35 protein-coding genes and 1 pseudogene are annotated in these 40,719 nt (G+C 61.7%); 20 read left to right on the forward strand and 16 right to left on the reverse strand.

The annotated features are described in order from the left end of the window. Positions 1-173 precede the first annotated feature (173 nt). Complete coding sequence (locus tag PMI26_RS10385; protein WP_007976247.1) at positions 174-1,040, reverse strand: LysR family transcriptional regulator; 867 nt, start codon at positions 1,038-1,040, stop codon at positions 174-176. A 113-nt stretch (positions 1,041-1,153) separates the two neighbouring features. Here PMI26_RS10385 and PMI26_RS10380 point away from each other — a divergent pair, with 113 nt between their 5' ends. Then, on the forward strand, positions 1,154-1,579 hold the full coding sequence (locus PMI26_RS10380; protein WP_007976250.1) for a VOC family protein: 426 nt from the start codon (positions 1,154-1,156) through the stop codon (positions 1,577-1,579). 156 nt (positions 1,580-1,735) lie between these two features. On the opposite strand, the gene PMI26_RS10375 is transcribed toward PMI26_RS10380, so the two are convergent. The 5 genes from PMI26_RS10375 to PMI26_RS10355 all read right to left on the reverse strand — a co-directional run bounded on the left by PMI26_RS10375 (position 1,736) and on the right by PMI26_RS10355 (position 6,933). After that, positions 1,736-2,317 carry a GGDEF domain-containing protein gene (locus PMI26_RS10375; protein WP_007976253.1) on the reverse strand — a complete coding sequence of 194 codons (582 nt, stop codon included), beginning with the start codon at positions 2,315-2,317 and terminating at the stop codon, positions 1,736-1,738. A gap of 74 nt (positions 2,318-2,391) precedes the next feature. After that, the gene (locus tag PMI26_RS10370; protein WP_007976255.1) at positions 2,392-2,973 is read right to left on the reverse strand and encodes a hypothetical protein; all 582 of its coding nucleotides are present in this window, start codon (positions 2,971-2,973) and stop codon (positions 2,392-2,394) included. A gap of 1 nt (position 2,974) precedes the next feature. After that, a complete protein-coding gene (locus PMI26_RS10365; protein ID WP_007976257.1) occupies positions 2,975-5,143 on the reverse strand; it encodes a xanthine dehydrogenase family protein molybdopterin-binding subunit in 2,169 nt (722 codons plus the stop codon). Between the two features lie 7 nt (positions 5,144-5,150). Then, a complete protein-coding gene (locus tag PMI26_RS10360; RefSeq protein ID WP_007976259.1) occupies positions 5,151-5,606 on the reverse strand; it encodes a (2Fe-2S)-binding protein in 456 nt (151 codons plus the stop codon). 172 nt (positions 5,607-5,778) lie between these two features. After that, on the reverse strand, positions 5,779-6,933 hold the full coding sequence (locus tag PMI26_RS10355) for an NnrS family protein (RefSeq protein ID WP_007976261.1): 1,155 nt from the start codon (positions 6,931-6,933) through the stop codon (positions 5,779-5,781). A 360-nt stretch (positions 6,934-7,293) separates the two neighbouring features. On the opposite strand from PMI26_RS10355, the gene PMI26_RS10350 reads away from it, so the two are divergent. From PMI26_RS10350 to PMI26_RS10330, 5 genes are all read left to right on the forward strand, one after another. Next, complete coding sequence (locus tag PMI26_RS10350) at positions 7,294-7,818, forward strand: sigma-70 family RNA polymerase sigma factor (RefSeq protein WP_007976263.1); 525 nt, start codon at positions 7,294-7,296, stop codon at positions 7,816-7,818. Then, positions 7,815-8,798: a FecR domain-containing protein gene (locus tag PMI26_RS10345; protein ID WP_007976266.1), complete on the forward strand. Its 984-nt coding sequence runs from the start codon at positions 7,815-7,817 to the stop codon at positions 8,796-8,798. The genes PMI26_RS10350 and PMI26_RS10345 overlap by 4 nt, the downstream gene beginning before the upstream one ends. 99 nt (positions 8,799-8,897) lie before the next feature. Further along, complete coding sequence (locus PMI26_RS10340; RefSeq protein WP_007976268.1) at positions 8,898-11,387, forward strand: TonB-dependent siderophore receptor; 2,490 nt, start codon at positions 8,898-8,900, stop codon at positions 11,385-11,387. Between the two features lie 103 nt (positions 11,388-11,490). Beyond that, positions 11,491-11,994, forward strand: a complete 504-nt coding sequence (locus PMI26_RS10335) for a VOC family protein (protein WP_007976270.1) — start codon at positions 11,491-11,493, stop codon at positions 11,992-11,994. Positions 11,995-12,027: 33 nt separating this feature from the next. After that, positions 12,028-12,861 carry an AraC family transcriptional regulator gene (locus PMI26_RS10330; protein WP_007976272.1) on the forward strand — a complete coding sequence of 278 codons (834 nt, stop codon included), beginning with the start codon at positions 12,028-12,030 and terminating at the stop codon, positions 12,859-12,861. A 208-nt stretch (positions 12,862-13,069) separates the two neighbouring features. Here the strand turns inward: PMI26_RS10330 and PMI26_RS10325 are convergent, their stop codons facing one another. Then, positions 13,070-13,657, reverse strand: coding sequence for a LysE family translocator (locus tag PMI26_RS10325; RefSeq protein WP_007976274.1), 588 nt, complete (start codon positions 13,655-13,657; stop codon positions 13,070-13,072). 86 nt (positions 13,658-13,743) lie between these two features. Further along, a complete protein-coding gene (locus PMI26_RS10320; protein ID WP_007976277.1) occupies positions 13,744-15,075 on the reverse strand; it encodes an aminotransferase-like domain-containing protein in 1,332 nt (443 codons plus the stop codon). A gap of 89 nt (positions 15,076-15,164) precedes the next feature. Between PMI26_RS10320 and PMI26_RS10315 the strand changes: the two genes are divergently transcribed. From PMI26_RS10315 to PMI26_RS10295, 5 genes are all read left to right on the forward strand, one after another. After that, complete coding sequence (locus PMI26_RS10315) at positions 15,165-16,061, forward strand: DMT family transporter (RefSeq protein WP_007976279.1); 897 nt, start codon at positions 15,165-15,167, stop codon at positions 16,059-16,061. Between the two features lie 91 nt (positions 16,062-16,152). Continuing rightward, positions 16,153-16,773: a LysE family translocator gene (locus PMI26_RS10310; protein WP_007976281.1), complete on the forward strand. Its 621-nt coding sequence runs from the start codon at positions 16,153-16,155 to the stop codon at positions 16,771-16,773. Positions 16,774-16,897: 124 nt separating this feature from the next. Further along, a complete protein-coding gene (locus PMI26_RS10305; RefSeq protein ID WP_033048037.1) occupies positions 16,898-17,980 on the forward strand; it encodes a bifunctional transcriptional activator/DNA repair enzyme AdaA in 1,083 nt (360 codons plus the stop codon). A 35-nt stretch (positions 17,981-18,015) separates the two neighbouring features. Beyond that, complete coding sequence (locus tag PMI26_RS10300) at positions 18,016-18,828, forward strand: isocitrate lyase/PEP mutase family protein (RefSeq protein WP_007976284.1); 813 nt, start codon at positions 18,016-18,018, stop codon at positions 18,826-18,828. 4 nt (positions 18,829-18,832) lie between these two features. Beyond that, positions 18,833-19,450, forward strand: coding sequence for a DNA-3-methyladenine glycosylase family protein (locus PMI26_RS10295; protein ID WP_007976285.1), 618 nt, complete (start codon positions 18,833-18,835; stop codon positions 19,448-19,450). 104 nt (positions 19,451-19,554) lie between these two features. Here PMI26_RS10295 and PMI26_RS10290 read toward each other — a convergent pair whose 3' ends face one another. The 3 genes from PMI26_RS10290 to PMI26_RS10280 all read right to left on the reverse strand — a co-directional run bounded on the left by PMI26_RS10290 (position 19,555) and on the right by PMI26_RS10280 (position 22,764). Further along, positions 19,555-20,652, reverse strand: a complete 1,098-nt coding sequence (locus PMI26_RS10290) for an extracellular solute-binding protein (RefSeq protein WP_007976287.1) — start codon at positions 20,650-20,652, stop codon at positions 19,555-19,557. 2 nt (positions 20,653-20,654) lie between these two features. Next, positions 20,655-21,779, reverse strand: a complete 1,125-nt coding sequence (aguA, locus tag PMI26_RS10285) for an agmatine deiminase (protein ID WP_007976289.1) — start codon at positions 21,777-21,779, stop codon at positions 20,655-20,657. A gap of 100 nt (positions 21,780-21,879) precedes the next feature. Continuing rightward, the gene (locus tag PMI26_RS10280; protein WP_007976291.1) at positions 21,880-22,764 is read right to left on the reverse strand and encodes a LysR substrate-binding domain-containing protein; all 885 of its coding nucleotides are present in this window, start codon (positions 22,762-22,764) and stop codon (positions 21,880-21,882) included. 341 nt (positions 22,765-23,105) lie between these two features. Between PMI26_RS10280 and PMI26_RS10275 the strand changes: the two genes are divergently transcribed. Both PMI26_RS10275 and PMI26_RS10270 read left to right on the forward strand, forming a co-directional pair. Further along, positions 23,106-23,600, forward strand: a complete 495-nt coding sequence (locus PMI26_RS10275; protein ID WP_007976295.1) for a GFA family protein — start codon at positions 23,106-23,108, stop codon at positions 23,598-23,600. Between the two features lie 102 nt (positions 23,601-23,702). Further along, positions 23,703-25,940 (forward strand): TonB-dependent siderophore receptor, encoded by a 2,238-nt coding sequence (locus tag PMI26_RS10270; protein ID WP_007976297.1) that lies wholly within the window; start codon positions 23,703-23,705, stop codon positions 25,938-25,940. A 123-nt stretch (positions 25,941-26,063) separates the two neighbouring features. Here PMI26_RS10270 and PMI26_RS10265 read toward each other — a convergent pair whose 3' ends face one another. Then, a complete protein-coding gene (locus PMI26_RS10265; protein WP_007976299.1) occupies positions 26,064-26,672 on the reverse strand; it encodes a tRNA-(ms[2]io[6]A)-hydroxylase in 609 nt (202 codons plus the stop codon). Between the two features lie 162 nt (positions 26,673-26,834). On the opposite strand from PMI26_RS10265, the gene PMI26_RS10260 reads away from it, so the two are divergent. Continuing rightward, on the forward strand, positions 26,835-27,698 hold the full coding sequence (locus PMI26_RS10260) for a universal stress protein (protein WP_007976301.1): 864 nt from the start codon (positions 26,835-26,837) through the stop codon (positions 27,696-27,698). A 111-nt stretch (positions 27,699-27,809) separates the two neighbouring features. Here the strand turns inward: PMI26_RS10260 and PMI26_RS10255 are convergent, their stop codons facing one another. Next, positions 27,810-28,280 (reverse strand): DUF1289 domain-containing protein, encoded by a 471-nt coding sequence (locus PMI26_RS10255; RefSeq protein WP_007976303.1) that lies wholly within the window; start codon positions 28,278-28,280, stop codon positions 27,810-27,812. Positions 28,281-28,734: 454 nt separating this feature from the next. On the opposite strand from PMI26_RS10255, the gene acnB reads away from it, so the two are divergent. Then, a complete protein-coding gene (acnB, locus tag PMI26_RS10250; protein ID WP_033048038.1) occupies positions 28,735-31,335 on the forward strand; it encodes a bifunctional aconitate hydratase 2/2-methylisocitrate dehydratase in 2,601 nt (866 codons plus the stop codon). A gap of 174 nt (positions 31,336-31,509) precedes the next feature. On the opposite strand, the gene PMI26_RS10245 is transcribed toward acnB, so the two are convergent. Together PMI26_RS10245 and PMI26_RS10240 are read right to left on the reverse strand one after the other, a co-directional pair. Then, positions 31,510-33,162, reverse strand: a complete 1,653-nt coding sequence (locus tag PMI26_RS10245; RefSeq protein ID WP_007976308.1) for a SulP family inorganic anion transporter — start codon at positions 33,160-33,162, stop codon at positions 31,510-31,512. An 82-nt stretch (positions 33,163-33,244) separates the two neighbouring features. Beyond that, positions 33,245-34,525, reverse strand: coding sequence for a serine/threonine transporter (locus PMI26_RS10240; RefSeq protein WP_007976310.1), 1,281 nt, complete (start codon positions 34,523-34,525; stop codon positions 33,245-33,247). A 362-nt stretch (positions 34,526-34,887) separates the two neighbouring features. Here PMI26_RS10240 and PMI26_RS10235 point away from each other — a divergent pair, with 362 nt between their 5' ends. The 5 genes from PMI26_RS10235 (at position 34,888) to PMI26_RS10215 (ending at position 39,203) form a co-directional block, all read left to right on the forward strand. Then, positions 34,888-35,271, forward strand: coding sequence for a tautomerase family protein (locus PMI26_RS10235; RefSeq protein WP_007976311.1), 384 nt, complete (start codon positions 34,888-34,890; stop codon positions 35,269-35,271). 27 nt (positions 35,272-35,298) lie between these two features. After that, positions 35,299-35,907 carry a TetR/AcrR family transcriptional regulator gene (locus PMI26_RS10230; protein ID WP_007976314.1) on the forward strand — a complete coding sequence of 203 codons (609 nt, stop codon included), beginning with the start codon at positions 35,299-35,301 and terminating at the stop codon, positions 35,905-35,907. A gap of 214 nt (positions 35,908-36,121) precedes the next feature. After that, the gene (locus PMI26_RS10225) at positions 36,122-37,087 is read left to right on the forward strand and encodes a 2-hydroxyacid dehydrogenase (RefSeq protein WP_007976316.1); all 966 of its coding nucleotides are present in this window, start codon (positions 36,122-36,124) and stop codon (positions 37,085-37,087) included. Positions 37,088-37,231: 144 nt separating this feature from the next. Further along, positions 37,232-38,299 carry a phosphotransferase family protein gene (locus PMI26_RS10220; protein WP_007976318.1) on the forward strand — a complete coding sequence of 356 codons (1,068 nt, stop codon included), beginning with the start codon at positions 37,232-37,234 and terminating at the stop codon, positions 38,297-38,299. A gap of 136 nt (positions 38,300-38,435) precedes the next feature. Further along, positions 38,436-39,203: an SDR family oxidoreductase gene (locus tag PMI26_RS10215; protein ID WP_007976320.1), complete on the forward strand. Its 768-nt coding sequence runs from the start codon at positions 38,436-38,438 to the stop codon at positions 39,201-39,203. A 188-nt stretch (positions 39,204-39,391) separates the two neighbouring features. Here PMI26_RS10215 and PMI26_RS30120 read toward each other — a convergent pair. Then, a pseudogene (locus PMI26_RS30120) lies at positions 39,392-40,719 on the reverse strand (hypothetical protein); the annotation flags it as partial.

Here is a 40,719-nt window from a genome sequence, read left to right on the forward strand (position 1 = left end):
GCTAGGTTTTCACACAGCCTGTCTATTGGCGGGTTTTTTTATGCCCGTAATTTCAGGTCTGATGCAATCCCCTGTGGGAGCGAGCTTGCTCGCGATAGCGATCTGTCAGTCGACATCAATGGTGAATGTCATTCCGCCATCGCGAGCAAGCTCGCTCCCACAGGGGGTTATGTTCAGTCAGCTACCGGCGTCAGACATTGGGCGAACAACCGCTGAATCGGCTGATTACGCTGGCTGTACCGCTGCAACAACACAATCTCCCGATAAAACGTCAACTCGCCCAAGGGGATGACCCGCACCCCGGCCCCATGCTCAAGCCACAACCCCGCCTGCGGCAACAACGAAATCCCCAACCCACACTCGACCATTTTGACAATGGCCTCCAGTTCATCCAGCTCCAGTGCCCCGTGCACCTCGATCTGCTGTTCGCGCAAAAACCGCGTCACCAGTCGCCCGCCAAACGAATTGCGGTCGTAGCGCACATGCGGGTGCTCGGCGAGCAGTTGCAACGGATCATCGCCGTCCAGGTCCGCCGGTACGATGAGCTCGAACGGCTCCCGGCGTATCACCTGCGCGGACAACTCCTTGGGCAGTTCGAATGGCGGCTTGATCAGGATCGCCAGGTCCACTTCTCCGGTGTCCACCTGACTCAACAGGTTCAGTGACACACCGGGCACCAGCTTGGGCTCCAGCAAGGGCGCCTGCTGGCGCAATCGCAGCAGCGCCTGAGGCAGCAACCCGGTCTGGGCGGTCGCCACCGCGCCGATTCTCAACTCGCCACGGTACTCGCTGACATCGTCACTGACCGCCATACGGCTGAAGGTTTCGAGCATTTCCCTGGCCATCGGCAACGCACGCTGCCCCGCCGCATTGAGCAGCGCCTGGCGGCCGGTGCGGTCGAACAGACGGATGCCCAGGGCTTGTTCCAGGTTGCGAATCTGCGCACTCACAGCCGACTGCGTCAGACCAATATGCATGCCGGCCGCGGCGAAGGTGCCGTGACGCGCCACGGCGACAAAGGTTTTCAGTTCTCGCAGCATGGCGGTCTCGATTGATCGAAATAATTTGAGCTCGACGCAAAAATTATCGTCTTTCAATCAAAAAGCACAGGACTAAACTCAACACACGCCCACCCACTACCGAGGTTCGCCCGATGCAACTCTCCCCTTTTCACCTAGCCATTCCGGTCTACGACTTGCCCGCCGCCCGGCACTTTTATAGCGCGGTGTTTGGCCTGGAAGAAGGTCGATCGAGCGACCATTGGGTCGATTTCAATTTTTTCGGCCATCAACTGGTGATTCACCTGGCGCCGAAAAACCCTTCGCAAGAAGCAGCCCACACCAATGCCGTGGATGGCCACGATGTGCCGGTGCCGCATTTTGGCGTGGTGCTCGGGATGGCAGAGTGGGAAGCGCTGGCCGAGCGGCTGAAGTCGCTGGGAACTCACTTCGTGATTGAGCCGGGGATTCGTTTTCAGGGGCTGGTGGGCGAACAGGCGACGATGTTTCTGTTTGATCCTTGCGGAAATGCGCTTGAGTTCAAGGCGTTCAGGGATATTGGGCAGTTGTTTGCCAAGTGAGGATATGCGGTGCCTGTCAGGCCGCCTTCGCGAGCAAGCCCGCTCCCACAATGGTCGGCGTTGTTCTCAATTGATTGGATGACCACAAGACCCTGTGGGAGCGGCGGTGCGACGATTCGACTTGCCCGCGAAGAGGCCCGCCAACACAACACAGCCCTAACGGCTCATCACACTTTCGGCCTCCTCCAGCAACTCCTCGATCGAGCCATGAACAACCGGGTCATATTCAACCTGGACAACACTGAAGTGAATGTCATAACTGCGATGCGCCGCAGCGTTGCGCTCGTCGAGTATCTCATTGAGTCGTGCCTTGATCGCCGCAGTCTCCACGGTGCCGGACCCGGTCAGCAGCGCCACGAAGCGGTCGCCTTCGAGCCGGCCGACCACATCGTTTTCTCGAAACCCGATGCGCAGGACATCGGCGAAGGTCTTGAGCGCATCGTCACCTTTGGCCCGGCCATACAGATAGCTGATGCGCTTGAACTCATCGAGGGAGAAGTACAGCAGCGTCGCTGGCGTCTCCAGCGCCCGGCAAGCCTCCAGCCCGAGCCGGGCCAGCGCGGTGAAGCCATGGCGATTGGACAGCAGCGTCAGCTCATCCATGCTTGCCATTTGCACGCCCGCCAGCTCTCGCTCGGCCTGGCGCGCCATTTCACGCAGCCGCTCCCGTTCTTGCTGTGGCGTGAGCAACGGGCTCGCGGAACGACCCGATTTGCCCGTTTTGCCTGAGATCAACATCGTTCACTCCCATTGCAGGTATGCACGTTAGAGTCGCCCATACCCGCATTGACTCCCTGCAAGCGTGCCGTTGGTCAGCTACCCGCCACCGGGCACGGCCCTCCTGCATCGGCCCAGCGTTTGAATTGGCTGACGAAGATGTCGTGCGGTACCGGCACCGGCGCGCGATTGCCACCGGGATTCCAGCCCCACAGCACCAGTTTGTCGTCGCTGACGTGCTTGATCAGCGCGGCGAAATCCCGGTCGCCGTTGCTGGCGCGATCCTTGATCATCGCGCACAGACGGTCGGCCGGCAGGCCGATCCAGGCCATCCGCTGCGCTGCCGGCGGCAGGCTCCAGTGTGGCGCCCCGGGTGGCGCATGAGGACCATAACTGGCCGGTGGATTGCTTTGCGCATGGCAGGTTGCACAGGGCAACCCGGCGGCGCCCTTGCCGTCCATGCCACGCACGACATTCATGGCGTGGGGCACGCCGGCATCGAATTGCAGCGGCGAATCCCCGGGAATGTGGCAGTTCTGGCAACGCGGGCTCTGGAAGACTTTCTGCACGGTGTCGAACGCCTGCAAGGCCTCGCGGTCATCGGCGAATACATGCGACGCGTAGGCCACAAGACAGATCAGAATCACCGCCCCAAGCAACCAGTGATGTCGTTTCATCTCACACCCCCGACAGCTGCAAGGGCAGTTCGCGCAGGCGCTGCCCGGTCAGGGCAAACACCGCGTTGGCCACCGCCGGCGCCGTGGGTGGCACACCGGTTTCGCCGATACCGCCGGGTTTGTCGCTGCTGGGCACGATATGCACTTCGACCACCGGCATTTCGTTGAGCCGCAGCACCTGATAGTCGTGATAGTTGGACTGCACCACCTGCCCGTCCTTGAGCGTCAGCTTGCTGTGCAAGGCGAAGCTCAGGCCGAAGGTGATGCATGACTCCATCTGCGCGGCGATGCTCTGCGGGTTGACCGCAATGCCGCAATCCACCGCACACACCACCCGGTGCACGCGGATAGCGAGGTTGTCCTCGGACACCTCGGCCACCTGGGCCACGTAACTGCCGAAGGATTCATGTACCGCCACACCCAGGGCATGGCCATCGGGCAGCGGCGCCGTCCAGTTGGCCTTCTCCACCGCCAGGTTCAACACACCGAGGTGGCGCGGATGGTCCTTGAGCAAGGTGCGCCGGTACTCCACCGGATCCTTGCCGGTCGCCGTCGCCAGTTCATCGATCAGCGACTCCATGACAAACGCGGTGTGGGTGTGGCCCACCGAACGCAGCCACAACACACTGATCCCGGTTTGCGGCGAGTGCAGTTCGATCTGGTGATTGGCCAGTCCTTCGAAGTAAGGGCTATCGGCCACGCCTTCGACTGAGGTCTTGTCGATCCCGTCCTTGACCATGCTCGCTTCGAGCGAGGTCCCGGCCATGATCGACTGCCCGACCATCACATGCTTCCAGGCCAGCGGCAGGCCGTCAGCGCCCAGCCCGATACGCGCATGGTGCAGGAACGCCGAACGGTAATAGCCGCCGCGGATGTCGTCCTCCCGCGCCCATACGGTTTTCACCGGCATCCCGGCGGCCTTGGCGACATGCACCGCTTCGCTGACGAAGTCCGAGGTCGGATTGGCCCGGCGCCCGAAGCCGCCGCCGAGAAACTCGGTATGGATCTCGACCTGTTCCGGCTTGAGCCCGGTGATTTGCCCCGCGACCATCTGGTCCAGGGTCTGGAACTGAGTACCGGTCCAGATTTCGCACTTGTCCTTGCTGATGCGCACGGTGCAGTTAAGCGGTTCCATCGGCGCGTGGGCCAGGTAAGGCACACTGTATTCGGCGTCGATGGTCTTGGCCGCTTTCGCCAGCGCAGCCGGGGTATCGCCCGCCTTGCCAGCGTTCAGGCCAGGGGTGGCGGCGAGTTTGCGGAAGCTTTCCAGCAGCGCCCGGCTATTGAGCCCCGCGTTCGGCCCCGGGTTCCACTCGACTTTCAGCGCATCGCGCCCCAGCTTCGCCGCCCAGTAATGATCGGCAATCACCGCAATGCCCGTCGGCACTTGCACCACTTTGTGCACGCCGGGAATCGCCAGCGCCTCGGCGCCTTCAAAGGATTTGACGCTGCCGCCGAAGGTGGGCGAACGGGCGACCATCGCCGTCATCAGCCCCTCGAACTGCACGTCCATGCCGAATTTCGCCCGGCCGGTGATTTTCTCCGGTGTGTCCAGACGTTTTGTGGGTTTACCTATCAGCCGCCAGTCTTTCGCGTCCTTGAGTTTGATCGAGGCCGGGTCCGGCGGTGGCAGCTGTCCGGCGTCATCGGCCAACTCGCCGTAGGTGGCGCGATGCTCACCGGCAACCACCACGCCCGACTCTGTATGAATCTGCGAGGGAGCGACGTTGAAACGCTTGGCTGCGGCATCGATCAACATCAAGCGCGCCGCCGCGCCGGCCAGACGATAGCGATCGAATTCCATCCAGGTCGAGGTCGAGCCGCCGGTGATCTGCATCCCGCCAAACCCGGGCATGCCGTAATCGGCGGCCGATGCGGGGGAATGCTCGACGCGGATCTTCGACCAGTCGGCGTCCAGTTCCTCGGCAATCAGCATGGTCAGGCCGGTCCAGATGCCCTGGCCCATTTCCGAATGGCCGAGCAACACGGTGACGCTGTTGTCATTGCCAATGCGCAGGAAAGCGTTGGGGGCAAAGACGTTGCCCTGATTCTCCGCGCCCATGGCGAACCGGTGGGCGCCGGGCATGACAAACGCCACCACCAGCCCTCCGCCCAGCACAGCACTGCCCTTGAGAAAACCCCGGCGCGATAACCCGTTGGTGCTGTTCATGGCCACCTCAACCCAGCTCGGCGGCGCGCTTGACCGCCGCGCGAATCCGCGGGTAAGTGCCGCAGCGGCAGATGTTGCCGGACAGCGCCTGATCGATGTCGCTGTCGGTCGGTTTGGGAATTTTCGCCAGCAATGCTGCCGCCGACATGATCTGCCCGGACTGACAGTAGCCGCACTGGACCACGTCGAGCTCCGCCCAGGCCTGTTGCACCGGATGCGAGCCGTCCGCCGACAGGCCCTCGATGGTGAGAATCTTTTGTCCATGGGCGACGGCGGTGGCCGGTGTGATGCAGGCGCGTAGCGGCGCGCCGTCAACGTGCACCGTGCAGGCGCCGCATTGGGCCATGCCGCAACCGAACTTGGTGCCGGTGAGGTGGGCGACATCGCGCAAGACCCAGAGCAACGGCATGTCAGCGGGGACATCCAGCTCCTGATCCTGGCCATTGATGTTCAGGGTGAGCATGGCGCGGTTCCTCAGACTCACGGTGATCTGAAGGGGCGTCGCTGCAGCCTTTTACAACCTGCGCGCGCCTCGGGTTATCCCTTCAGCTAAGCGCAGATTTGCCGCCAGACCTTGGCGCATCGACCACCGGTCATGCAAAGGCCGCCTCGATGGGCGGCCCTGGAACCCTTCGCTAGAGCCTTGGCCCCAATAAAATCCCGGTGTAGCGCCAGACGAACAGCGCAAAAGCGCTACACCACAGCAACGCCGACAGCGCCAATCCGAGACTGGAAAAAGGCACCAGCCCTACCCGGCACGCCCCCGCCAGCAACACCAGGACAAACCCCGCAACGACCGCCCCGGACGGCTGCAGCAAACGCCCGGTATGCCCCAGGCTGACCCGCGCGATCATCGCCAGAATCAACCCGCCGATACCGCCGACGGCCAGCGAGTGGGTGGCCAGGCTTTGTTGCGCCAGCCAGCCCAGGTGCCACAGCGCCATGGCCAGCGTAGCCACGGCGAGCCAGGCGTAAGCCAGGTACAACGACCACAGCAGCGGCACGCGCCACAGGCCGCGGTCATGCCAGCGCCACAGGCGCAGCAGATGCAAACCGCTGATCAACGCAAACAGCAGTGCCAGCCACACACGGGGGACGTCATTCAAACCGACGGCAAAGGACGCCGCCGCCAGCATGGCGCTGACCAGCAGCACCTTGCCCGGCAACGGATGGGCCACAGCCGTTGCCGGGCGGTTCAAGCCCCGCTGGATAAAGAACGGGATCACCCGCCCGCCAATCACACTCATCAGCGCACCCACCAGCCACAGGGCGGCCAGCACGCCATGCCGTTGCAGGTTGCCGTCATCAATGGCAATCCCCAGCAACGTCAACGCCTGACACCCGGCCAGCAGCGACACCATCAACAGAATCGGATAATTCTCGCGCTTGCCCGCAGCCACCAGGTCGCGCGCCAACGCCCACGCCAGCAGCGGCAGAAAAGGCACCTGCAAGGCCAACAGCAAGAACGCAGGCATCGGCAGCCACCAGGCCAGTCTCGCCAGCAGCCACACCAGCACCAGGCCGATCAGCGGCCAGCCCTTGAGCCCCGGCCGACCTGTCCAGTTCGGCACCGCGGTCAGGAGGAACCCGGCAATGATGGCCGCGGCAAATCCGAAGGGCATTTCATGTCGATGCCAGGCCAGCATGCCGCCAAGGGGGTGCGCTTGGGGTAAACGGCCGTACAGCCACACTGCCCAGACCGCCACGGCGAGGGTGGCGAACCCGGCTCCGGCCAGAAAGAACGGCCGAAAACCAACACTGAAAAGCGCTGCAGCGCCAAGCTTACGCATCAAGCCACCACCTGGAGCAGGCTTGGGCTCTGGCAATATCCATGAAGGTTGCTTAAGAAGTCGGACATTTTGCGTTTTCCTGAAGGCGTTCAGTTATACGCAACCTGCATCATGTTTCGTGCCAACGATAAATATATTTGTAAATCAATGATATAAGAATATCGCAGTCAATTTGACTCATAGAAAAAATAGTCCTTATGACTCACACACGAGTCATATCGACTGCAAACTCATTCTAACCCGGGTCAACCCTGATAAAAGCAAACCAATATCATTTGCACAGTCGTAGGCCTTTTGTTTTAATCGCGATCAATTCTTATTTGCATAAGCGTACGGATCGCCCTTGGACATGTGCTCACGATGACGGTTGCCGATTCCTCCTGCGTCCAGAACCTCTACGCCAGCCACCACCACTGGCTGCACGCGTTGCTGCGCCGACGCTTGAACAATGCGTTCGATGCCGCAGACCTGGCCCATGACACCTTCATCCGGGTACTCAAGCGTCCTCAGGTGTTTGACGGGGAAACCCACGAACGCTCTTACCTGGCGACCATCGCCCGCGGCCTGTGCATTGACCACTGGCGTCGTCGCCAGCTGGAACAGGCCTGGCTCGAGACCCTGGCCGCGCAACCCCAGGCCACCCAGCCTTCGCCAGAGCAGCGGGCGATCATCGTTGAAACCCTGTACGAAGTGGATGCCATGCTGCTGCGCTTGCCCCAGCGGGTGCGTGATGCGTTCGTTCTGGCGCAGGTGCATGGGCTGCCCTACCGAAACATTGCCGTAGAAATCGGCGTGAGCGAGCGCATGGTGAAAAAGTACCTGGCCCAGGCGCTGATGCATTGCGCAATGCTCGAAGCCGAACTCGACGGCCTGCTGATTCAATGACCCGCGCCGCCGCCAACGCCATCAGCCACGCCAGCCTCGAACAGGCGGCCAGTTGGTACGTGCAACTCAACGATCACCACGCCAGCGAGCAGGAACGCGAGCATTGGCAAGCCTGGCTGGCGCAAAGCGGCGAGCATCAGGCCGCGTGGCACTATGTCGAGCGCGTGAGTCAGCGCTTTGCCGCGCTACAGGACAATCATCAACAAGCGGCCGGCCACGTATTACGCAACAGCGGCCGCGCTTCCATCAGCCGCCGCCAGACGGTCAAGAGCCTGCTGGTCCTGGTGTCGGGCAGTTGGCTCAGCTGGAGCGCATGGCGGCAAGGCGCCCTGCCGCTGTCCCTGGCCCGCTGGACCGCCGACCTCTCCACCGGCACCGGCGAAACCCGGGAAGCCCGGCTCAGCGATGGCAGCCGGATCTGGCTCAACGCCCTCAGTGCGCTGGATGTACGTTTCGACACCGCACAACGGTTATTGCTGTTGCAGGCCGGAGAGGTGTTGATCGACACCGCCAGCGACACCAGTCGCCCGCTGCTGGTGCAAACCGTCGAGGGCCGCCTGCGCGCGCTGGGTACGCGTTTCAGCGTGCGCCAGGAAGACCGGCAAACGCTGTTGAATGTCTACGAAGGCGCGGTTGAAGTCCGCACCACCCAGGGTCAGGTGCAGGTGGTCAAGGCCGGACAGCAGCTGTGCTTTACACAAGACCACACACCGACACCGACCGCAGCGTCGGCCGGCCGCGAAGCCTGGCGCCGCGGCCTGTTGCTGGCGGACAACCTGCCGCTGGGGCAGTTGCTCGAAGAATTGAGCCGCTATCGCCCCGGGCATCTGGGCTGTGACCCGGCGGTGGCCGGGCTGCCGGTCATGGGTGCGTTCCCGCTCAAGGACACCGATCAGGCTTTGCGCCTGCTGGAAGCGGCATTGCCGGTCCGGGTGCACAAGCCGTTGGAGTGGTGGGTCAACGTAGGCCCGAAAACCTGATGAGGTTTTTTTCCGGCGCGTCGGTTCCCTTTTGCCTTTTTCGCTCGGTTAATCCTTCAAGCACTACGAATGCAGATTGATCCGACCTCCGGGAACTCCATGCCGCGCGCCCCCCTTACTCGCCAGCGCTTCGCCTTGCATCCGCTGGTGCTGGCGCTGGCGGTGGTCTTGCCGGGCCAAGACGTGTCCCGCAGTCAAGCCGCCCCTCTGGTCGAGAGCGAACAACCCGGCAACCAGACACGCCATTACACAATCGCCGGCGGATCGCTGGTGAGCGTTCTCAACCGCTTTGCCGAACAGGCCGGGATCTTTCTCGCCGGACACAATGAACTCGCTGCCGGCAAACGCAGCCCTGGCCTCAACGGTGTCTACAGTCAGCAGCAAGCATTGCAACGACTGCTGCAAGACAGCGACCTGCAAGCGCAACGTCAGGGGAACGGCGGGTATGTGCTGCACGCCGCTCCCGTGGCACAAGATGCGCTGGAACTGGGGGCGACCAACATTTCCGGGCAGGCCCCCGGGACCATCAGCGAAGACTCCCGTTCCTACACCGTCGGCTCGACGTCTTCAGCCACCGGCCTGCCGCTGTCCCTGCGCGAGACGCCGCAATCGGTCACGGTCATCACCCGCCAACTCATGGACGACCAGGGCGCCACCAGCATCGTCGACGCCCTGCGCCGCGCGCCCGGCATCAGCGTGCAAAACTACGACAGCGAGCGCTGGGAGTTTTCCAGCCGTGGCCTGCCGATCACCAACTTCCAGTACGACGGCGTCAATACCGACTACGACGGTGTCTACGACTACGGCACCACCAGCACCGACATGGCCCCCTATGACCGCGTCGAAATCATCAAGGGCGCGACCGGCCTGATGACCGGGGCGGGTGATCCCTCGGCGACCGTCAACCTGATTCGCAAGCGCCCGACCCCGGCATTCAAAGCCTCGGTCAGCGGCACCGTCGGCTCCTGGGACACCTATCGCAGCGAAGGCGATGTATCCGGTCCGCTGAGCGCCAACGGAAATGTCCGCGGGCGTCTGGTCGGGGTTTATCAGGACCGCAGCGCCTACATCGATCACTACCGCAACACCAGAAACATCGCCTACGGCATTGTCGAAGCCGACTTGACCCCGGACACCCTCGTCACCCTCGGTATCGACCAGCAAGACACCCGCTCCCGGGGTGCCAGCTGGACCGGTTTCCCGATGTACTACAGCGACGGTTCGCGCACCGATTTCTCCCGTTCCTTCAACCCGGCCACCGACTGGAGCCGCCGCGACTTCACCAACCAGACGCTGTTCGCCACCGTGCAGCAACAACTGGCCAACGACTGGGCACTCAAGGTCAGTTACGACCGCAAGCACCGCCGGCACGATACCTTCCTCGCCTCCGCCAGTGGCGGCAACCCGGACCCGGTCAGCGGTGACGGCATGTTCATGTACATGGGCAAGTTCAAGGGCGACCAAGTGCAGGACAACATCGACGTCAACCTCAGCGGTCCGTTCACCCTGGCAGGTCGCGAGCACGAATTGATCGCCGGGTTCATGTCGATGAACACGCGCCAGGACATCCCGGTGTACGGCTCGGTGTATCCACCGGTGGACGGCAGCCTCTTCGACTGGCGCGGCGAGTTTGCCAAACCCGAGATCCCCCGGGTGGGCACCGACGACATCGTCCAGCGCCAGACCGGCGCCTACCTGGCCGCCCGGCTCAAACCCCTCGACGACCTGGCGCTGATCCTCGGCGCACGTGTCAGTAACTTCAGCGGACACGACGACCTGGACTACAGCGACCCGCACAGCGCCGACCTGCGCGACAGCTATCGCCAGAGCGGTGTCGTCACGCCTTACGCCGGGCTTGTCTATGATCTCGACGACACCTGGTCGGTGTACACCAGCTACACCAGCATCTATCAGCCGCAAATGAGCAAGGACGCCAACCGCCAACTGCTCGATCCGGTACAGGGCAAAAGTCTTGAAGCGGGCATCAAGGCCGAATACTTTGGCGGGCGCCTGAACGCCAGCTTCGCCCTGTACCGCATCGAACAGGACAACATCGCCGAACATGTCAGCGGCGTTGATGCCGAGTCGGTGTACCGCGCCGTCCAGGGCGCCACCACCCAGGGCTTCGAGTTCGAACTGGCCGGCGAGTTGCGCGACGGCTGGAACCTGTCGGCCGGCTACACCTACAACCACACCCGCGATGCCCAGGGTGATTACGTCTACGGTTCGGTGCTGCAAACCACGGCACCGGAACAGCTGGTGCGGGTTTTCAGCACCTACCGCCTGCCAGGCGCGTGGGACGGGCTCACCGTCGGCGCCGGGGTGAACTGGCAAAGCGAATTCTTCGGCAAGGTGTTCCGTCCCGACCCCGCCGATACGGTGAACTTCGGTCAGTACACAACGATCGCCCAACCGGGCTACACCCTGGTGGACGCGATGGCGCGCTATCGCTTCAACGAGCACCTGAGCACTACGCTGAACGTGAAGAACCTGTTCGACAAAACCTACTACACCGGGCTGGGCAACTTCGGCACCGGGTTTTATGGCGAACCGCGCACCGTGCAACTGACCACCCGGTGGGCGTTCTGATCGCGCCCTGAAACGGCTGTTTGGCGATCTACGGTACTGCCGACCCCACTCAGGCTGGCTACGCTGTATTCCTGCATGCATAACCTGCCGAGGAGTGCCCGCCATGCAACGCGTACAAAAACTCACGCCCTGCCTGTGGTTCGACGATCAGGCCGAAGCAGCGGCGAAGTTCTATTGCTCGATCTTCGACCATTCGAAAATCACCGCCATCACCCATTACGGCCACGCCGGTTTCGAATTCCACGGCCGGCCCGAAGGCTCGGTCATGACCGTCAGCTTCGAACTCGACGGCCAGAGTTTCACCGGCCTCAACGGCGGCCCCCTGTTCAAGTTCACTGAGGCGGTTTCGTTTCAGGTCAATTGCCTGACCCAGGAAGAAGTCGACCATTACTGGGGCAACCTGTCGGCCGGTGGCGCGCCCGAGGCCCAGCAATGTGGCTGGCTCAGGGACAAGTTCGGGCTGTCGTGGCAGATCGTCCCCATCGCGATGATGGACATGCTCAAAGACCCCGACACGAAAAAATCCCAACGGGCCATGCAGGCGATGATGCAAATGAAAAAACTCGATATCGCCACACTGCAACGAGCCTTTGACGGCGAGAGCTAATACACTCGGGCGCTGACCTGCCGAGGAGTGAGCATGAAGCACGCCGTTGCCAAGAACGCCGACAAGGCCCCGCGCTTCTGGCGCGATGACGCCCTGCCCTTCATCGAAGCCCGCGCCATCGCCGACGGACGCGAGGTCTGCTACACCCGGCACGCCCACGAACACTTTTCCATCGGGGCGATCACCGCCGGGCGCAGCACCTATCTCCATGAGCAGTCAGCCTTCGAGGTCAGCGCCGGCACGGTGGTGCTGATGAACCCCGGCGACGTCCACGCCTGCAACCCGATCGAAGACCAACCCTGGTCGTACCTGATGCTGTACGTCGATACGCCGTGGCTGACCGATTTGCAGCATCAGCTCGGGTTCAGCGATGACGCCGCGTTCCGCCGCTTTTCAGCGACCCATACGCGGGATGCCCAGCTGTTTGCCGGCCTCGCAGGCTTGTATGAAGTGCTGGTCGACCCACAGCAGGATGTCCTGCGCAAGCACAGCGTGGCCGTGGAATTTTTCACTGACGTACAGCTACGACTCAACCCGGTCGATCAACCGCTGCGCGAACCCAATTTCAAGCTCGAGCGTGCCGCCGATTACATCCGCGACCACTGCACGCAAACCCTCAGGCTCGAAGACATTTGTGAGGCGGCGCAATTGTCACCGTCCTACCTGATCCGCGCCTTCAAACAGCATTACGGCATGACGCCCCACGCGTTCCTGGTGAACCGGCGCATCCAGTTCGCCCGGGATCAATTGCGCAGCGGCAAGCTGATCGCGGACGTGGCACTGGAAGCGGGGTTCGCCGATCAGGCGCATTTTCAACGGGCGTTCAAACAGCATCTGGCGGCGACACCGGGGCAGTATCGGGGGTGAGGCAGCACAATACCTCTTGGCAAAGATGCTCTTGAACCTGACTCTCCCCTGTGGCGAGGGGGCTTGCCCCCGTTGGGCTGCGAAGCGGCCCTCGGCGCTCTTTCAGACATACTCTGCATGCAGGATTTACGACGGCTACGCCGCCGAACGGGGGCGAGCCCCCTCGCCACAAAGTACTTTCTTGCCACAAAACCTGTGTTGATTGCAGCTACGGCAACACCAGATACACCGCACTCACCACCAACAACGCCGCCATCACCCGATTGAACAACCGCATCCCTGCCGGATTGTTCAGAAACCCGCGCAAAAACGTCCCGGCATAGGCCCAGCAACCCACCGACGCATAGCAGATCACCAGATAAATCGCGGCAAACTGCCAGACCAGACGAGCCTCGCCATCGGCGACAAACGCGCCCATGCCGGCCACGCAGGCCAGCCAGGCCTTGGGGTTGAGCCATTGCATGATCGCGCCATACAGCATCGACGGAGCCTGCGCCGACTCACTGGCTTGCACCTGCCCATTGTCCGCCGCCAGCTTGAAGGCCATGTACAACAGAAAGGCTACGCCGGCCCATTGCACCCCCTGGGTCAACGCCGGCCACTGTTGTAACAACTCATGCAGGCCCAGCCCCATCAGCACCAACAGCAGGACAAACCCCAGCGTGGCCCCGGCCACGTGACGCTGGCTGGCCCGGAAGCCAAACCTCGCGCCGGCGCTCAACGCCACGATATTGACCGGCCCCGGGGTGATGGACGCGACCAGCGCAAACGCCGCCATGGACATCATCAGACTCATTGCACACCTTCTTCCATCGAGTTGAACAAGGCCCTCAAGGTAATGAGCCGAGCGGCTCGCATATTGAACAAAACTGCCCTGCAGCGCTACGAGTAATAGCCGACGACGTTTTTTACCTGGGTCAGGGCAATGCGCAGCGAGTCCATGTCCACCGAGCCCAACGCCAGGCGTATCGCGTGGGGCACATGGGCTGAAGTCGCAAAGGGCTCGGCCGGCGACACCGACACTTGCTCGCGCATCAGCGCCATGGCGATCTGGTCGGCCCGGGCGTCTTCCGCCAAGGGCAACCAGATGAAGTAGGAACTCGGGTGACTGACGGTCCTGAGCCCCGCCAACACCTCGCGGGCCAGGGCTTGTCTGGCCCGGGCGTCCGCGCGTTTTTGCGCTTCCAGCTGGACGACGGTGCCATCGTCAAGCCAGGCCGTGGCGATGGCGGTCATCACGCCGGGGGTGTTCCAGGTGGTCGCCATGATGGTGCGTTCGAAGGCGGCGATCCATTGCGCCGGTGCGGCGACAAAGCCGACGCGCAAGCCGGTGGCGATATTCTTCGACAGACCGGACACGTACACCGTTCTCTCCGGCGCCAGCTCGGCCAGCGGTGGCGGTACGTTTTCGGCCAGGAACGCGTAGGCGGCGTCCTCGATGATCGTCAGGTCATGCTGGCGCGCTATCGCCACCAGTTCCTCGCGCTGCCCGGCCTCCATCACCCAGCCCAGCGGGTTATGCAGGGTCGGCATCGAATAAACGGCGCGCACCGATCGGCTGCGGCAGAGTTTTGCCAGGGCCTGCAGATCGGGCCCGGTCTCCGTGACTGGAATGGGCAAGACTTCCAGATGCAGGGTTTCGGCCAGCGTCTTGAAACCGGGATAGGTCAGCGCATCGGCGGCGATGACATCGCCGGGCTTGAGCAGCGTCATCAGCGTCACCGCCAGGCCATGCTGGGCACCGCTGACGATCAACACCTGTTCGGCCGGCACGTTCAGCCCGCGCTCGACCAGATGACGCGCGACCGAGGCCCGCTCATGCAGGCGCCCCGCGTGGGGCTGGTAACGCAGGAGCGCCTCCAGGTCTCCGGACAGCGCCAGTTGGCGCAAGGCATGGCGCAGCAGGTCGGCCTGGCCGGGCAATGACGGATAGTTGAAATTCAGGTCAATCATCCCCGCCGCCACCACGTGCTGCGAAATGCCTTGCCCCGGTGGCAGCGAGGTCTCCCTGACAAAGGTCCCGCGACCGGTTTCGCCACTGACCAGGCCCATGCCCTCCAGCTCGGCATACACCCGGCTGGCGGTGACCAGCGCCAGACCGTGCTCGGTTGCCAGTTGCCGGTGCGTCGGCAGGCGCGTGCCCGGCGGCAAACACCCGGAACGGATGTCGGCGGCAAAGGCATCCACCAGCGTTTTATAACGGGATCGAGGCATGTCGAGATGTATCCATGACAATTTTTTGATTGTATCGATACTCGCTCATACGATGGGTTTCGTGCAATCAGACAATGAGCGTGAGCCAAATGGAACGGACTTCGAACCTGCAACACCGGACGTTGGAAAACAGCACCAGCGGCTGGATCAACGGACTGATCGGTGTGGTGATTTTCAGCGGCTCGCTGCCGGCGACCAGGGTGGCGGTGCTGGAATTCGACCCGGTGTTCCTGACGGTTGCGCGGGCGACCATCGCGGCGGTCCTGGCGCTGTGCCTGCTGGGTCTATTCAAGGAAAAACGCCCGGCGCGCCAGCAACTGGTCCCGCTGATCATAGTCGCCCTTGGCGTGGTCATCGGTTTCCCCCTGCTGACAGCCCTGGCGTTGCAATACGTGACGTCCGCGCACTCCATCGTCTTCGTCGGCCTGTTGCCCCTGGCGACGGCGGTGTTCGGCGTGCTGCGCGGCGGCGAGCGACCACGGGCGGCGTTCTGGATTTTCTCGGTGCTGGGCAGCCTGTTGGTGGTCGGCTTTGCCCTGTCCCAGGGGCTGAGCGCCTCCCCGCAGGGCGACATCCTGATGCTGCTGGCGATCCTTGCCTGTGGCCTGGGTTATGCCGAAGGCGCGAAGCTGTCGCGCACCCTCGGTGGCTGGCAGGTGATTTCCTGGGCGCTGGTGCTGTCGCTGCCGGTCGTGGCGCTGCTCAGCTGGATGCGCATGCCGGTTTCGTTCAGCGGCATCAGCACGCCCGCCTGGTTCAGCCTGGCTTACGTCTCGCTGTTCAGCATGCTGATCGGTTTCGTGTTCTGGTATCGCGGCCTGGCCCAAGGGGGCATCGCCGCCGTTGGACAATTGCAGTTGCTGCAGCCGTTTTTCGGGTTGACCCTGGCGGCGACCCTGCTGCATGAACAGGTCAGCCTCGGCATGCTGGGTGTGACCGTCGCCGTGATCCTGTGCGTCGCCGGGGCGAAAAAATTCGCCAAATAAGCCCTGATACGGTGGTTTACGCCCATCACTGTATGGGTCTGACCCCCGCCGGGCTGTGATAAAAATAGCGCTCTTGCTACAGGAGCCGACCATGGACCTCGCCACCCTCACCCTGTTTCTGCCGGCCTGCTTCGCCCTCAACATGGCACCCGGCCCCAACAACCTGCTGTCGGTCAGCAATTCGACCCGCTATGGCTACCGCACCGCGTGCGTGGCCGGCATCGGCCGGTTGCTGGCGTTCGCCGGGATGATTGCCCTGGCCTCGGCGGGGTTGGCGGTGGTGCTGCAAACCTCAGAGCTGTTGTTCTACGCCATCAAGATCCTGGGGGCGGCGTATCTATTCTACCTCGCCTGGCAATTGTGGCGTGCCGATCCCGGTGTCGAGAACGTCGCCACCAGCGCACCAGCGGGCACCTTGGCACTGGCCCGGCAGGAGTTCCTGGTGGCGGCCGGCAACCCCAAGGCGATCCTGATCTTCACCGCGTTCCTGCCGCAATTCGTCGACTCGACCCAGGCCATTGCGCCGCAGTTCGTCGTATTGGGCGCGTTGTTCCTGGTGCTGGAATGGATCGCCATCGGCGCCTACGCCTACATGGGCCTGCACATGCGCCGCTGGTTCGCCAGGCCGTCCGGCAAGCGCCTGTTCAACCGCTGCTGCGCCGGGTTGCTGTCGGCGGCGGCTTCGATACTCCTGATGGCGCGCCGCGCCTGAAGGCTTTGCTTTTAATGTGGGAGCGGCGGTGCGGCGATCCCACAGGGTGAGATCAATTTCCAGTCCGGAATTCGCTGTCGATTTTCCGGTGGAGGTCCCCCATGACGCCCTCTATGCTGCGCCCATGAACCTACAAAAAACGCTGCTCCCGCCCCGCGCCGAGATGGTTCGCGCCATGCTCGAACGAGACACCTCCTACGAGGGCGTGTTCTTCACGGCGGTCAAGACCACCGGCATCTTCTGCCGCCCCGGCTGCACCGCTCGCAGCCCGAAGCCTGAGAATGTCGAGTTCTTTGCCAACGCGCAGCAATGCCTGGCGGCGGGCTACCGCGCCTGCCTGCGCTGCAAACCGCTGGACACCGCCGCCAGCGCGCCGGACTGGGTGCTGAGCCTGTTCAAATCGGTAGACGCCGACCCGGAGCAGCGCTGGACCGACGCCCAGCTACTGGCCCAAGGCATCGAGCCGCTGAAACTGCGTCGCTGGTTCAAGCAGCATTTCGGCATGACCTTCCACGCGTGGCTGCGCGCCCGGCGCCTGGGCACGGCGTTGGGCGGGATCAAACAGGGTGACTCCATCGACGCCGTCGCCTTCGATTCCGGCTACGAGTCCCTGAGCGGCTTTCGCGATGCCTTTCAAAAGTCGTTTCACATCACCCCGGGTCGCGCGGCCAACAGCGAGCCGCTGCTGTTCACCCGCCTGACCACCCCGCTGGGGCCGATGATCGCCATGGCCGAACGGCGCGGACTGGTGCTGCTGGAGTTTCTCGATCAGGCCTCACTGACCCCGTCGATCGAAGCGCTGCAAAACCGTTTTGGTTATGCCGTGGCCCCGGGGCACAACACCCATTTGCAGCAGATCGAAGCGCAATTGTCGGCGTATTTCGCCGGGACGCTGACTGAGTTCAGCGTTGCCCTGCACATGCCCGGCAGCGAGTTCTCCCGCCGCGTCTGGGCTGAACTGGCGAAGATCCCCTACGGCCAGACCACCACCTACGGCACCATAGCGGCGACGTTGGGCAAGCCCGGTGCCAGCCGGGCGGTAGGCCTGGCCAACGGGCATAACCGCTTATCGATTGTTGTGCCGTGCCACCGCGTGATTGGCGCCGACGGCTCGCTGACCGGCTACGCTGGAGGCCAGCCGCGCAAGGCGTTTCTGCTCAGGCTGGAAAACGCTGCGGTGCAGCTCACGGAGCAGTTGGCGCTCTGATCCCCCCACAGGCTTTTCATAAGGAAGGAAACTCGATGGACAGGCTCGACAATCAACTGCACCAACTGCATCACGAAGGTTTGCTGATCCTCACCAACGTCGCCGATGCCGCCGGGGCGCGACTGGTGGAGCAACTGGGCAACAAGGCGGTGGCCACCAGCAGCGCGGCGGTGGCCTGGGTGCATGGCTATCCGGACGGTAACACCCTGCCCCTTGAGCGTCTGGTCTCGACCGTCGAGTCGATTGCCCGGGTCATTTCGGTGCCGCTGACGGTGGACATCGAGGCCGGTTACTCCGATGACCTGGAACGGGTGGCACAGGTGGTTGACGCGGTGATCGCCGCCGGCGCGGTCGGGATCAATATCGAGGACGGTTCCTCGCCGCCGGAGTTGCTGGTACGCAAGATTGAAACCGCGCGCCAGGTGGCCGATCGACGTAACGTGAACCTGTTCATCAATGCGCGCACCGATGTCTACCTGCGCGGCCTGGTGCCTGCCGAAGACCGCGTCGCCGAAACCCTCAGGCGCGCCGCGCTGTATCAGGCGGCCGGTGCCAATGGCCTGTTTGCGGCGGGCGTTACCGCCGAGTATGAGATCAAGGCGCTGTGCCACGGCACCTCGTTGCCATTGAATGTACTGGGGTTCCCGGGCCTGCCGTCGCCCGAAGCGCTTGAAGCGCTCGGCGTACGCCGTCTGAGCGCCGGTTCCGGCATCGCCGAATTCCTCTACGGTGCCATGGCCGGTATTGCCCAAAGCTTTCTGCAAACCGGCAAGTTCGATAGCCACAACCTGAAGGCTTTCACCTATGGCGAAATCAACGCCCTGTTGAAACCGTCCGGGAAAGCCTGAGCCCATGGCCGACGGCTATCGGGCTGCCAGTGAGTTCCTGGCCGCCATCGATGACGACTGGCGCCGCCACATCGACGCCACCGGCCCCTGCCTGCACCAGCCGCATGCCGCGCGTGATCCCTATGAGTCGCTGGTGCGGGCGATTGCCTATCAGCAACTGCACGCCAAGGCCGGCGATGCGATTGTCGGGCGGCTGCTGGCGCTGTTCGGTTCGGGTGCCTTTCCCCGGCCTGAACAGATCGTCGCCACGGACTTCGACCGATTGCGCAGTTGCGGATTTTCCGCGAGCAAGATCGCGACCATCCAGGGTATCGCCCAGGCATCGCTGGACGGTGTGGTACCGGATTACGCCACGGCACTGGTCATGGACGATGAAGCGCTGATCGAGCGATTGATCACGTTGCGCGGGGTGGGGCGCTGGACGGTGGAGATGCTGCTGATCTACAGCCTGGAACGCCCGGACATCCTGCCCGCCGATGACTTTGGCGTGCGTGAGGGTTATCGCCGGCTCAAGGGGCTTCAGGTGCAGCCGACGCGCAAGCAGATGATCGAGATCGGCTCGGCGTGGAGCCCTTACCGGACGGTGGCGGCCTGGTATCTATGGCGGGTGCCCGGGCGGTAGACCGCGTTATCGTTCTTCGCGAGCAAGCCCGCTCCCACATTTGAAATGCAATCCCCTGTGGGAGCGGGCTTGCTCGCGAAGACGTCAGCCCAGTCAACACAGCATCACAACCCCGACTTCAACCGGCTGAACGCCCGGATCAACGCCCGGTTGAACGCCTTGCCATTGTCATTCTTGCTGTACAGCGAAGCCTTGACCGCGGCCGGTGGATACGTCCCCGGATCATTGCGGATCGCCGGGTCGATCAAGTCATCCGCCGCCGTGATCGCATTGGCGTAATGAATGGTGTCGGTGATCGGCGCAATCACTTGCGGGGTCATCAGGTAGTCCATTAATGCCAGGCCGGCCTTCGGATGCGGCGCATCCTTGGGAATGACCATGGCATCGAACCAGATCAACGTGCCCTCCTTCGGAATCCGGTACTGGAGCGAATAGGGTTTACCCGCCGCCTCGGCCTGGCCCGCCGCGATGCCCACGTTGCCGTTCCACGACATCGCCACGCAGGTGTTGCCGTTGGCCAGGTCGCTGATGTTCAGGTCGTTGTCGAAGTAGCGAATGTACGGCCGGATCTTCGCCAGTTGCTGCTCGGCGAGTTTCAGGTCGTCGAGGCTCTGGCGATTGATGTCTAGCCCCATGTACTTCATGACCGCCGCGAACACTTCATTGGGATCGTTGAGCAGGCTGACCCCGCAATCGGCGAATTTCGAGACCACGGCCGGGTCGAACAGCATCGCCCAACTGTCGGTCGGCGCGTCGGCCAGGCGCTGTTTCACGGCCTGCTCCTGATAACCCACGCCCGTGGTGCCCCAGGCGTAGATCCCGGCATAGCGGTTGCCCGGATCGAACACCGCCATGTGCTGGCGGAACTCCTCGCCGACGCCGGCGAAATGCGGCAGTTGCTGCTTGTCGACCGTCTGCACCGCGCCACTCTCGATGGCGCGCGACAGGTGCTGCCCCGCCGTCAACACCAGGTCGTAGCCACTGCGGCCGGTGAGCAGCTTGGTCTCGACGGTTTCCAGGGAATCGAAATGATCGACCACCACATGGATGCCGGTTTTTTCCTCGAAATTCTTCAAGGTGTCCGGGGCCAGGTACTCGCCCCAGATGTACAGGTTGACCACCGGTCTGGCGGTGTCGGCGGCCTGCACACACAGGGGTGCAAGCACCAGCAGTATTGCTTGAGTCAGTTTGTGCAGGCCCATATTCAAACTCCCTTTTTGTTGCAAGCAGTGCCGGCGTACTGCGGCATGGTGATGCACGCGACGTTGCCGCCGCCGAGGAGGATCTCCCGGGAGTTTTCGATGCCGACGATGCTGTGTTTCGGAAACAGTTCGGCCAGGGTCGCCAGCGCCACCTTGTCGTTGCGATCACCAAACAGCGGCACCACGATGGCGCTGTTGCCGGCGTAGTAGTTGATGTACGAGGCGCAGATCTTGGTCCCGGCCTGGCGGGTATGGGTGCTGTCCTGCTGGTCCAGCCCTTCGGCTTCTTCGGCCGTCCATTCCAGCACATCCGGCTGCGGCAGCTTGTGCACGATCAGCTCGCGGCCGCGACTGTCGCGGGTGCTGCGCAGGATGTCATAGGCTTCCTGATAGATTTCCCACTGTGGGTCGTCGCGGTTGTCGGTCCATTGCAGCACCACTTCACCGGGGCGCACGAAGCAGGCGAGGTCGTCGACGTGGCCATCGGTTTCGTCGAACTTGCAGCCCCGCGGCAACCAGATCACCTGCTCGGCGCCGAGGTAGTCGGTGAGTCGACGGGTGACTTCGTCCTTGCCCAGATGCTGGTTGCGGTTGCGATTGAGCAGGCATTGCTCGGTGGTGAGGATGCTGCCCTGGCCGTCGCTCTGGATGCCGCCCAGTTCGGCAATCAAGGGGGCGCGATAGCGGTCGAAGCGTTCGATTTCGAGGATCTTGCTGGCGATCTGGTCGTCCTTGTCCCACGGGTAGTACAGGCCGCCGTCGAGCCCGCCGTAGGCATTGAATTCGAAGTCGACGCCGCGCACTTCGCCGCTCTGGTCATTGACCACGAAGCACGGGCCGCTGTCGCGGAACCAGGTGTCGTTGCAGGTCATTTCCACCACACGCACCTGCGGCGGCAACTGGCGGCGCGCGGTGGCGAACTGTGCCGCCGAGGCGCACACGGTGACCGGCTCACTCATGGAAATGGCAGTGACGATCTGCACCCAGACTTTCTGCGCAGGCTTGGCACCGTTGCGCCAGACGTCGGTGCGCTCCGGCCAGCCGAGCCAGCAACCGGACTTGGCTTCGAATTCGCCGGGCAGACGGAAACCGTCCTGTTTGGGAGTGGTGTCGAGCAAACGGGCCATGGTCAAACCTCTTAGGCAGGGATTGGAATGACCACAGGCTAAGGGCGTTGGCGACTGGCTCGCCAACGATGATTATTTCGGAATACTTGAATTCAACTCATCAATCGAGCAACTGATCGTTGAACCACTCCAGCATCTGCGCCACTGCCGGACGTTCCAGCCGCACCCGTTCGCACACCAGCGCGTATTGTCCCAGGGCAGTCATGCTCGATGTAAACGGCCGCACCAGGCGGCCGCTGAGCAAGTCTTCCTGGGCCGTCAGGTTGTCGCCCATGGCCACGCCCTGCCCTTGTGCCGCCGCCTCCAGCGCCAGACCCGCATGGGCGAAATACAACTGGCGGTCGGGGCGCTGGTCACCGGCATGGCTGGTGAGCCACGCGGTCCAAGTCTTGCCGTCCTGGTCGTCGTGCAGCAGGCAATGGCGGGCCAGGTCCTTCGGGGTTTTCAGCATGCCCTGGTTGAACAGGCCGGGGCTGCACACCGGGAAGAACTGCAACGCCGGCAGCGGCCGGACGAAATACGCGCTGCTGTCCACCGGGCCGGTGCCGTAGGTGATCGCCAGGTCAATGTCTTCCCCCGGCGCCGTGGCGTCGATCGGTTGTTCGTACAGGTGCAGGGTGATGTGCGGATAGCGCGCATAGAAATCCGTGAGACGGCTCATCAGCCACTTTTGCGCCAGCTCGGCGGTCACCGCCAGACGCAACACCGCCAGGGATGACGGATCACGCAGTTCGTCGCAGGCATCGCCAATCAGTTCGAACGCCTGCTGCAAACTCTGCATCAGGCGCCCGGCGGCCAGGGTCGGGCGAATCTGCCGGCCTTCGCGCACGAACAGCGGCACACCGAGCTGCTCCTCGAGTTGGCGAATCTGGTGGCTAACCGCGCTGTCGGTGACACACAACTCGGCTGCCGCCCGGCCGAAATGAGCATGGCGGGCGGCGCATTCGAAGGTTCGCAGGGCTGCCAGGGAAGGTAATCGTCGCATCAGGTCGTGTCCCGGTTTCGAGGGGGACATGCTGACTTGGCCTTTGGCAGGCGTCCAGTGGGACCGCGTTATCGTTCTTCGCGAGCAAGCCCGCTCCCACAGGGGATCGCATTCAAAATGTGGGAGCGGGCTTGCTCGCGAATGGGCCGGCCCATTCACCACAAATCCACCCGCCCATCACCTTCCCTTATGGATCATGACATCCACCCGCACCCGGCACATGCTGGACGTGACCCGCGCACAAAGCGGCGAAGCCGAACTCACCCTGGCTTTTCTCGCCTGTCGAGTCACGCTAACGGTCTAGGCTTTTCCGGGTACGCTCAAGACAGCCGGAGGCTCCCATGCAACTCGAAGGTTCCTGCCATTGCGGCGCGGTGTCGTTCAGCCTGACCTGCGCCCACCCCTACCCGTACCAGCGTTGCTACTGTTCGATCTGCCGCAAGACCCAGGGCGGTGGCGGCTATGCGATCAACCTCGGTGGCGATGCCGCCAGCCTCAAGGTGCGCGGGCGCAAGCACATCGCGATTTACCATGCGCGGCTCAAGGAAGAAGGCGACAAACGCGCCCACAGCAGCAGCGCCGAGCGGCATTTCTGTGCGGTCTGCGGCTCGGGCCTGTGGCTGTTCAGCCCGCAGTGGCCGGAATTGATTCATCCGTTCGCCTCTGCCATCGACACGCCGCTGCCGGTGCCGCCGGAACACACGCACCTGATGCTCGGCTCGAAAGCGCCGTGGGTGGAGGTCCAGGCGCAGCCCGGGGATCAGCAGTTCGATCTGTACCCTGAAGAATCCATCGCCCAGTGGCATCAGCGTCTCGGCCTGGCTCGCCGAGAATAGTTATCAGTTTTTTCCAGGCTGCAGTTCCCCTTTGCATGTTTCGTTCGGTTAACCCCTCAGAAGCACTTCAACTACCGATCGATTTGATGCAAAGGGATCCCCATGTCGCACCCGCTTGTCGCCCGTTTCCGTTTTGCCCTGTGCCCTCTGGCCTTGCCCGCCGCCCTGCTGAGCCTCGCCGCCCACGCCGCTGATACCGATGCCGAGAAGAAGCCGGCGAAGGACGACGGCGTACTGCAGCTGGGCGCAACGAACATTTCCGCCCAGGCGCTGGGCGCCACCACTGAAGGCACCCACTCCTACACTACCGGTTCAACGTCTTCGGCCACCGGCCTGCCCCTGTCGATCCGCGAAACGCCGCAATCGGTGACCGTCATCACCCGCCAGCAGATGGACGACCGCGGCGTGCAGACCATCGGCGACGCGCTACGCAACACCCCCGGCATTTCGACGCAGAAGTACGACAGTGACCGCACCGAGTTTTCCGCCCGTGGCTTTGCCATCACCAACTTTCAGTACGACGGCATCAACATCCCCTATGACGGCGTCTACGGTGAAAACCCCAGCAACAGCGACGACGCCTCCAGCCTGGACCGCATCGAAATCGTCAAGGGTGCGACCGGCCTGATGACCGGATCGGGCGACCCGTCCGCCACCGTCAACCTGATCCGCAAGAAGCCGACCAAGGAATTCAAGGCGTCGATCAGCGGCACCGTCGGTTCGTGGGATGCCTATCGCAGCGTCGGCGACATTTCCGGTTCACTGAACGATTCCGGCAGCGTACGTGGCCGCTTTGTCGGCGCTTATTCCGACAAGAACTCCTACCAGGATCACTACAGCCAGAAGAAGGACCTGTTCTACGGCGTCCTCGAAGCCGACCTGACGCCCGACACCCTGCTGACCTTCGGCGTCGACAAGTCCAGCGCCACTCCGCGCGGCTCGTCCTGGACCGGCAACCCGGTTTACTTTTCGGACGGCGGCCGTACCGACTTCCCTCGTCACTTCAACCCGGGCGCCGACTGGAGTCGTCGCGACTTCGACGACATCACCTACTTCGCCTCCCTGGAACAGGCCCTGGCCAACGACTGGACGTTCAAGGCCACTGTCGACCAGAAAACCACCGATCACGACACTCGCCTGGCCTCGGCCAGTGGCGGCAACCCGGACCGTGCCACCGGTGAAGGCATGTTCCTGTACTGGGGTCGCTGGGAAGGTCATCGGGTGCAAAACACCGCTGACGTGAACGTCACCGGCCCCTTCTCCCTGGGTGGCCGCGAGCATGAACTGGTGGCCGGCTTCATGGCCTCCCACTCGCGCCAGACCGGCGCGACCTTCGACACCAGTGCCTTCGCCATGGTCCCGGGGAGCATCTACGACTGGAACGGCGATCTGCCGGAACAGGACTTCCCGAAGAACGGCAAGTACGAACGCACCCAAAGCCAGAACGGCCTGTACCTGGCCACGCGCCTGCACGCGACCGATGACCTGTCGATCATCCTCGGCAGCCGCTTGAGCACCTTCAAGTACAACGAAGACTATTCGTACTACCCGAGTGCGGGACTCGATGACACCCATGCCAGCTACAAGGAACATGGCGTGGTCACGCCTTATGCCGGTGTGGTCTATGACCTGGACGACACCTACTCGGCCTACGCCAGCTACACCAGCATCTACCAGCCGCAAACCTACAAAGACATCAACGGTTCGACCCTGGCACCGGTCGAAGGCGACAGCTACGAAGCCGGCCTGAAAGCCGCCTACTTCGACGGGCGACTGAATGCCAGCCTGGCCCTCTTCCGCATCGAGCAAGACAACCTCGCTGAATCGATCGGCACCAATCCGGTGACCAACGAAGGCATCTACAAAGCCGTCGACGGCGCGACCACCAAAGGCGTGGAACTGGAACTGGCCGGTGAAGTGGCCGAGGGCTGGAACGTATCGGCCGGCTACACCTACGCCCGCACCCGTGACGCTGATGAACAGCGCATCTTCGGCTTCCCGCTGTCCACCAGCAAACCGGAACACGTCGTGCGTACGTTCACCACCTACCGCCTGCCCGGCGCACTGGACAAGGTGACCATCGGTGGCGGCATCAGCTGGCAGAGCGCGTTCTACGGCAAGATCTACAGCCCGACCGTGGGCGACTACACCCGCATCAAGCAAGGTGGATACACCCTCGTCGACCTGATGAGCCGCTACCAGTTCAACGAGAACCTGAGCTTCACCGTCAACTCCAACAACGTCTTCGACAAACGCTACCTGACGGGCCTGGGCAACTTCGACACCACGTACTACGGCGAACCACGCAACGTGATGTTGACCACCACGTGGGATTTCTGAAGCTGGACACCTGACAAAAAACCGGCCAGAAAGGCTAAAGCCAGTCAGTCAAGCCCGCTCCCACACTGGATCCCGGCGTTTATGAGATCCTCTGTGGGAGCGCGTCGGAACCACACCAGCTGATCAGGCTGCAGCCGGTACGCCGCTATGGAAACGGAATTCCACATCCGGGGATTCGATCAGTTCCTGTTCGGCGGCGCGGACCTTGTCGATCACCTGGGCGATGTCCCTGGCGTCGCCATACTGGTAGGCCAGTTTCAGGTAACCCTGGAAATGCCGGGCCTCGCTCTTGAGCAGGCCGAAATAGAACTTGCCCAGTTCTTCGTCCAGATGCGGCACCAGCGCTTCGAAACGCTCGCAACTGCGGGCCTCGATGAAGGCGCCCACCACCAAAGTGTCCACCAGCTTCACCGGCTCGTGACTGCGCACCACCTTGCGCAGGCCCGACGCATAACGCCCGGCGGACAGCTGGCGCAGGGCAATCTTGCGGCGCTTCATCAGGCGCATGACCTGCTCGTGGTGCACCAGTTCTTCCCGGGCCAGGCGCGACATCATGTTGATCAGGTCGACGTGGGAATGGTACTTGGCGATCAGGCTCAACGCGGTGCTGGCGGCCTTGAATTCGCAGTTCTTGTGGTCGATCAGCAAGGTTTCCTGATCGGCCAGCGCGGCTTGAACCCAGCCGTCGGGGGTGCGGCAGCCAAGGAACTCGTGAATTTCGGGAAGGATCATGGGGCTCACGGACAAATAGGTTCAAAACGAAGGGCGCCGATTATACCGGCCTGCCCGCAGACCACCAGTCGCCAACCGTTGATATGCATCAAGTCCCCGAATCGCAGGCAGCAACTATAGTTGTGCAACGCCGTGCTTTTTAATTTTCAGGAGATCGCACTCATGCAAGCCGTACGCAGCATTCTGGTGGTCATCGACCCCGAACACTCCGAAAGCCTGGCGCTCAAACGGGCGAAGCTGATCGCCGGGGTGACCCAGGCGCAGTTGCATCTGCTGGTATGCGACCCCAAGCATGATCACAGTGGCCTGTTGGGTGTGCTCAAGGCCGCTTTGACGGAGGACGGCTACAGCGTCACCACCGAGCAAGCCTGGAACCACAGCCTGCATCAAACCATTGTCGAGGTTCAGCAAGCCGAAGGCTGCGGTCTGGTGGTGAAGCAGCACTTTCCCGACAACGCCTTGAAAAAGGCCCTGCTGACACCCGAAGACTGGAAATTGCTGCGCCAATGCCCTTCCCCGGTACTGCTGGTGAAAACCGCTGGCTCATGGAAAGACAAAGTGATCCTGGCCGCTGTCGACGTCGGCAACACCGACCTCGAACACCGCCACCTGCACGACACCATCATCAATCATGGTTATGAAATCGCAACCCTGGCCAAGGCCCGTTTGCACGTGATCAGCGCCCACCCGTCGCCGATGCTGTCGTCGGCCGACCCGACGTTTCAACTCAGCGAAACCATCCAGGCGCGCTACCGCGAGCAATGCAAGTCGTTCCAGGCCGAGTACGACATCGACGATGAACACCTGCACATCGAGGAAGGCCCGGCGGACGTGTTGATTCCGTTCATGGTGCACAAGCTGCAGGCGGCCGTGACCGTCATCGGCACCGTGGCCCGTAGCGGGTTGTCAGGCGCGTTGATCGGCAATACGGCGGAAGTGGTGCTCGATGCGGTCGAGAGCGATGTGCTGGTGCTCAAGCCGACGGAGATCGAGGATCATCTCGAGGAGATTGCCGGCAAGTATTGAGATAGGTGGTGATTGAAAGGCCGTCTTCGCGAGCAAGCCCGCTCCCACAGAGGATTTGTGAACGACGCAAATCCCCTGTGGGAGCGGGCTTGCTCGCGAAGCTTTTAAAAATCAGCCTTCAAACGCGTCCTTGAGGAACCCCGGCGCTATGTAGCGCTGGTAGTGCGCCTCGGAGAGCAGGAAAAACTCCCGATCAATGGCATCGCGCAGTTCCGGCAGGTTCCAGTCGCGAAACTCCGGCAGCAACACCATCCCGTAGGCTTCCAGGTTGTTGATCACCCGCGCCCCCCGGGCGATCAACTGGTAGGCCCAGCAATATTCTGACTGATGGGGTACGAAACGGATCTTGCGTTGCTCCAGCTGCATCCGCAGCTGCGCCGGATCGAAAACTTCCACCTTGGCGGCCATCACTTGCGACAGCAATTGCTCAAGACGCAGCCATACAGCGCGCTTTTCCTCCTCGTTGTAACCGTTCCAGTGGATCACTTCGTGGTGGAAACGCTTGCAGCCACGGCACACCAGGTCACCGTAAACAGTGGAGCAAAGGCCGACGCACGGCGTCTTGATGGTCTGATTGGGCATAGGTAGGCAAAACGCGAAAAAGCAGAACAGGCCGGCATGTTAGACCTTTGTCCACCATTGATCACCCCTCAAAGTTCAGGGCCATGGCTAAATCGGCGTTTAGCGGCCGCCACCAAAGTCCAATAAAACCCGACTTACCTTAAATTTTTTTTTGCCGTAGAATCAGCCTGCCTTTTTAGGCGCCAATGTCCGTTAGAAGCTGTTTTCAAAGCGTCACGAGCACAGTCGTTCCTTCAGAGCGGTGTTGGCGAGGGGTTTTTCCAGCGGGGAAAAGCCCAACGCCAACCCTCATCAGCTCCCGTTCTGCAGGCGTAAAACTTTGAAAGCAGCTTCTGTAAGGAATTGTCGGTAATTCTGGCTAAGTGGCTCACAACGCCATGCAGCGCATGAGTACGGCAATTTCGGGATGAGCGTCCCGGACACCCATTTGGGACCACTGATGAGGGTAATAACTGTGCTTGAAGCCTACCGCAAACATATCGAAGAGCGCGCAGCACTGGGTATCGTTCCCCAGCCGCTAAACGCCGAACAAACTGCAGGCCTGGTCGAGCTGCTGAAAAATCCCCCGGCTGGCGAAGAAGCATTCCTCGTTGACCTGATCACCAATCGCGTTCCGCCTGGAGTGGACGAAGCAGCCTATGTCAAGGCCGGCTTCCTGTCCGCCATCGCCAAAGGCGAAGCCAACTCCCCCCTGATCGACAAGAAGCGCGCTGTTGAACTGCTCGGCACCATGCAGGGCGGCTACAACATCGTGACCCTGGTGAACCTGCTGGACGACGCCGAACTGGCGCCAGTAGCCGCCGAAGAACTCAAGCACACCCTGCTGATGTTCGATGCCTTCCACGACGTCGCTGAAAAAGCCAAGAACGGTAACGTTCACGCCAAAGGCGTGCTGCAATCCTGGGCTGACGGCGAGTGGTTCGTGAAGCGCCCGACCCTGGCCGACAAGATCAGCCTGCGCGTGTTCAAGGTCACCGGCGAAACCAACACCGACGACCTGTCCCCTGCGCCTGATGCCTGGTCCCGTCCGGACATCCCGCTGCACGCCCTGGCCATGCTGAAAATGGCTCGCGACGGCATCGTGCCTGACGCACAAGGCGTCACCGGCCCGATGAAGCAGATCGAAGAAATGCGCAACGCCGGCTTCCCGATCGCCTACGTCGGCGACGTGGTCGGTACCGGTTCTTCGCGTAAATCGGCCACCAACTCCGTACTGTGGTTCTTCGGCGACGACGTTCCTTACGTGCCGAACAAGCGTGCCGGCGGTTTCTGCTTCGGCAGCAAGATCGCTCCGATCTTCTACAACACCATGGAAGATGCTGGCGCACTGCCAATCGAATTCGACGTTTCCAACATGCACATGGGCGACGTGATCGACCTGTACCCGCATGCTGGCAAAGTCTGCAAGCACGGCACCGACGAAGTCCTGACCACCTTCGAAATGAAGACCCCGGTCCTGTTGGACGAAGTTCGTGCCGGCGGCCGTATTCCGCTGATCATCGGCCGTGGCCTGACCGAGAAGGCTCGCACTGAGCTGGGCCTGCCACCTTCGACCCTGTTCAAGAAGCCTGAAGCTCCGGCTGAAAGCACCAAGGGTTTCACCCTGGCGCAGAAAATGGTCGGCAAGGCTTGCGGCGTGACCGGCGTTCGTCCGGGCACCTACTGCGAACCGAAGATGACCACCGTGGGCTCCCAGGACACCACAGGTCCAATGACCCGTGACGAACTGAAAGACCTGGCGTGCCTGGGCTTCTCGACCGATCTGGTGATGCAGTCCTTCTGCCACACCGCGGCTTATCCAAAGCCGATCGACGTGACCACCCACCACACCCTGCCTGACTTCATCATGACCCGCGGCGGTGTTTCCCTGCGTCCGGGCGACGGCATCATCCACTCGTGGCTGAACCGCATGCTGCTGCCGGACACCGTCGGTACCGGTGGTGACTCCCACACCCGTTTCCCGATCGGCATCTCGTTCCCGGCCGGTTCCGGTCTGGTCGCGTTCGCCGCAGCCACCGGCGTCATGCCGCTGGACATGCCTGAGTCGGTCCTGGTTCGCTTCAAGGGCGAACTGCAGCCAGGCGTCACCCTGCGTGACCTGGTTCACGCCATTCCTTACTACGCGATCCAGGCTGGCCTGCTGACCGTAGAGAAGAAAGGCAAGAAGAACGCCTTCTCCGGTCGCATCCTGGAGATCGAAGGCCTGCCTAAGCTGACCGTCGAGCAAGCGTTCGAACTGTCCGACGCCTCGGCTGAACGTTCGGCTGCCGGTTGCACCATCCAGCTGTCCAAAGAGTCGATTGCCGAATACCTGCAGTCCAACATCACCCTGCTGCGCTGGATGATCGGCGAAGGCTACGGCGATGCCCGTACCCTGGAGCGTCGTGCCCAGGCGATGGAAGCCTGGCTGGCCAACCCTGAGCTGATGGAAGCGGACAAGGACGCCGAGTACGCCGAAATCATCGAGATCGACCTGGCCGACATCAAGGAGCCTGTGCTCTGCGCGCCGAACGACCCGGACGACGCCCGCCTGCTCTCCAGCGTTGCTGGCGAGAAGATCGACGAAGTGTTCATCGGTTCGTGCATGACCAACATCGGTCACTTCCGCGCTGCCGGCAAGTTGCTGGAACAGGTCAAGGGTCAGCTGCCAACCCGTCTGTGGCTGTCGCCGCCGACCAAGATGGACGCTCACCAACTGACCGAAGAAGGCTACTACGGCATCTACGGCAAGGCCGGCGCGCGCATGGAAATGCCGGGCTGCTCGCTGTGCATGGGTAACCAGGCACGTGTAGAGCCGAACTCGACTGTCGTGTCGACTTCGACCCGTAACTTCCCGAACCGTCTGGGTGACGGCGCGAACGTCTACCTGGCTTCGGCTGAGCTGGCATCCGTGGCTTCCATCCTGGGTCGCCTGCCGACCGTCGAGGAGTACATGGAATACGCTGGCAAGATCGACAGCATGGCGGCCGATGTCTACCGCTACCTGTCCTTCGACCAGATCGCCGAGTTCCGTGAAGCTGCTGCGAACGCCAACATCCCGGTCGTTCAAGCCTAACGTTGCAACGCAATGAAAAACGCCGCCCATCGTGAGATGAGCGGCGTTTTTTTATGCATCCAGTTCAAACACCCAAATTCCTGTGGGAGCGGGCTTGCTCGCGAAAGCGGCGTGTCAGTCCATACAAATACCGACTGACACTCCCTCTTCGCGAGCAAGCCCGCTCCCACAGGGTTATACGTTCAGCTTTAGGGCTTGTTGCACTGCACCATCAACACTTAGCCCGCTCAAAACCACCCCGTTAGCCCCCACCTGCGGCAACGTCGCCAACGCCGCTTGTGCCTCGTCCTTCAGACGCGCCAGGATCAGGCTCTGGCCTTCCTGATGCACATGCACGAAAAATCCCTGCAACGTCTCAATGCTGGTGCCATCCAGATCCGGCGACTCCTCCAGGCTGAGAATCACCGTATGAATCGGCGTTTGCGAATGCCGGATCAAGTGCAAGGCAGCGCTGAGAATCCGCTCGACATTGGCAAAGAACAACGCTTCAACCGGCCGCACAATCAACACGCCAGGCACGGCCTGGGCCGTTGGATGGCGTTGCAGGTCGACAAAGTCGTGACCGCCATCGATGCGCCCGAGAATCTGGATATCCGCCGCCGACAGTTGCTTGAGCATCAGCAACACACTGATCGCCACCGCCACCAGCAAGCCGTCCAGCACACCCAGTAGCAATACCGCACCCACGGCGCAGATCACCAGCAAGCGGTCACGGCGCCAGATGAAATAGCGTCCCAGCGGTTGCAGGCTCAAGCCACGCCCCAACGCATGGATAACGATGGCGGCGAGAATCGGTTCCGGTGTCAGGGCGATGTACGGCAGCACCGTCAGGACAATGAGCAGTACCACCAGCGCCGCCACGATACCGGCCAGGCGTGAAGTGGCACCGGCGGCCTCATTGGCCGACGTCGCCGAATACCCCGCGCCCGCCGGCATGCCGTGGAACAGACCGGACAGCAGGTTGGAAGCACCCAGCGCCAGCAGGTCGCGGTTCGAGGTGACGCGATCACCGTGTTTGAGCGCATAGGCACTGATCGAGCCATACGACTCGGCATACAGAATCATCACCATGGCGAACGCCAGCTCACCCAGACGCAACCAGTCGGCAAACGGCAGTACCGGCAGCTTCGGCACCTCCAGGCTCAGGTCGATCAAGCCGATCAGTTTCACGCCATAGGCCGGCAGGTCCAGCCACTGCCCCGCCGCGATGCCGATCACCACCACCAGCAAACCACCCGGCAGGCGCCGGAACCGCGCGAACAGCCATAACAAGGCCAATGCCACGGCGCCGACCGTGGCTGCGACCCAGTTCCATTGCGGCAGTTGTGCCAGCAATTGCGGCAGAAAACCCACCAGGTTGGCTTCGGTCAGATGCACGCCTACCACGCTGGCGACCTGCTTGAGAATGATGGTCAACGCCAGGCCAAAGGCAAAACCACGCAGCACCGGCTTGGCGATGAACGAGGTCACGCTGCCGAGCTTGAACAGCCCGGCCAACAGGAAAAACGCCCCGGTCACCAGTACCAGGCCGATGGCCAGGGTCGAGCGAAGCTCAGGGTCACCATTGGCCAGGGTGGCGGTCGCGGCGGCCAGCACGGCGGCGGAGGATGAAGTGGCCGAGACAATGGCAAAACGGCTGGTGCCGAACAGGCCATAACACAGCAACCCGGCAAACAGGGCGATCACCCCGGCCTGGGGCGCCACTGCGGCGATGCTTGAATAGGCGACGGCTTCGGGCAACAACAGGCCGGCTATCGACAACCCGGCCAACAGGTCCTGCCAGCGCTTGGGTTGCTCGGTGGGGGTTGCGTTGGGGGCGCTCGACAATCGAATGTCTCCAGGCGAAAAAAAGCCGCTGCACGTATCACGTGCAGCGGCCACTGTAGCTGAAAATCAAAAGATCGCAGCGTTACGCGCTCAACGAATAAATCAACGCGGTAATCGCCACCAGGCCCACCGCCGTCACGAAAACGTTGGACGCCTGACCGCGATAGCGTGCCATCGCCGGCACCTTGCGGATGGCGTACATCGGCATCAGGAACAGGATCGCCGCGATCACCGGGCCACCAAGGGTTTCGATCATGCCCAGGATGCTCGGGTTCAGCGTGGCGACGATCCAGCACACCACCAGCATGAACGCGGCGGTCATGCGGTCCAGGGCCTTGGCGGACGGACGCTTGCCGCTCTTGACGATCAGCCCCTTGAGACCTTCGCTGGCGCCGATGTAGTGCCCCAGGAACGACTTGGAAATGGCCACAAAGGCAATCAACGGCGCCGCAAAGGCGATGGTCGGGTTGCTGAAGTGGTTGGCCAGGTACGACAGGATCGACAGGTTCTGCGCCTTGGCTTCAGCCAGTTGCGCTGGCGACAGGGTCAGCACGCAACTGAAGACGAAGAACAGCACCATCACCACCATCAACAAGTGGGCGCGGGACAGGATCTGCGAGCTGCGCTCCTCGGCATGCTCCCCGTAGCGACGCTTCTGGTCCACGGCGAAGGCCGAGATGATTGGCGAGTGGTTGAACGAGAACACCATCACCGGAATCGCCAGCCACAGGGTGTGCAACAGCGCCGAGGGTGCCGGCACGCTGCTGGCGGTGGTCAGGATGCCGCCGTTCCAGTGCGGAACCAGGTACACCGCCAGGAACAGCAAGGCGACGATGAACGGATAGACCATCAGGCTCATGGCCTTGACGATCAGTTGCTCACCGCAACGCACCACCGCCAGCAGGCCGAGGATCAGCACCAGCGACAGCACGGCGCGCGGTGGCGGCGTGATGTGCAGTTGATGCTCGAGGAAGCTGCCCACGGTGTTGGTCAGGGCCACGCTGTAGATCAGCAGGATCGGGAAAATGGCGAAGAAGTACAGCAAGGTGATCAGCGCACCGGCCTTGATGCCGAAATGCTCTTCCACCACTTCCGTGATGTCGGCGCCTTCGCGACCGGACAACACAAAGCGGGTCAGCCCGCGGTGCGCGTAGAACGTCATCGGGAACGCCAGCAACGCCAGGATCAGCAGCGGCCAGAAACCGCCGAGGCCCGCATTGATCGGCAAAAACAGGGTGCCCGCACCAATCGCCGTGCCAAACAGGCCCAGCATCCACGTGGTGTCCTGGCGATTCCAGCTCGAAAGCGTTGCGGGTGTTGCTGCTACATAGCGTTTGTTGACGCTATTGGCCTGATCATTCATCCGGTGGGATCTCCACATTCCGGTCACTTGCCACCCGGTCAGAACGCGTCGGAATACCCGACAGGCAGCGCCCTGACCGGAACAGGGGCGCGATTCTGGAGGATTAGTGAACAGAAGCAAAGACTTAGGTGAGGAACGGCGGTACCAGATTGACGAAAAAATCCTGTGGGAGCGGGCTTGCTCGCGAAAGCGGTGTGTCAGACACATCAATGCTGAATGTGCCGCCGTCTTCGCGAGCAAGCCCGCTCCTACAGGTTTTCTGTTTGTTTTCGAGATCGCCATCGGCATTTCATCATCCGCACTTGATAAAGGTCTACCATCATGTATTTTTAAACAACCTGCATTCCTCCTGGAGTCTTCCCATGCCACTGGTTCGCGTCGACATCAAAAAACATCAGGACCCCACCCACGCCAAACGCATCGGCCAACTGATCTACGCCGCCATGCACAGCACCATCGGCGTGCCGGAGAACGATAATTTCCAGATACTCGCCGAACACGATGAGCAGCATTTCATCTTTGATCCCGGTTACCTGGGTATCGACCGCACGGACCAGTTGGTGGTGATCCAGATCACCATGAGCGAAGGGCGAACCGTCGAGCAGAAAAAACGCCTCTACAAAACCATCGCCGAAAGCCTTCACACAGAGCTGGACGTGCGCCTGGAGGATGTTTTCATCAATCTGGTGGAAGTCAAAAAAGAGAACTGGTCGTTCGGCAACGGAATTGCCCAATACGCCCTCTGATATTCAACCTGCAACCGAGAAAGCCCCATGCCCCGCGTTTCCCGCAAACAAGCCGACCTCAACCGCGAGACCATCGTCGATGCCGCCACGCGGCTGTTCCGCGAACGCGGCTTGCACGGGATCAGTGTGGTCGATGTGATGGCCGCCGCGGGCCTGACCCACGGCGGCTTCTACGGGCACTTCGAATCCCGCGAAGCCCTGGCGCAAGAGGCCAGTGGCCGGGCCTTCGAGCAGGCCGCGCAACGCTGGCAAGCACGGGTGGCCGATCAGGAGAGCAAGGACACCGCCCGCCGCGCCGTGGTCGGAACGTACCTGTCCAGCGAAAGCCGGGACAATCCGGGCGACAGCTGCCCGGTGGTGGCCTTTGCCGGGGACATGTGCCACGAGACCGCCGAGAGCGGTTTGCGTCAAACCTATCTGCAGGGCCTGAACAACCTGCTCGACTCCCTGGGCTCACTGCTCGACACCGAAGACGAAGCCGACAAACGGCAGCAGGCGTTGGTGCAGTATTCACTGATGTTCGGCGCGCTGATGTTGTCCCGGGCAACCCGCGGCGATCCACTGTCGGATGAAATTCTCGAGGCTGCACGGGCAGCACTCTCAGCGTCGTCTTTACGCATTCCCGGGAAACTGTAGGAGCCAGCTTGCTGGCGATGGACTCCAGTGCGCCGCGTTCATCCAGCTCACACGCGTTATCGTTAACGACCATCGCTGGCAGGCCAGCTCCTACACACGCAGTTCCGCATGAAATGGCGCAGACTGCGATCGCCGGCGGTTGCCAAGCTATCCTGAAATCAGCAATCTCAAGCGACGTTCGAGCCGATTTTCCGATGCCCACAGGGAGCCAAGCATGCCTGTAACCGTTCTGGTACTGGTTGAAACCATCAATGATTACCTGCCTATCCTCGAACATCAGGGCTTCCACCTGATACTGGCCCCGACGCCCGCCGAGCGTGCCGAAGCCATCGCCCGCCACGCCGGGCAGATCGACGCCGTCCTGACCCGTGGACCATTGGGGCTGTATGCCGATGAAATCGCCGCGCTGCCCAAACTCAAGATCATCTGCGTGATCGGCGCCGGCTATGAACACGTCGACCTGCAGGCCGCCGCCGACCGGGGCATCACCGTCACCAATGGTGCCGGGGTCAACGCCTCGTCCGTCGCCGACCATGCCATGGCGCTGCTGCTGTCGCTGGTACGCGATGTGCCCCGCTGTGATGCCGCCGTTCGGCGAGGCGAGTGGCCGAAGATCATGCGCCCTTCCCTCGCCGGCAAGCGCCTGGGCATCCTCGGCCTCGGCGCGGTCGGCATGGCCATCGCCAAACGTGCCGGTGCCGGCTTCGACATGAGCATCGGCTATCACAACCGCCAACGTCGCAGCGATGTGCCCTACACGTTCTGCTCGACCCCGACCGAACTGGCGCGCGCCTCGGACTTCCTGATCGTCGCCACGCCCGGCGGCCTGGGCACCAAGCACCTGATCAATCGCCAGGTGCTCGACGCCTTGGGCCCCCAAGGTTTCATCGTCAACATCGCTCGGGCCAGTGTGATTGCCACCGCTGACCTGATCACCGCCCTGGAGCAACGCCGGATCGCCGGCGCCGCGCTGGATGTGTTCGACGCCGAACCGAAGGTGCCGGATGCGCTCAAGACCCTGAGCAACGTGATCCTCACGCCCCATGTCGCCGGACTGTCCCCGGAAGCCACCCAGGGCACCGTCGAACTGGTGGGCAAGAACCTCGTGGCGTTTTTCTCCAGCCAACCGGTGCTGACGCCGATCGACTTGCCGCCGGCCAGGAGCCGGGTCGTTCATTGACGGCAATTCAAACAGCTGTATCAAAAACAATGATTGGCCGGCAACACGCTCACCTATAAGAGCCGATCGCGGTTGTGGCTGCGGGGTGTGCGCATTAGATTAGCCAATAGTTTCAGGCCTCCAGAATAAGCAGAAGGGATAAGCATGGCGCTTACTGACCAGTCCACCCGTATCCGCACCGGCGAAGAGCTCGATGCCAGCCTGATCGATCCATACCTCAAGGCCCATATACCGGGGCTCAGCGGTTTGCCGAAGATCAGCCAGTTCCCGGGCGGCGCTTCAAACCTCACCTACTTGCTGGAATACCCCGAACAGGAGTTCGTCCTGCGTCGCCCGCCCTTCGGCCACAAGGCCAAGTCGGCTCACGACATGGGCCGTGAATTCCGCATCCTCAATCAACTGCGCGACGGATTTCCGTACTGCCCGAAAGCCTACGTGCACTGCACCGACGAATCGGTGATCGGTGCCGAGTTCTACGTGATGGAACGGGTCAACGGCATCATCCTGCGCTCCGACCTGCCGCCGGAACTGGGGCTGGACTCAGCGAAAACCGAAGCCCTGTGCAAGAGCTTCATCGACAAGTTCGTCGAACTGCACCAGGTCGACTACAACGCCTATGGCCTCGGTGACCTCGGCAAGCCAGAAGGCTACGTGGCGCGCCAGATCAAAGGCTGGAGCGATCGCTACGAGAAGGCCCTGACCCCCGATGCGCCACAATGGGAAAAGGTGAAAGCCTGGCTCAACGACAAGATGCCGGCCGACCATCCGACCTCCAGCATCGTGCACAACGACTACCGCTTCGACAACGTGATCCTCGACCCGGCCAACCCGATGCAGATCATCGGCGTGCTCGACTGGGAGCTGACCACCCTGGGCGATCCGCTGATGGACCTGGGCAACACCCTCGCCTACTGGATCGAAGCCGATGATCCGGCACCGGTGCAGATGATGCGCCGCCAGCCAAGCCACGCGCCGGGCATGTTGACCCGCCGCGAGTTCGTCGATTACTACGCCCAACGCTCGGGCATCCAGATCGACAACTTCGACTTCTACTACACCTACGGCCTGTTCCGTCTGGCCGGCATCGTGCAGCAGATCTACTACCGCTTCTACCACGGCCAGACCCAGGACAAACGCTTCGCGCAGTTCATTCACATGAACAAGCTGCTGGAGCAGATGAGCCTGCAGGTCATCCAGAAATCCAGCCTTTGACCGTACGCGATCCCTGTGGGAGCGAGCCTGCTCGCGATGATCGTGAACGATAACGCGCACTGACCGGCTTCAACTGAACAGCATTGGCCGCACACGGCATTTGACTCGATAACAAGACTTTTCATAAGGGAATCCCATGTCCAAGACTCAGTTGTTCGACCTCGACGGCAAGATCGCTTTCGTCTCCGGTGCCAGCCGTGGCATCGGTGAAGCCATCGCCAAACTGCTGGCCCAGCAAGGCGCCCACGTGATCGTCTCCAGCCGCAAGCTTGAAGGCTGCCAGCACGTCGCCGACGCCATCATCGCTGCCGGCGGCAAGGCCACCGCCATCGCCTGCCACATCGGCGAAATGGAACAGATCAGCCAGGTCTTCGCCGGCATCAAGGAACAGTTCGGCCGCCTCGACATCCTGGTCAACAACGCCGCGACCAACCCGCAATTCTGCAACGTCCTGGACACCGACCTCAGCGCTTTCCAGAAAACCGTCGACGTGAACATCCGCGGCTACTTCTTCATGTCGGTCGAAGCCGGCAAGCTGATGCGCGAAAACGGTGGTGGCAGCATCATCAACGTCGCGTCGATCAACGGCGTTTCGCCGGGGATCTTCCAGGGCATCTACTCGGTGACCAAGGCGGCGGTGATCAACATGACCAAGGTGTTCGCCAAGGAATGCGCGCAGTTCGGGATTCGTTGCAATGCCCTGCTGCCGGGCCTGACCGACACCAAGTTTGCTTCGGCGCTGGTGAAGAATGAGGCGATCTTGAACACGGCGCTGCAGCAGATTCCGTTGAAGCGCGTGGCGGACCCGAGTGAGATGGCGGGGGCGGTGCTGTATTTGGCGAGTGATGCTTCCAGTTATACGACTGGGGTTTCGTTGAATGTGGATGGCGGGTTCTTGTCCTGATTGAGTATTTTGACTGAAAAAGCAGCCGATGGCGTTCTTGAAGTCGCTATCGGCAGCTATCGAGCATGTAGTCCCAGCCATGGGGGAGGCACTGGCATCGCAGAACCAAAGTGCGTAGGCCGCACAGTGGAGCTCCAGTTAAACGGGGAGCCCCTTGAGCACTTTTCAAATGGCAATACAGCAGCGTGTCAGCTAATTTTTATCTGCAATCGCGCCATGGAAACTTGACCTGTTACTTCGGTCGTTTTAGCGACAATTTCGACAAGCCTGCCAGATTGAGAATAATGAACCCCACTGACAGAGGATGCCCTCCCCGACGCATTGGATATTGCTGTCTCATCGCCAAAATCGGGCTTCGTAAACACGACACTTACTCCTTCAACCGGGTTTTGAATTGGAAGATCCTTGACTCTCACGTTAAGCCCTATAAGTTCCCCGGCCTTGACAACAAGAGGACCATCAGAGCTGGGAGGAGGAAAAGGATGTTGCCCACTTGCATCAAAGAAACTCAATTCGTATTTACCTGGGGTCACCGCCCCCATTATGCCCAGAGGCCTAGAAGGTAACTTATCGAACGACGCCTCGATAAAACTTCTTAGCTCCGCACCTGACCCTGTACACCTGCATTCCCAGGTAGCCCCTTTCACGGGATCTAAAGTCTGAGCAACCTCACGGCCGGGTGTTATCAAAAGAAAATCAGGTCTGTCCGCTTTCAGCTTGACCTTGTCGGGAACAGTGACTCCGGGTTTGGGCATGAGTGTGATCGTATGCAGGCCCCATGAAGTGAAAGGAGCGTCCCGACCGCTTGTCAACGGCTTGCCATCGATCTGTACGCTAACGTAGTCCGCTACAGGCCTTGCAGAGGTCAACCTGCAAATAGGCAGATCCAAGGCATCGGTCATGCCGTCGCCGTGCAGGCTCAACCGAAAGGCTCCATCGCCCTTCACACCAGTTACGGTCCACACGTAGTCCGTCTGCGGCAAAAGAAAATCAGGCTCGCTCTTCAATTCAAGGTCAGGACCCTCGATAGTCGAACAATTGAGTGCAATTGGCAGAGATCTTAATGGGCTGTCAGGTTTGATTTCCAACGTTAGCACCCAGCTGTCCCCTACTTTGAAATCGCTACCCTCTACAGGAACGGGTACACCGCCAATCAAGGCTTCAGCCTCATCGCCCAGGTTGCTCGAAATCACCAGGCTTCGGTGATCCCACACCGGATCCACTTCCCGGCTATAAAAAACCAGGGTGATAAGGCCGCTCTTGTCAGCCTCCGGTGTAATTATCCAAGTGAATTTGCCATTATTGGGGGCAACCCAATCTTTAAAATCCGGCGATGCATCGATGTTCAAACCTCCATTCGCAGGCAGTCCCAGCCTGACCGTCATGACGAGCTCGGGTGGATTCTCCACTGTCACTTCGTTCTCCTGCCCACGGAGCAAAACGGGTTTTGCGCCCCTTTCCACTTTCTTGCCGTTGATCAACAACGTGGCTAGTTCCCAAGGGTTTGATACAGCGG

This window comes from Pseudomonas sp. GM33 (assembly GCF_000282295.1).
Taxonomy (GTDB): Bacteria; Pseudomonadota; Gammaproteobacteria; order Pseudomonadales; family Pseudomonadaceae; genus Aquipseudomonas; species Aquipseudomonas laurylsulfatiphila.

Excerpts from the sequence above, each read along its gene's own strand:
- PMI26_RS10385 (WP_007976247.1), bottom strand. The coding sequence starts at position 1,040 with ATGCTGCGAGAACTGAAAACCTTTGTCGCCGTGGCGCGTCACGGCACC.
- PMI26_RS10380 (WP_007976250.1), top strand. The coding sequence starts at position 1,154 with ATGCAACTCTCCCCTTTTCACCTAGCCATTCCGGTCTACGACTTGCCC.
- PMI26_RS10375 (WP_007976253.1), bottom strand. The coding sequence starts at position 2,317 with ATGTTGATCTCAGGCAAAACGGGCAAATCGGGTCGTTCCGCGAGCCCG.
- PMI26_RS10370 (WP_007976255.1), bottom strand. The coding sequence starts at position 2,973 with ATGAAACGACATCACTGGTTGCTTGGGGCGGTGATTCTGATCTGTCTT.
- PMI26_RS10365 (WP_007976257.1), bottom strand. The coding sequence starts at position 5,143 with ATGAACAGCACCAACGGGTTATCGCGCCGGGGTTTTCTCAAGGGCAGT.
- PMI26_RS10360 (WP_007976259.1), bottom strand. The coding sequence starts at position 5,606 with ATGCTCACCCTGAACATCAATGGCCAGGATCAGGAGCTGGATGTCCCC.
- PMI26_RS10355 (WP_007976261.1), bottom strand. The coding sequence starts at position 6,933 with ATGCGTAAGCTTGGCGCTGCAGCGCTTTTCAGTGTTGGTTTTCGGCCG.
- PMI26_RS10350 (WP_007976263.1), top strand. The coding sequence starts at position 7,294 with ATGACGGTTGCCGATTCCTCCTGCGTCCAGAACCTCTACGCCAGCCAC.
- PMI26_RS10345 (WP_007976266.1), top strand. The coding sequence starts at position 7,815 with ATGACCCGCGCCGCCGCCAACGCCATCAGCCACGCCAGCCTCGAACAG.
- PMI26_RS10340 (WP_007976268.1), top strand. The coding sequence starts at position 8,898 with ATGCCGCGCGCCCCCCTTACTCGCCAGCGCTTCGCCTTGCATCCGCTG.
- PMI26_RS10335 (WP_007976270.1), top strand. The coding sequence starts at position 11,491 with ATGCAACGCGTACAAAAACTCACGCCCTGCCTGTGGTTCGACGATCAG.
- PMI26_RS10330 (WP_007976272.1), top strand. The coding sequence starts at position 12,028 with ATGAAGCACGCCGTTGCCAAGAACGCCGACAAGGCCCCGCGCTTCTGG.
- PMI26_RS10325 (WP_007976274.1), bottom strand. The coding sequence starts at position 13,657 with ATGAGTCTGATGATGTCCATGGCGGCGTTTGCGCTGGTCGCGTCCATC.
- PMI26_RS10320 (WP_007976277.1), bottom strand. The coding sequence starts at position 15,075 with ATGCCTCGATCCCGTTATAAAACGCTGGTGGATGCCTTTGCCGCCGAC.
- PMI26_RS10315 (WP_007976279.1), top strand. The coding sequence starts at position 15,165 with ATGGAACGGACTTCGAACCTGCAACACCGGACGTTGGAAAACAGCACC.
- PMI26_RS10310 (WP_007976281.1), top strand. The coding sequence starts at position 16,153 with ATGGACCTCGCCACCCTCACCCTGTTTCTGCCGGCCTGCTTCGCCCTC.
- PMI26_RS10305 (WP_033048037.1), top strand. The coding sequence starts at position 16,898 with ATGAACCTACAAAAAACGCTGCTCCCGCCCCGCGCCGAGATGGTTCGC.
- PMI26_RS10300 (WP_007976284.1), top strand. The coding sequence starts at position 18,016 with ATGGACAGGCTCGACAATCAACTGCACCAACTGCATCACGAAGGTTTG.
- PMI26_RS10295 (WP_007976285.1), top strand. The coding sequence starts at position 18,833 with ATGGCCGACGGCTATCGGGCTGCCAGTGAGTTCCTGGCCGCCATCGAT.
- PMI26_RS10290 (WP_007976287.1), bottom strand. The coding sequence starts at position 20,652 with ATGGGCCTGCACAAACTGACTCAAGCAATACTGCTGGTGCTTGCACCC.
- aguA (WP_007976289.1), bottom strand. The coding sequence starts at position 21,779 with ATGGCCCGTTTGCTCGACACCACTCCCAAACAGGACGGTTTCCGTCTG.
- PMI26_RS10280 (WP_007976291.1), bottom strand. The coding sequence starts at position 22,764 with ATGCGACGATTACCTTCCCTGGCAGCCCTGCGAACCTTCGAATGCGCC.
- PMI26_RS10275 (WP_007976295.1), top strand. The coding sequence starts at position 23,106 with ATGCAACTCGAAGGTTCCTGCCATTGCGGCGCGGTGTCGTTCAGCCTG.
- PMI26_RS10270 (WP_007976297.1), top strand. The coding sequence starts at position 23,703 with ATGTCGCACCCGCTTGTCGCCCGTTTCCGTTTTGCCCTGTGCCCTCTG.
- PMI26_RS10265 (WP_007976299.1), bottom strand. The coding sequence starts at position 26,672 with ATGATCCTTCCCGAAATTCACGAGTTCCTTGGCTGCCGCACCCCCGAC.
- PMI26_RS10260 (WP_007976301.1), top strand. The coding sequence starts at position 26,835 with ATGCAAGCCGTACGCAGCATTCTGGTGGTCATCGACCCCGAACACTCC.
- PMI26_RS10255 (WP_007976303.1), bottom strand. The coding sequence starts at position 28,280 with ATGCCCAATCAGACCATCAAGACGCCGTGCGTCGGCCTTTGCTCCACT.
- PMI26_RS10240 (WP_007976310.1), bottom strand. The coding sequence starts at position 34,525 with ATGAATGATCAGGCCAATAGCGTCAACAAACGCTATGTAGCAGCAACA.
- PMI26_RS10235 (WP_007976311.1), top strand. The coding sequence starts at position 34,888 with ATGCCACTGGTTCGCGTCGACATCAAAAAACATCAGGACCCCACCCAC.
- PMI26_RS10230 (WP_007976314.1), top strand. The coding sequence starts at position 35,299 with ATGCCCCGCGTTTCCCGCAAACAAGCCGACCTCAACCGCGAGACCATC.
- PMI26_RS10225 (WP_007976316.1), top strand. The coding sequence starts at position 36,122 with ATGCCTGTAACCGTTCTGGTACTGGTTGAAACCATCAATGATTACCTG.
- PMI26_RS10220 (WP_007976318.1), top strand. The coding sequence starts at position 37,232 with ATGGCGCTTACTGACCAGTCCACCCGTATCCGCACCGGCGAAGAGCTC.
- PMI26_RS10215 (WP_007976320.1), top strand. The coding sequence starts at position 38,436 with ATGTCCAAGACTCAGTTGTTCGACCTCGACGGCAAGATCGCTTTCGTC.